This is a genomic window from Pseudomonas sp. CFBP2511 (assembly GCF_030209255.1).
Classification (GTDB): domain Bacteria; phylum Pseudomonadota; class Gammaproteobacteria; order Pseudomonadales; family Pseudomonadaceae; genus Aquipseudomonas; species Aquipseudomonas avellanae.
The window spans coordinates 1-57,671 of sequence record NZ_JARVSI010000024.1 but is presented as its reverse complement, the minus strand read 5'-3'; the positions used below and the strand labels follow the sequence as shown (position 1 = coordinate 57,671).

48 protein-coding genes and 1 pseudogene (1 of these 49 running past the window's edge) are annotated in these 57,671 nt (G+C 60.8%); 36 read left to right on the top strand and 13 right to left on the bottom strand.

From position 1 onward, the window contains the following. Nucleotides 1–305 carry the 5' end (the start) of a response regulator gene (locus tag QRN38_RS20040; RefSeq protein ID WP_005763211.1) on the bottom strand. 1,351 nt of this gene lie to the left of the window's left edge, so the window shows 305 of its 1,656 coding nt (coding positions 1–305); it begins with the start codon at nt 303–305; its stop codon lies off the left edge, out of view. Nucleotides 306–625: 320 nt separating this feature from the next. On the opposite strand from QRN38_RS20040, the gene QRN38_RS20035 reads away from it, so the two are divergent. The 5 genes from QRN38_RS20035 to QRN38_RS20015 all read left to right on the top strand — a co-directional run bounded on the left by QRN38_RS20035 (nt 626) and on the right by QRN38_RS20015 (nt 6,138). Further along, a complete protein-coding gene (locus QRN38_RS20035) occupies nt 626–1,705 on the top strand; it encodes a DUF2333 family protein (RefSeq protein ID WP_057416773.1) in 1,080 nt (359 codons plus the stop codon). Continuing rightward, the gene (locus QRN38_RS20030) at nt 1,705–2,247 is read left to right on the top strand and encodes an NUDIX hydrolase (RefSeq protein ID WP_005763206.1); all 543 of its coding nucleotides are present in this window, start codon (nt 1,705–1,707) and stop codon (nt 2,245–2,247) included. Before QRN38_RS20035 ends, QRN38_RS20030 begins: the two co-directional genes overlap by 1 nt. A gap of 209 nt (nt 2,248–2,456) precedes the next feature. After that, a complete protein-coding gene (locus QRN38_RS20025) occupies nt 2,457–2,828 on the top strand; it encodes a translation initiation factor Sui1 (RefSeq protein WP_005763204.1) in 372 nt (123 codons plus the stop codon). Between the two features lie 88 nt (nt 2,829–2,916). Then, nucleotides 2,917–4,830: an arginine decarboxylase gene (speA, locus tag QRN38_RS20020; RefSeq protein WP_057417860.1), complete on the top strand. Its 1,914-nt coding sequence runs from the start codon at nt 2,917–2,919 to the stop codon at nt 4,828–4,830. 405 nt (nt 4,831–5,235) lie between these two features. After that, on the top strand, nt 5,236–6,138 hold the full coding sequence (locus QRN38_RS20015; protein WP_024667078.1) for an alpha/beta hydrolase: 903 nt from the start codon (nt 5,236–5,238) through the stop codon (nt 6,136–6,138). On the opposite strand, the gene QRN38_RS20010 is transcribed toward QRN38_RS20015, so the two are convergent. Then, nucleotides 6,132–7,472: an MATE family efflux transporter gene (locus QRN38_RS20010; RefSeq protein WP_024667077.1), complete on the bottom strand. Its 1,341-nt coding sequence runs from the start codon at nt 7,470–7,472 to the stop codon at nt 6,132–6,134. The two genes, QRN38_RS20015 and QRN38_RS20010, sit on opposite strands and share 7 nt — an antisense overlap. Before the next feature lie 243 nt (nt 7,473–7,715). Between QRN38_RS20010 and QRN38_RS20005 the strand changes: the two genes are divergently transcribed. After that, on the top strand, nt 7,716–12,665 hold the full coding sequence (locus tag QRN38_RS20005; protein WP_057417861.1) for an alpha-2-macroglobulin family protein: 4,950 nt from the start codon (nt 7,716–7,718) through the stop codon (nt 12,663–12,665). Between the two features lie 193 nt (nt 12,666–12,858). On the opposite strand, the gene QRN38_RS20000 is transcribed toward QRN38_RS20005, so the two are convergent. Next, a complete protein-coding gene (locus tag QRN38_RS20000; protein WP_002555356.1) occupies nt 12,859–13,152 on the bottom strand; it encodes a hypothetical protein in 294 nt (97 codons plus the stop codon). Between the two features lie 95 nt (nt 13,153–13,247). On the opposite strand from QRN38_RS20000, the gene pbpC reads away from it, so the two are divergent. Further along, nucleotides 13,248–15,596 (top strand): peptidoglycan glycosyltransferase PbpC, encoded by a 2,349-nt coding sequence (gene pbpC, locus QRN38_RS19995; RefSeq protein ID WP_057417862.1) that lies wholly within the window; start codon nt 13,248–13,250, stop codon nt 15,594–15,596. Between the two features lie 104 nt (nt 15,597–15,700). On the opposite strand, the gene QRN38_RS19990 is transcribed toward pbpC, so the two are convergent. Continuing rightward, the gene (locus QRN38_RS19990; RefSeq protein WP_005763193.1) at nt 15,701–16,108 is read right to left on the bottom strand and encodes a response regulator; all 408 of its coding nucleotides are present in this window, start codon (nt 16,106–16,108) and stop codon (nt 15,701–15,703) included. Nucleotides 16,109–16,148: 40 nt separating this feature from the next. Continuing rightward, nucleotides 16,149–16,355: a Flp family type IVb pilin gene (locus tag QRN38_RS19985; protein WP_024667831.1), complete on the bottom strand. Its 207-nt coding sequence runs from the start codon at nt 16,353–16,355 to the stop codon at nt 16,149–16,151. 321 nt (nt 16,356–16,676) lie between these two features. Between QRN38_RS19985 and cpaB the strand changes: the two genes are divergently transcribed. From cpaB to tspR, 20 genes are all read left to right on the top strand, one after another. Further along, on the top strand, nt 16,677–17,636 hold the full coding sequence (gene cpaB / locus QRN38_RS19980) for a Flp pilus assembly protein CpaB (RefSeq protein ID WP_235814566.1): 960 nt from the start codon (nt 16,677–16,679) through the stop codon (nt 17,634–17,636). 20 nt (nt 17,637–17,656) lie between these two features. After that, the gene (locus QRN38_RS19975; protein ID WP_005763186.1) at nt 17,657–18,916 is read left to right on the top strand and encodes a type II and III secretion system protein family protein; all 1,260 of its coding nucleotides are present in this window, start codon (nt 17,657–17,659) and stop codon (nt 18,914–18,916) included. After that, on the top strand, nt 18,913–20,103 hold the full coding sequence (locus tag QRN38_RS19970; RefSeq protein ID WP_007244656.1) for a CpaE/TadZ family protein: 1,191 nt from the start codon (nt 18,913–18,915) through the stop codon (nt 20,101–20,103). Before QRN38_RS19975 ends, QRN38_RS19970 begins: the two co-directional genes overlap by 4 nt. Then, nucleotides 20,103–21,359: a TadA family conjugal transfer-associated ATPase gene (locus QRN38_RS19965; protein WP_005763182.1), complete on the top strand. Its 1,257-nt coding sequence runs from the start codon at nt 20,103–20,105 to the stop codon at nt 21,357–21,359. The genes QRN38_RS19970 and QRN38_RS19965 overlap by 1 nt, the downstream gene beginning before the upstream one ends. An 18-nt stretch (nt 21,360–21,377) precedes the next feature. Continuing rightward, nucleotides 21,378–22,265, top strand: a complete 888-nt coding sequence (locus QRN38_RS19960) for a type II secretion system F family protein (protein WP_057417864.1) — start codon at nt 21,378–21,380, stop codon at nt 22,263–22,265. Between the two features lies 1 nt (nt 22,266). Next, nucleotides 22,267–23,151, top strand: a complete 885-nt coding sequence (locus tag QRN38_RS19955; protein WP_005763178.1) for a type II secretion system F family protein — start codon at nt 22,267–22,269, stop codon at nt 23,149–23,151. 41 nt (nt 23,152–23,192) lie between these two features. Continuing rightward, on the top strand, nt 23,193–23,945 hold the full coding sequence (locus tag QRN38_RS19950; protein WP_057417865.1) for a tetratricopeptide repeat protein: 753 nt from the start codon (nt 23,193–23,195) through the stop codon (nt 23,943–23,945). After that, entirely contained in the window at nt 23,942–24,214 is a 273-nt protein-coding gene (locus tag QRN38_RS19945; protein WP_005763174.1) for a DUF3613 domain-containing protein, read from the top strand. Before QRN38_RS19950 ends, QRN38_RS19945 begins: the two co-directional genes overlap by 4 nt. A 110-nt stretch (nt 24,215–24,324) precedes the next feature. After that, nucleotides 24,325–26,109: a protein-disulfide reductase DsbD gene (locus tag QRN38_RS19940; RefSeq protein WP_259641469.1), complete on the top strand. Its 1,785-nt coding sequence runs from the start codon at nt 24,325–24,327 to the stop codon at nt 26,107–26,109. Between the two features lie 129 nt (nt 26,110–26,238). Then, nucleotides 26,239–26,691 carry a type II 3-dehydroquinate dehydratase gene (gene aroQ / locus QRN38_RS19935; RefSeq protein WP_002555369.1) on the top strand — a complete coding sequence of 151 codons (453 nt, stop codon included), beginning with the start codon at nt 26,239–26,241 and terminating at the stop codon, nt 26,689–26,691. Nucleotides 26,692–26,767: 76 nt separating this feature from the next. After that, nucleotides 26,768–27,223 (top strand): acetyl-CoA carboxylase biotin carboxyl carrier protein, encoded by a 456-nt coding sequence (gene accB, locus QRN38_RS19930; RefSeq protein ID WP_002555370.1) that lies wholly within the window; start codon nt 26,768–26,770, stop codon nt 27,221–27,223. A gap of 17 nt (nt 27,224–27,240) precedes the next feature. Then, the gene (accC, locus tag QRN38_RS19925) at nt 27,241–28,584 is read left to right on the top strand and encodes an acetyl-CoA carboxylase biotin carboxylase subunit (RefSeq protein ID WP_007244651.1); all 1,344 of its coding nucleotides are present in this window, start codon (nt 27,241–27,243) and stop codon (nt 28,582–28,584) included. A 135-nt stretch (nt 28,585–28,719) separates the two neighbouring features. After that, complete coding sequence (gene prmA / locus QRN38_RS19920; RefSeq protein ID WP_007244650.1) at nt 28,720–29,598, top strand: 50S ribosomal protein L11 methyltransferase; 879 nt, start codon at nt 28,720–28,722, stop codon at nt 29,596–29,598. A gap of 24 nt (nt 29,599–29,622) precedes the next feature. Then, nucleotides 29,623–31,020 carry a DUF3426 domain-containing protein gene (locus QRN38_RS19915; RefSeq protein WP_057417867.1) on the top strand — a complete coding sequence of 466 codons (1,398 nt, stop codon included), beginning with the start codon at nt 29,623–29,625 and terminating at the stop codon, nt 31,018–31,020. Nucleotides 31,021–31,336: 316 nt separating this feature from the next. Then, the gene (gene dusB, locus QRN38_RS19910) at nt 31,337–32,350 is read left to right on the top strand and encodes a tRNA dihydrouridine synthase DusB (RefSeq protein ID WP_005763161.1); all 1,014 of its coding nucleotides are present in this window, start codon (nt 31,337–31,339) and stop codon (nt 32,348–32,350) included. After that, entirely contained in the window at nt 32,347–32,667 is a 321-nt protein-coding gene (gene fis, locus QRN38_RS19905) for a DNA-binding transcriptional regulator Fis (protein WP_002555375.1), read from the top strand. The genes dusB and fis overlap by 4 nt, the downstream gene beginning before the upstream one ends. An 82-nt stretch (nt 32,668–32,749) precedes the next feature. Then, on the top strand, nt 32,750–34,354 hold the full coding sequence (purH, locus tag QRN38_RS19900) for a bifunctional phosphoribosylaminoimidazolecarboxamide formyltransferase/IMP cyclohydrolase (RefSeq protein ID WP_005763158.1): 1,605 nt from the start codon (nt 32,750–32,752) through the stop codon (nt 34,352–34,354). A gap of 198 nt (nt 34,355–34,552) precedes the next feature. After that, on the top strand, nt 34,553–35,842 hold the full coding sequence (gene purD / locus QRN38_RS19895; RefSeq protein ID WP_057417868.1) for a phosphoribosylamine--glycine ligase: 1,290 nt from the start codon (nt 34,553–34,555) through the stop codon (nt 35,840–35,842). Between the two features lie 93 nt (nt 35,843–35,935). Next, nucleotides 35,936–38,725 carry a hybrid sensor histidine kinase/response regulator RetS gene (retS, locus tag QRN38_RS19890; protein ID WP_024667821.1) on the top strand — a complete coding sequence of 930 codons (2,790 nt, stop codon included), beginning with the start codon at nt 35,936–35,938 and terminating at the stop codon, nt 38,723–38,725. Nucleotides 38,726–38,794: 69 nt separating this feature from the next. Further along, nucleotides 38,795–39,391 (top strand): type III secretion system genes modulator TspR, encoded by a 597-nt coding sequence (gene tspR, locus QRN38_RS19885; protein ID WP_005763150.1) that lies wholly within the window; start codon nt 38,795–38,797, stop codon nt 39,389–39,391. Between the two features lie 6 nt (nt 39,392–39,397). On the opposite strand, the gene QRN38_RS19880 is transcribed toward tspR, so the two are convergent. The 8 genes from QRN38_RS19880 to cobG all read right to left on the bottom strand — a co-directional run bounded on the left by QRN38_RS19880 (nt 39,398) and on the right by cobG (nt 47,030). Continuing rightward, entirely contained in the window at nt 39,398–40,033 is a 636-nt protein-coding gene (locus QRN38_RS19880; RefSeq protein ID WP_005763148.1) for a hypothetical protein, read from the bottom strand. A 36-nt stretch (nt 40,034–40,069) separates the two neighbouring features. Next, nucleotides 40,070–40,705, bottom strand: coding sequence for a hypothetical protein (locus QRN38_RS19875; protein ID WP_057417869.1), 636 nt, complete (start codon nt 40,703–40,705; stop codon nt 40,070–40,072). Next, nucleotides 40,698–41,396, bottom strand: coding sequence for a hypothetical protein (locus tag QRN38_RS19870; RefSeq protein WP_032710207.1), 699 nt, complete (start codon nt 41,394–41,396; stop codon nt 40,698–40,700). Before QRN38_RS19870 ends, QRN38_RS19875 begins: the two co-directional genes overlap by 8 nt. A gap of 58 nt (nt 41,397–41,454) precedes the next feature. Then, a complete protein-coding gene (locus QRN38_RS19865; RefSeq protein ID WP_044391804.1) occupies nt 41,455–42,282 on the bottom strand; it encodes a hypothetical protein in 828 nt (275 codons plus the stop codon). A gap of 350 nt (nt 42,283–42,632) precedes the next feature. Then, the gene (gene cobJ, locus QRN38_RS19860) at nt 42,633–44,336 is read right to left on the bottom strand and encodes a precorrin-3B C(17)-methyltransferase (RefSeq protein ID WP_057417870.1); all 1,704 of its coding nucleotides are present in this window, start codon (nt 44,334–44,336) and stop codon (nt 42,633–42,635) included. Then, entirely contained in the window at nt 44,336–45,067 is a 732-nt protein-coding gene (locus QRN38_RS19855; RefSeq protein WP_054090356.1) for a precorrin-2 C(20)-methyltransferase, read from the bottom strand. Before QRN38_RS19855 ends, cobJ begins: the two co-directional genes overlap by 1 nt. Further along, nucleotides 45,067–45,693: a precorrin-8X methylmutase gene (locus QRN38_RS19850; RefSeq protein ID WP_005763134.1), complete on the bottom strand. Its 627-nt coding sequence runs from the start codon at nt 45,691–45,693 to the stop codon at nt 45,067–45,069. Before QRN38_RS19850 ends, QRN38_RS19855 begins: the two co-directional genes overlap by 1 nt. Then, nucleotides 45,690–47,030: a precorrin-3B synthase gene (cobG, locus tag QRN38_RS19845; protein WP_174518899.1), complete on the bottom strand. Its 1,341-nt coding sequence runs from the start codon at nt 47,028–47,030 to the stop codon at nt 45,690–45,692. Before cobG ends, QRN38_RS19850 begins: the two co-directional genes overlap by 4 nt. 130 nt (nt 47,031–47,160) lie before the next feature. On the opposite strand from cobG, the gene QRN38_RS19840 reads away from it, so the two are divergent. The 9 genes and pseudogenes from QRN38_RS19840 to QRN38_RS19800 all read left to right on the top strand — a co-directional run. Next, entirely contained in the window at nt 47,161–48,363 is a 1,203-nt protein-coding gene (locus QRN38_RS19840) for a bifunctional cobalt-precorrin-7 (C(5))-methyltransferase/cobalt-precorrin-6B (C(15))-methyltransferase (protein ID WP_005763130.1), read from the top strand. After that, a complete protein-coding gene (locus QRN38_RS19835; protein ID WP_285362455.1) occupies nt 48,363–49,475 on the top strand; it encodes a cobalt-precorrin-5B (C(1))-methyltransferase in 1,113 nt (370 codons plus the stop codon). The genes QRN38_RS19840 and QRN38_RS19835 overlap by 1 nt, the downstream gene beginning before the upstream one ends. Continuing rightward, the gene (locus QRN38_RS19830; protein WP_005763127.1) at nt 49,472–50,212 is read left to right on the top strand and encodes a cobalt-precorrin-6A reductase; all 741 of its coding nucleotides are present in this window, start codon (nt 49,472–49,474) and stop codon (nt 50,210–50,212) included. Before QRN38_RS19835 ends, QRN38_RS19830 begins: the two co-directional genes overlap by 4 nt. Nucleotides 50,213–50,356: 144 nt before the next feature. Next, a pseudogene (locus QRN38_RS19825) lies at nt 50,357–50,497 on the top strand (helix-turn-helix domain-containing transcriptional regulator); the annotation flags it as partial. A 52-nt stretch (nt 50,498–50,549) separates the two neighbouring features. Next, nucleotides 50,550–51,011 carry a copper chaperone PCu(A)C gene (locus QRN38_RS19820; protein WP_024666470.1) on the top strand — a complete coding sequence of 154 codons (462 nt, stop codon included), beginning with the start codon at nt 50,550–50,552 and terminating at the stop codon, nt 51,009–51,011. 13 nt (nt 51,012–51,024) lie between these two features. Further along, nucleotides 51,025–51,459: a DUF2946 domain-containing protein gene (locus QRN38_RS19815; protein ID WP_054090172.1), complete on the top strand. Its 435-nt coding sequence runs from the start codon at nt 51,025–51,027 to the stop codon at nt 51,457–51,459. Nucleotides 51,460–51,542: 83 nt separating this feature from the next. Then, nucleotides 51,543–52,916 (top strand): PepSY-associated TM helix domain-containing protein, encoded by a 1,374-nt coding sequence (locus QRN38_RS19810; protein WP_044391811.1) that lies wholly within the window; start codon nt 51,543–51,545, stop codon nt 52,914–52,916. A gap of 251 nt (nt 52,917–53,167) precedes the next feature. Further along, on the top strand, nt 53,168–56,638 hold the full coding sequence (locus tag QRN38_RS19805; protein WP_054090173.1) for a dermonecrotic toxin domain-containing protein: 3,471 nt from the start codon (nt 53,168–53,170) through the stop codon (nt 56,636–56,638). A 254-nt stretch (nt 56,639–56,892) separates the two neighbouring features. Beyond that, nucleotides 56,893–57,671, top strand: a 779-nt coding sequence (locus tag QRN38_RS19800) for a transporter substrate-binding protein (RefSeq protein ID WP_285362454.1), incomplete at its 3' end; no start/stop codon positions are given.

Genomic DNA, 57,671 nt, shown 5'->3' with positions numbered 1-57,671 from the left:
AGGCGCTGCATGAGGCGATTGAGTTCTGTGATGACGTGGCTGTTGAGCCGGCCGCGATTGGCGTCAACAGCGTCCAGTGACTGATTGATCTCGTGAGCCAGGGCCACATGCTCAGCTTGCTCGAAGCGCTCGGCAAAACGCATCAGACGCAGCGTGGCCTCTTTGAGCTCGGCCATGTCGGCAACCGACCACTCGGCTTTTTGCAGGCGTTGCCACGTCTCCAGAATCTGCCGAGCCTGATGAATGACCCTTTGGGCAAAGTGATGCTTGAGACGATCGCGGCTAGGATCTTCGAGCTCGGTCATATTCAGACTACTGTTGATTTACTGAGCGAAATGGCTGATGGCGCTATGCTAGCACCTCCCATACGACAGAAGAGCGCCGCAAGTCACTTATTTGACAACATTTTGATGGCGCATGGCCATTACTCAAAATTAATCGACTGATAGATAATAGCTATAAGCTTTTAGCTGCAAGCTAGAAGCGGTCGGCTTGAGGCTTGAAGCTTGAAGCTTGAAGCTTGAAGCTAACCGCTTGCAGCTTCCAGCTTATCGCTTGAAACTGCCCAGGAAGGTTGCGGTCGAACGCCGTGTAGCATTCAACTCAAGATCGAAAGGACCCTACCATGCTGGATTGGAAAAACCGCGCAGGCAGCGCGGGTGAGCGCACCGCTGACACCGCATCGGTCAAGCGCCGGGGTTACCTGGGTAACCTGTTCTATAGCCGCGCTCTGGGCGCCTTGATCTTGATTTACCTGCTGGTGGCGCTCGTTGTCGGCTGGTACTGGAGCAAAGAACCCGCACTGTTCCCGGTACAACAAAACGCTCAAGCCGCCGCAGAACGCGAAGGCAAGCAGATGGTGATCGGCTACACCACGGTCGAAACCCTGAAAACCGTGGCCGGCACTTTGCTCGACAAGCGTGGCGGCTACCTCTCCAACGACCGCATGCCGCCTGGCCTGTGGCTGGACAACATTCCGAGCTGGGAATACGGCGTGCTGGTTCAGGTGCGTGACCTGAGCCGTGCGCTGCGCAAGGACTTCGCCCGCTCGCAGTCGCAATCTGCCGAAGATGGCGATCTGGCGCGCGCCGAGCCGCTGTTCAACTTCAACAATCGCAGCTGGATCCTGCCCTCCAGTGAATCGCAGTATGCCGAGGGCATTAAATCTCTGAGCCGCTACCAGACACGACTGTCCGATCCGAACCAGAAAGGCGCACTGTTTTACGCCCGCGCCGACAACCTCAACAACTGGCTGGGTGATGTCGGAACGCGCCTGGGTTCACTGTCGCAGCGCCTCTCGGCCAGTGTCGGCAGGGTCAAGCTCAACAGCACGCTGAAAACCGAAGCCGCTGTTTCGGTCAAGCCTGGCGAAGTACCGCAGGTTGACGAGGAAATCGTTGAAACCCCGTGGCTGGAAGTGGACAACGTCTTCTATGAAGCGCGCGGTCAGGCCTGGGCGCTGTCGCACTTGCTGCGCGCCATCGAAGTGGATTTTGCCGATGTGCTGGCCAAAAAGAACGCGACAGTGAGTGTGCGTCAGATCATTCGTGAACTGGAGGCCTCTCAGGAGCCGCTGTGGAGCCCGATGATTCTCAACGGCAGCCCGTTCGGTGTGTTCGCCAACCACTCGCTGGTCATGGCCAACTACATCTCACGCGCCAATGCTGCGGTGATCGACCTTCGCCAGTTGCTGAATCAGGGCTGATGGCTATCTCCCCGAACGAGGCCGCGCACCGCGCCGCCTCCGACGCCGAGCACATTGCCTGGGTCGACGAGCAGGATTGTCTGCTCGGTTCACGGGTACGCGCCGATTTGCGTGAACGCGGGCTGATCGGCCGCGGCACCTATATTCTGCTGTTCAACAGTGCCGGGGACCTCTGTGTGCATCGGCGCACGCTGAGCAAGGCGATCTACCCAGGTTACTGGGATGTGGCGGCTGGCGGGATGGTTCAGGCGGAGGAAAGCTACGCCGAGTCTGCGGCCCGTGAGCTTGAAGAAGAGCTGGGCGTCAGTGGCGTGCCGTTGCAGGCGCACGAACAGTTTTTCTTCGATCAGCCCGGCAACCGCCTGTGGTGTGCAGTGTTTTCGGCTGTGTGGGACGGGCCGCTGAAACTGCAACCTGAGGAGGTACTGGAAGCGCGCTTCATGCCCATCGACGAAGTGCTGCATCAGGCAGAACACACGCCCTACTGCCCGGACTCGCTGGCTGCGCTGAAACGCTACCTGAATCAGTCTGTTTCTGTTTAGCGATGAAAGTGTTCGGTAAAGCGACTGTTCAGTAAATTGGCGCATCGAGCCTCTTAGCATTCGGGCTGTTTGCCGTTACACTGCGCGACCTTTTTCAAACTGGACCGGCCCTGCCCTTCCAGTAGCGCTGCCCCTGCCAGAGTGGGGCTTCGCGGTCGATGGCTCGTGTGAGCCCGACCCATCTTCAGTCCTCAACAAGAGGATGTTCCGTGGCTAAAAAAGCCGCTTCCCTCGCCGCCCTGGGTGGCCTGGTGTTTTCAACCGACGCAGGGCGCCACTGCCCCGATTGTCGTCAGCCTGTTGCCGAATGCACCTGCAAACAGACTGCCATCCCTGAAGGCGACGGCGTTGCTCGGGTACGTCGCGAAAGCAAAGGCCGTGGCGGCAAGACAGTCACCACCATCAGCGGCGTGCCGCTGGCCGAAGAGCCGCTCAAAGAGCTGGCCAAGGCCCTCAAGCAACGCTGTGGCACCGGCGGATCGCTCAAGGACGGTGTGATCGAGATCCAGGGCGATCATGTCGAACTGCTGATCGCAGAACTCGTCAAGAAAGGCTTCAAGGCCAAAAAGTCCGGCGGCTGAACCCGCGACTCAAATCGTCATTTCAACTCATTACACTGCGCCCAGCCGGCTACTGGCTGGCGCTATGACTTCTTTATAGGGGACCTCGATGTCCGTACGACGCACACGCAAAGACGATGGCAGCCAATGGACAGTTGCGGACAGCCGCAGCGTTTATGGCATTCGCCATTGGGGCGCGGGTTATTTTGCAATCAACGAGGCGGGCTGCGTTGAAGTTCGCCCCAACGGGCCGGACAGCTCGCCCATCGATCTCTATGAGCAAGTCGACAACCTGCGCAAAAGCGGCCTGTCGCTGCCGTTGCTGGTGCGCTTCCCCGATATTCTGCAGGACCGCGTGCGTCAACTGACCGGCGCATTCGACAGCAACATCGCGCGCCTGGAATACCAGAGCCAATACACCGCGCTGTACCCGATCAAGGTCAACCAGCAGGAAGCGGTGGTGGAAAACATCATCGCCACGCAAAACGTCTCGATTGGTCTGGAAGCCGGCTCCAAGCCTGAGCTGATGGCCGTGCTGGCCCTGGCGCCCAAAGGCGGCACCATCGTCTGCAACGGTTACAAGGACCGCGAGTTCATCCGGCTCGCTCTGATGGGCCAGAAGCTGGGCCACAACGTGTTCATCGTCATCGAGAAAGAATCCGAAGTCGAACTGGTCATCGAAGAAGCCGCCGAGCTTAAAGTCGCCCCTCAGGTTGGCCTGCGCGTGCGCCTGTCGTCCCTTGCCTCGAGCAAGTGGGCAGACACGGGCGGCGAGAAATCCAAGTTCGGTCTGTCTGCCGCGCAATTGCTCTCGGTGGTCGAGCGCTTCCGCAAGGCAGGCCTCGATCAGGGCATCCGCCTGCTGCACTTTCACATGGGCTCGCAGATCGCCAACCTGGCGGACTACCAGCACGGCTTCAAGGAAGCGATCCGCTACTACGGCGAACTGCGCAAACTCGGCTTGCCGGTGGACTACATCGACGTCGGTGGCGGTCTGGGCGTCGATTACGACGGCACTCACTCGCGCAATGCCAGCTCGATCAACTACGACATGGACGATTACGCCGGTGTCGTGGTCGGCATGCTCAAGGAGTTCTGCGACGCGCAGAGCCTGCCGCATCCGCACATTTTCTCGGAAAGCGGCCGCTCGCTGACCGCCCACCACGCCATGCTGGTGGTGCAGGTGACCGACGTCGAGAAGCATAACGACGAAGTGCCGAAGATTGCCGACAAGGAAAGCCTGCCGGAGACCGTGCAGTGGCTGGTTGACCTGCTGGGGCCGACCGACATCGAGATGGTCACCGAAACCTACTGGCGCGCCACGCACTACATGAGCGACATCGCCACTCAGTACGCCGATGGCAAGATCAGCCTGGCCGAGAAGGCGCTGGGCGAACAATGCTACTTCGCTGTCTGCCGCCGTTTGTACAATTCGCTGAAAGCCCGTCAACGCTCGCATCGTCAGGTGCTGGACGAGCTCAATGACAAGCTGGCCGACAAGTACATCTGCAACTTCTCGGTGTTCCAGAGCCTGCCGGACACCTGGGCAATCGGCCAGGTGTTGCCGATCCTGCCGCTCCACCGCCTCGACGAAGAGCCGGTACGCCGCGCCGTGCTGCAAGACCTGACCTGCGATTCCGACGGCAAGATCAAGCAATACGTCGACGAGCAGAGCATCGAGACCAGCATGCCGGTGCATTCGCTGAACGAAGGCGAAGACTATCTGCTGGGCATCTTTCTGGTGGGCGCTTATCAGGAAATTCTGGGCGACATGCACAATCTGTTCGGTGACACCGACTCGGTGAACATCTACCAGAACCCGGACGGCAGCGTGTACCACGCCGGTATCGAGACCCACGACACCATCGAAGACATGCTGCGCTACGTGCATTTGTCGCCGGAAGAACTGATGACCCATTATCGGGACAAGGTCGCCAGCGCCAAGATCACCCCACGCGAACGCACCTACTTCCTCGACGCCCTGCGCCTGGGCCTGACCCGCTCGTCGTACTTGTCGTCCTGAGGGCACGAAAGACGGGGGTGAAACCACATTTACCCTCGTCGTTATACACAAGTCCGCTTTTGATTCTGGCCGAAGGCCGTGGGAGCGACCGGGGCGGCGATCCGCATTGTTCGCGAAAGGGCAGGCATAATCGCCGAAAATACATCGTTTGAAATACAGTCTTCGCGAACGATGCGGATCGCCGTCGCGATCGCTCCAACGCCCTGTAAGTAGAAGCTGAGAGCCACGTTTTCCTGGCTCGTCAGGACTTATGTATAACGATGAGCGCTTCAGCAGCACCTCAACAACGCAGCCGATGCCTCAGGTGATCCACCTGCCCGCAAACAACGTAGCGGTACCTGTGCGGCACTGGGGCGCAAAGCGATGGTCTCATGCATGTCCCAATCCACTGCCTGAGGCTTGTATATGATTCGAGCGATTTTCCTGACGCTGATCACCGGTGCTGTGCTGGCAGTGTTGTCCGGCTGCTCGCCGCTGAAAGTGCTGAACTCGCTGAATCCGAGCGGTCCTGTCGAGCATGTCAACGGGCTGGCCTATGGGCCTTATCCACGCAACAAACTGGACATTTACATGCCACGGTCGAAAACCGCCAACTCACCGGTTGTGGTGTTTTTCTATGGAGGCAGTTGGAGAAGGGGCTCTAAAACTGATTACGCCTTCGTAGGGGAAGCCTTGGCCGCGCGCGGCATGGTGGTGGTCATCGCCGACTACAGACTCTATCCACAGGTGCGCTACCCGGACTTTCTGGATGACTCGGCCAAAGCGCTGGCCTGGGCCTACAAAAACGCAAAAACCTACGGTGGCGATCCCGATCGACTGTACGTGATGGGGCACAGTGCGGGCGCCTACAACGCTGCAATGCTGGCGCTTGACCCACGCTGGCTGGCTCGTGAGGGACTTGCACCTTCCATCCTCAGCGGCTGGATCGGTCTGGCCGGGCCTTACGACTTCCTGCCCATTGAGGAAGAAGAAGTGAAGCCGGTGTTCTTCTTCCCGAACTCGCCACCCGAGTCGCAACCCATCAACTACGTCAGTGCCGGCGCCCCGCCTGCGCTGCTGATGGCGTCTAATACCGATACGCTGGTCAATCCCAGGCGCAATACCGGCGGGCTGGCGCAGAAGCTGCGCGCGGCGAATGTGCCGGCGCGTGACCTGTACTTCTCACGCACCAACCACGGCACTCTGGTCGGCGCGTTTGCCAAGTTGCTCAGCAGTCTGGCTCCGGTGGTTGACGAGGTGGACATGTTCGTCAAACACACCCCAGGTGCGCAGCGTAAAACAAAGGGTTTGGGCTCAACGCCTCAGTGAACGAACCAGCCGTCCCTGCGCGCCAGACGCCAGGCGATGGCCCCCAGACTCAAGCCGCGCAGCAAGGTGAACGCCAGAAACGTCAGCCATAGCGCGTGGTTGCCGTGGCTGGACGCCAGCCAGGCGACCGGCGCGATGCCCGCCGCGCTGACCAGCATCGCGTTGCGCATCTCCCGGGCCCGCGTGGCACCGATAAACAGCCCGTCCAGCAGATAACTCCAGACGGCCAGCAAGGGCATCAGCGCCAGATACGGCAGGTAAGTCATGGCGGTGGCGCGCACTTCGGGGATGTCCGTCTGGAAGCTGACAAAGGCGTGCCCGCCGACCAGAAACAATAACGCAAACCCCACGCTTGCGATCAGTGACCAGCCCCCCGCCACCACCAGCGAACGCCGCAAGGTGTCCCGGTCACGCGCGCCAATGGCGTGGCCGCACAGCGCTTCAACCGCATGCGCCAGGCCGTCGAGCGCGTGAGCCGTCAGCAGCAGGCCGTTGAGCAGCAGCGCGTTGGCGGCAACCGTTGCGTCACCCAGACGAGCGCCTTGCACGGTGATCAGAAACATCACCGATTGCAGCGCAAGCGTGCGCAGAAAGATGTCGCGATTGACCGCCAGCAACGGCCGCCAGTTGTTCCACAGTTTCAGCGCCGACCAGACAATCTGGCCGGGCCAGGCGCGCAGGGTCTTGCGGGCCAGCAGCAGACCGAGCACCACACCGGCCCACTCCGCCAGCACCGACGCACGCGCCGCCCCCACCACGCCCCAGTCCAGGCCCATCACGAACCATAGGTTGAGCGCGATATTGACCAGATTGGTGACGAGTAGAATGGCCAGCGGCGCTCTGGCGTTCTGCGTGCCGAGAAACCAGCCGACCAGCGCATAGCTGGCCAAGGCTGCGGGCAGACCGAACAGTCGGGTGTGGAAGAAATCCAGCGTCATCTGTTGCAGATCGGCGGACGGCTGCATCATCGCCAGCGCCAGGTGACTGAACGGTAAAGCGATCACGCCCAGCAACAACGCCAGCCCGGCGGCCAGCAGCAAACCTTGCAGCAGTATCCGGCGCAACGCCGCGCTGTCATTGCGTCCGGCTGCCTGCGCAGCAAAGCCGGTGGTGCCCATGCGCAAAAAGCCCATTGCCCAGGCAAGAAAGGTGTACAGCGTCGAGCCTACGGCGACGGCACCCAACTGATGGGCATGCGGCAAGTGGCCTATCACCGCACTGTCGACCAACGCCACCAAGGGCACGGATATATTCGACAGAATCATCGGCGCCGCCAGCGCCCAGACACGACGATGGGTTGAGCGATGACGCCAGTCGTTGAGCAACGTGGACATGAGAACTCCCGGGAAGGCGGGCATTGTAGCCATAGCGAGGGCTATGTTGCGTGAATGATGGTCGCCGGATCCTGAGAACACCTAACTTGCACGCTGGAGCGTAAGGAACGATAACCTCAACTATCGTGCGACGCTCCTCACCCCGAATGTGCCCAGGCACACACTTGTCAATCTGACAGTAATACTTGTCATCACGAGTGTTATATAGTCGCGCTCTCTCAACCGTTGCCGATGAGTGCACCTATGTTAAACAAAGGATTGTTTCTGGCTTGCGCGCTCGCGCTGCTGAGCGCCTGTGATTCGTCTACCCCGGATAAACCAGCGCCCGCCACGGCACCCACCACCCAGGCAACGGTTGCCGATACCAAGCCCAGGCCCGCAGTCGACCTCGCCGCGCTGAGCAAGCGTTATGTAGGCCGTGAACTGACGGTCATCGATGTGTCGGAAATTCAGGTAGACGGCGCAAGCACGCTGTCGGTGAGTTTTTCTGTGCCGCTGGACCCGGAGCAGAAGTTTGCTGAAAAACTGCATCTGGTGGACAGCAAGAACGGCAAGGTCGATGGCGCCTGGGAGCTGTCGGACAACCTCATGGAGTTGCGCCTGCGCCATCTGGAGCCGCAGCGCAAACTGGTGCTGACGGTCGATGCCGGGCTGCTGGCGGTCAACAAGGCCAAGCTCGCGGCCGAATACATCAGCCGCCTGGAAACCCGCGACCTGCAACCCACTGTCGGCTTCGCCAGTCGTGGCAGCCTGCTGCCGACGCGTCTGGCCGAGGGCTTGCCGGTCATCGCCTTGAACGTCGACAAGGTCGATGTCGAATTCTTCCGGGTCAAACCCGACGCGATGCCGAACTTCCTCGCCCAGTGGGACGGCGCATCCAGCCTGTCCAGCTACAGCTCCGAAGAACTGCTGCCTATGGCCGATCTGGTCTACGGCGGCCGCTTCGACCTCAAGCCTGCGCGCAACACCCGCGAAACCGTGCTGCTGCCGATTGCCGGCATCAAGGCGCTGCAACAACCGGGCGTTTACCTCGCGGTCATGCGCGCATCCGGCACTTACAGCTACTCGCAACCGGCCACCCTGCTCACCCTCAGCGACATCGGCCTGTCGGTGCACCGTTACAGCAATCGTCTGGATGTCTTCACCCAGGCACTCGAGGGCGGCAAGGCTCTGGGCGACGTAAGCGTGGATGTGTACGACGACAACGGCAAGGTCGTCGCGCAAGGCAAAACCGACAGCGACGGCCACGCCCAACTGCCGTTGCCCGCCAAGGCTGCAGTGGTGCTGGCGCACAAAGACGAACAGACCAGCATGCTGCGCCTGAATAGCTCGGCGCTGGATCTGGCCGAGTTCGACATTTCCGGCCCGCAGGCGCACCCGCTGCAATTCTTCATTTTCGGCCCGCGCGACCTGTACCGTCCCGGCGAAACCGTGCTGCTCAACGGTCTGCTGCGTGACAGCGACGGCAAAAACGTCAAACCACAACCGATCACCGTCGAAGTGCGCCGCCCCGACGATCAGGTCAGCCGCAAGTTTGTCTGGGAAGCCGATAGCAGTGGCTTCTACCAGTATCAATTGCAACTTGCCGAAGAAGCCCCGACCGGGCGCTGGCAACTGGTGTTCGACCTGGGCGACGGCAAGCCTCAGCTTTACGAGTTCAAGGTTGAAGACTTCCTGCCTGAGCGTCTGGCTCTGGAACTCAAAGGCAGCGACGCGCCTGTCGCGCCTGCTGACAACCCCGAGTTCGACATCACCGGCCGCTACCTGTATGGCGCGCCTGCGTCGGGCAACACCCTGACCGGTCAGGTGTATGTGCGTCCATTGCGCGAAGCGGTGGCCAAACTGCCGGGCTATCAGTTCGGCTCGATCACCGAAGAAGACCTCAAGCATGACCTGGAGGTTGAACCCGTCACCCTCGATGCCGAAGGCCACTCGACGCTCTCCGTGCAAACCCGGTGGGCAGAGGCCAAATCCCCGCTGCAACTGATTCTGCAAGCCAGCCTGCAAGAGTCTGGCGGGCGGCCGATTACCCGCCGTCTGGTGCAACCGATCTGGCCCGCCGAGCACCTGCCCGGCGTACGCGCACTGTTTGGCAGCAGCTCCGGTGGCGAAGACTACGACGAGGAAGCCAGCAAGGGCGAAGCCCAGACCAACGGTGACGGCCCGGCCGAGTTTGAAATCGTGATGGCCGATGCCGCTGGCAACAAGCTGGCCGCGGATAACGTCAAGGTCAGGCTGATCCGTGAGCGTCGCGACTACTACTGGAACTACTCGGCCGATGACGGCTGGAGCTACCACTTCAACGAGAAATTCCTCAACCTGAACGAGGAAACCCTCAGCATCACCAAGGACTCCACGGCCAAAATCAGTTTCCCGGTCGAATGGGGCCCATACCGTGTCGAGGTGGAAGATCCTTCCACCGGCATGATCAGCAGCCTGCGTTTCTGGGCCGGTTATCGCTGGCAGGACAACACCGACGGCGGCGCGGTCAGGCCGGATCAGGTCAAGCTGGCGCTGGACAAACCGGCCTACAACGATGGCGACACCGCCAAAGTCACAGTGACCCCTCCGGCCGCTGGCAAAGGCTACCTGCTGATCGAGTCCAGCGAAGGTCCGCTGTGGTGGAAGGAAATCGACGTGCCTGCCGAAGGCAAGTCGTACGAAATCCCGCTCGACAAGCAATGGGCGCGTCACGACCTGTACGTTACCGCGCTGGTGATACGCCCCGGCGAACGCAAGGCCAATGTCACGCCCAAGCGCGCCGTGGGTGTGCTGCACCTGCCGCTGGACCGTGCACAACGCAAGCTGGCGCTGACCGTCACCGCGCCGGAAAAAATGCGCCCCAAACAGCCGCTTACTCTCAAGGTTGTCGCCAAAAACGCCGATGGCAGCGTGCCCGAACAAGTGCAAGTGCTGGTGTCGGCGGTGGACGTAGGCATTCTCAACATCACCCGCTACGCCACGCCCGACCCGTTTGCCAGTCTGTTCGGGCGCAAGCAATACGGCGCTGACCAACTGGATATCTATGGCCAGTTGATCGAAGCCGGCCAGGGTCGCCTGGCGAGCATGGCGTTCGGTGGTGATGCGCTGGCCAAGGGCGGCAAACGCCCGGACACCAGCGTCACCATCGTTGCGCTGCAAAGCGCTCCGGTAACGCTCAATGAAGCCGGTGAAGGTGAGGTCAGCGTCGATATTCCTGACTTCAACGGCGAACTGCGCGTCATGGCTCAGGCCTGGACCGACGACCGCTATGGCATGGCCGAGGCGAAAACCGTGGTGGCTGCGCCGATCATCGCCGAGCTGTCGACGCCGCGCTTCCTGGCCGGTGGCGACCAGACCAGTATCGCGCTGGACGTCTCCAACCTGTCGGGCACAGCACAGAAGCTGGACGTGAAAATCAGCGCCGAAGGCCAGTTGAGCATTCCCGGCGGCGATCAGAGCAAGCCCTTGCAACTCAAGCAAGGCCAGCGCGTCACCCTGAAAGTGCCGGTGTTGGCGCAAGGTGGCCTGGGCCAAGGCAAGATCAAGGTGCTGGTGGAAGGCCTGGAGCTGCCAGGTGAAAACCTGCCCGCCTTCACCCGCGAATGGACCGTTGGCGTGCGCCCCGCCTACCCGGCGATGCTCAAGCATTACCGTGCCACCCTCAACGACCAGACCTGGAGCCTGCCGGACGGCGCACTTGAGGCCTTCGAGCCTGCCGGTCGCCAAGCGCTACTGTCGCTGTCGAGCCGTCCGCCGCTGAACCTCGGCGAACAGATTCGGGCACTGAAAGCCTATCCATACGGTTGTCTGGAACAGACCGCCAGCGGCCTGTATCCATCGCTGTATGCCGATGCCGCAACCCTCAAGCGTCTTGGCCTGACCGGCGAGCCGGATGCCGAACGCAAGCGCAAGGTCGAGATCGGCATCGAGCGCCTGCTGGGCATGCAGCGTTACAACGGCAGCTTTGGCCTGTGGGGCTCGGACAGCGACGAAGAGTACTGGCTGACCGCCTACGTCACCGACTTCCTGCTGCGCGCCCGCGATCAGGGCTTTGCCGTACCTGCGGACTCGCTGAAGAAGGCTAATGAACGTCTGCTGCGCTACTTGCAGGACGCGGGGCAGATTCAGGTCAATTACAGCCAGAACGCCGAGCACACCCGCTTTGCCGTGCAGGCTTACGCCGGGCTGGTGCTGTCACGCAGTCAACAGGCACCGCTTGCGGCATTGCGCAGCCTGTTCGACCGCCGCAGCGATGCGCGCTCGGGCCTGCCGCTGGTGCAACTGGCCGTGGCGCTGGAGAAGATGGGCGACAAACCGCGCGCTGATCTGGCCCTTACCGCAGGCCTGGCCGTCGGGCGCAAGAACGAATGGCTGGCCGACTACGGCAGTTCGCTGCGTGATCAGGCGCTGATTCTGGCATTGCTGGAAGAGAACGACATCGCCAAGGACAAGCGCGACGAGCGGCTGTTTGCCTTGGCCGATGAAGTCGCGGCCAGCCGTTACCTGTCCACTCAGGAAAGCAATTCGCTGTTCCTCGCCGGTCGCAACCTGCTGGGCAAACCGGAGAAGGACTGGACCGCCAGCATTGCCAGCGGCACCGAAACCCGCGAGCTGAGCAACAAACAGCCAGGCCTCAAGCTGGACGGTGCACTGCTGGGTTCACCGCTTACGGTTCACAATCAGGGCAGCGAGCCGCTCTACCAACAGCTGACGGTTTCGGGTTACCCGACCCAGGCACCTGCGGCGGGCGGTGAGAACCTGAGCATTCGTCGCGAATACCTGAGCCTGAGCGGCGCGCCGCTGAACGTCGGCGCGCTGAAAACCGGGCAACTGGTACTGGTGCACCTGGAGATCGGTGCCAAGCAGCGTGTGCCCGATGCCTTGGTGGTGGACTTGCTGCCGGCAGGCCTGGAACTTGAAAACCAGAACCTGGCGCAAAGCTCGGCCAGCCTTGAAGACGCCAGCGAAGAGGTGAAAACCATCCGTGAGTCGATGGAAAACGCCGGGATCAAGCATCAGGAATATCGCGGTGATCGTTACGTGGCGGCGCTGGATATCGACGGCAACCGCAGCGTGCACCTGCTCTATCTGGCGCGTGCAGTCACACCGGGTACATACCGCGTGCCGCCGCCACAGGTGGAATCCATGTACCGCCCGAACTGGCAGGCTCTGGGTGATGCACCCGCACAGATGGTGGTAAAGGGCAAATGATCGCTGACTGACTGCCTGGTTGGTTGGCTGGCTGGCTGAAATGCGTACCTGTGGGAGCGACCGGGGCGGCGATCCGCATTGTTCGCGAAGGGGCCGGTACATCCGCTGAAGATGTATCGTCAGGAATAAAGCCTTCGCGAACAAGCGAAGCGTCGCCCGGTTCGCTCCCGCAGGTGGAGACGGAGTTAGCGCATCAATGAATAATCCAGCTCAGCAACCAGAGACCCAGCGCCAGCCAGATGATCCCGAGGATGATCGAGGCGCGCATGAATGCCCGGACGGCTGAATAGAGCAACATCAGGCCGATGATCAGTGCGACGATGCTGATCAGTGAAGTGTCCATGCCCAGTGTGCGGGACAAACCATCGACAAAATTCCCCCCAGCATGGGTAAAACCGTTGAACAACCACGCCAGACCGTCGACGAAGAAGCGAATCACCGCGCCGATGGCCTGCCCGAGCCATTCAAAAAAGCCTTCTACCTGCATATGTACGTCCTGATTGGGGTCGTTAAGAAAATGATCTGCCCGCTTTGGCCGTCGCCAGGCGTGTCAGGTTCCGTGGATCATAAAGGCTCTTTGCGTTGAAACCTGAATTTCTTCTGCGCCTCGTGCAAAAACTCAAATGGCTGGCAGGTGGTGTTTTGCTGCTGATTGCCCTGCTCTGGCTGGCTGATCGCCTCTGGCCGTTGCCGCTGCCCAAGGACGATCTGGCGCGTGTCGTGCTGGCCGAAGACGGCACGCCGTTATGGCGCTTTGCCGATGCCAACGGTGTGTGGCGCTACCCGGTCACTAACCAGCAGGTTTCGCCCTACTACCTTGAAGCGCTGCTGACCTACGAGGATCGCTGGTTCTACAGCCACCCTGGCGTGAACCCGCTGGCGCTGGTGCGCGCCAGTTGGCAGAACCTCAGGGGTGCTCGCGTGGTGTCGGGCGGCAGTACGCTGTCGATGCAGGTTGCGCGGCTGCTCGACCCGCACTCGCGAACCCTGCCCGGCAAGTTTCGCCAACTGTGGCGCACGTTGCAGCTGGAATGGCACCTGTCCAAGGATGAAATTCTCAGCCTGTACCTCAATCGCGCGCCGTTTGGCGGCACGCTGCAAGGGGTGGCGGCCGCCAGTTGGGCGTATCTGGGCAAATCCCCACAGAACCTGACCCGCGCCGAAGCAGCCTTGCTGGCCGTGCTGCCGCAGGCGCCGAGCCGTCTGCGCCCCGACCGTCATCCGCAACGTGCACAGTTGGCCCGCGACAAGGTTCTCAGGCGTCTGGCCGAGTTTCAGGTGTGGCCGCAAGGCAGCGTCGACGAGGCGCTGGAAGAGCCGTTATGGCTGGCGCCGCGCCAGGAACCGAGCCTGGCGCCACTGCTGGCACGACGCCTGAACCGACCGAACAGCCCGCCACTGATCCGCACCACGCTGGATGCCCCACTGCAACGGCGCATGGAAGATTTGCTGATGGGCTGGCGGGCACGGCTGCCGGAGCGCACCTCGGCAGCGATTCTGGTAGTCGAGGCAGAGAACATGGCGGTGCGCGCCTACGTGGGCTCGGTGGATATCGGCGACGCCAAGCGTTTCGGCCATGTGGACATGGTGACCGCACTGCGCTCGCCGGGCTCGACGCTCAAACCGTTCCTCTACGGCATGGCAATGGACGCCGGGTTGATCCACTCCGAATCACTGATGCAGGACGTGCCGCGCCGCTATGGCGACTACCGGCCAGGCAACTTTTCGACCGGGTTCGGCGGGCCGGTGGCTGCCAGTTCTGCGCTGTCGATGTCCCTCAACCTGCCTGCCGTGCAGTTGCTGGAGGTCTACGGCCCGAAACGCTTCGCCGCAGAACTGCGTAATGGCGGTGTACCGCTGACCCTGCCGCCGCTGGCCGAGCCCAATCTGGCCCTGATTCTGGGCGGGGCCGGCAGTCGGCTGGAAGACCTGGTCGCTGGCTACAGCGCCTTCGCCCGTGGCGGGCGGAGTGCCGACGTCAGGTTGCAGCCGCAGGACCGCCTGCGTGAGCGGCGGATGATGTCGCCGGGGGCTGCGTGGATTATCCGACGGATTCTCAGCGGCCAGTCGCGCCCGGACATTGATCCGCGTGCAGAGCTGGTGCAGCGTCCGCAACTGGCCTGGAAGACCGGCACCAGCTATGGCTTTCGCGATGCCTGGGCAATTGGCGTCGGGCCGCGCTTTCTGGTCGGCGTGTGGATCGGCAGGCCGGACGGTACGCCGGTGCCGGGCCAATTCGGCCTGGCCTCGGCTGCGCCGCTGATGCTGCAGGTACACGATGTACTGGTCAATCGCGACAGCCAGCGCGGCATCGCTGCGCCAGTGCAAGCGGTGCCGTTGAACGTTGGCGTGGCTGCGATCTGCTGGCCGCTGGGGCAACCGATGAGCAAGAGCGATCCGAACTGCCGTCGCCAGCGCTTCGCCTGGACGCTGGACGACACCACGCCGCCGACCCTGCAAGCCGCCGATCAACCGCTTGGGCTGGGTTTACAGGAACGTATCTGGGTCAATGACAAGGGCTTGCGTGTCAGTGCCAGTTGTTCGGATGCCCAACCGCGAGACATCGCGCTGTGGCCTGCGCCGCTGGAGCCCTGGCTGCCCAGGGCCGAAAGACGCGAAGCGCGCCTGCCACCCGCCGACCCGGACTGCCCGCCACAGAACCTCTCCCTGGCACCGCCGCTGAGTATTGTCGGCGTGCGCGAAGGCGACAACCTGCGCCTGCCCGCTGGCAGCCGTCAGGCTCTGCGCTTGAAACTCTCGGCTCTGGGCGGCAGTGGTCGGCGCTGGTGGTTCATCGACGGCGCGCCAATGGCAGACACCGACGCCCGACACGACTTCACCCCGACCCTGAACAAACCAGGCCGCTACCAACTGAGCGTCCTGGACGAAAGCGGCCAGACCGCGAGGGTAGAATTCAGCGTGGTGGAGTGACGGTGATAGCGCGGCGGCCGGTTGTGCTGCCTGTTCCCGGCAGATCGCGGACAAGCGAAGCGTCGCACGGTCCGCTCCTGCAGAAACCGAGAGATCACCTGCCGTCACTGAACCTGAAAGATTTTCGGTTCGGGGAACAGGTTGTTGAGGGTTTCAATCAGGCGCACGTGGTAGATGGGTTTGCGGAACAGGTCGAGCACGTGCAGGCGCAGCATGTCGCTGACGTCGTCCATGTCGGCATGGCCAGAGGTGACGATCACCGGCAGGTGCTGACGCGAGGTGTGTTCGCGCAGGTGGCGGATCAGCTGGATGCCGCTCTCCTCCGGCATCCGCAGATCGGTAATCACCAAGGCGATATCCGGGTGGGCAGTCAACTGATGCAGAGCCATTTTGACTGAGGACGCCGTGAAGCAGCAGAACCCCTCGCCTTCGAGCAGTTCCGCAAGCTCCTCGTTTGCGTCCTCTTCGTCATCAACCAACAGCAGTTGTTGGCGGGTGGGATGCACAGCCATGTTGATATCTCGATAGTGGACTCAGGGGCACCATCATAAACTACGGAGCGGCGGTGCCACCCAATGCCGTGATAATTTCGTTGAATCTTGCTTTGATTGCAGTGCCCATTGGCGTCACCATTGCAAACAGCACCAGTGCAACCATCGCGACAATGACGGCGTACTCAATGGCAGAAGCGGCCTCTTTGTCTTTCAGGAAAGACTGAATACGAGTGTAGACGCTAATGTATAGCTGGGTAAGGAACATCTGATTTCTCCTTGCGCCTTCAAGGCGCCAATAAACCGTTTCGCGCATGTATCCCCTGCAATACCAGCATTGCCCTCAAACAGAAAACCCACAATCTCAATAAAGCATTAACCGGAAAGTGATAGGCCCGGCTCCTCCCCGGTTTAACTCGGCCAAACGCTATGTCATTCACACAAAAAGCTTTTTATACCAAAGCACAATGGCGTTTTGGGTGCCATCAGCTACCGTCAGATAATGGACGGAAATGTCCTCCGCCGTTACGGTGTTGCGAAGTTGCCGCACCGGTTTGAGTTGTCCTGCGATGACAAAGGGAAAGTTGCCATGAGCAGTCGCATTACCTTGGTGCTCGCGGTCCTGTTTCTGCTGGGCGCGTTGATTGCCGGATATCTGGGAATCGCCGTCAGCAAACCGGCTGAGGTACCGGCAGTTGTCAATACGTCAGCACCGCCTGTCGCCATCGAGCAACCCGCTCAAACACCCGTGACCCCGCCCGTCGAAGAAGCATTGCGCCACAACGTTGTGGTTCTGGCCCGAGACATCCCGGCGTACACCCCCATCACGGCCGAAGACCTGGCCATTGAACGGCTCAAGATTGCACCCCCCGGAAGTTTCGAGCGCATCGACAGCCTTGTCGGCCGCAGCAGCTGGCGGACGCTGACCGCCGGAACCTGGCCCAGCGAAAGCAGCTTTGAAGCCGGAGGAACGCTGGCACGGATGATCCGCCCATATGAACGGGCGCTGGCGTTGCAGGTGGATGAAGTGACTGGCGCATCCGGGCAACTCAGTCCCGGCGACTACGTGGACGTGCTGCTTTACCTGCCTGAAGACGCGAGCAACCCCAGCCGCTCCAGCCAGGTGGTGGTGCCCGCCCTGCGAATTCTCGGGGTTGGAGGGCTGCTCGGCCCTGATCACGATGGCAAACCTGTGCAGAACATCAGCGCCGACGAACGCTTCAAACAGGAACAACAGCGGATCAACGCCCGAACCGTGACAGTCGCGGTGCCGGAAGCATTGCTGGCGCGGCTGATGCTGGCGTCGCAAACCGGCATATTGCGCCTGGCAGTGCGCAGCGCCGAAGAAAGCAACCTGCAGGATTACTGGGCAAGCGAAACCGGCAGCCGCGATGCCGCCGAGCGGCTGGATTCAGCCAATCGCCAACTGGTCAGCTTTCGGCAACTGAGCCTGAACCCGACCAGTGCGGCAACGCCGGGCACCGCAACGCGCGCACAGCGCGCTGTCGAGGTGATACGCGGTAACCAGATCACGCAACAAACTCCCTGATTGAGCAAGGATTGCATTTGATGAGCTGTTGTTCCGTGCCCGCTATAAAACCCGGGCTGCTGGTTTTACTTTTCACCGCCTTGTCTGCGTCGTCAGCCTGGGCTGCGTCCGGCAGTTGTGCGGGACTGGCCGCGATGCCCGCCGCCATGGAAATCGATCAGGGCATTCAACAGAATGTCCGCTCTTCGGTGGCCATTACTCGCATCGCCGTGGGCGACCCGAAAATCGCCGATGTGCACGTCAACGGCAGCGACGGCTTTCTGCTGACCGGCGTGGCTCAGGGCACGACCAGCCTGATGGTCTGGACCACCTGCGCCAGCGCCCCGCGCCAGAGCATGGTGTTCGTGCGCGGCCGGGCTACGGCGTCGATGGTCGAACGTGCAAACGCGCCTTCTGCCGAGGCCCACGAGGCGCAGCTGCCCAGCCAGGTGCAGACCGACATCCGCTTCGTCGAAGTCAGCCGCACCAGGCTCAAGGAAGCCAGCATCTCGATCTTTGGCAAAGGCTCGAACAACTTTCTGTTTGGCGCGCCTGGCACGGTGCCCGGCGTCACCGTCACGCCGGGCACCGTGAGTGGCACCCTGCCGAGCATCCCGTTGAACAACGGCAATTTCAATATCGTCTGGGGCGGTGGCAGCAGCAAGGTGCTGGGCATGTTGAATGCGATGGAAAACAGCGGCTACGCCTACACGCTGGCACGCCCCAGCCTGGTCGCACTCAACGGGCAAAGCGCCAGCTTTCTGGCCGGTGGCGAGTTCCCGGTGCCGGTGCCCAATGGCGAAGGCAACGGCATCTCCATCGAGTACAAGGAGTTCGGCGTACGTCTGACCCTGACGCCAACGATAGTGGGACGTGACCGGATCCTGCTCAAGGTGGCACCGGAGGTCAGCGAACTGGACTTCTCAGCCGGTATTACCATCGCCGGCACAACGGTGCCGGCACTCAACATCCGTCGCACCGACACCAGCATTGCGCTGGCCGACGGAGAAAGCTTCGTGGTCAGCGGGCTGATCAGCTCCAGCAACGTCGGCGCTGTGGACAAGTTTCCTGGCCTGGGCGACATACCGATTCTCGGTGCGTTTTTTCGCAGTTCGCAAATTCAGCGCAATGAACGCGAACTGCTGATGATCGTCACCCCGCACCTGGTCCAGCCCCTGGCCGTCAACGCCCAACTGCCGTCGCTGCCGGGAGAAGGGCTGCGCAATTACGATCCAAGCTTCCCGCGCCTGCTCTTTATGGAGAGAGGCAACTTCGACCGCAGCAACGGGTTATCGCAATGAGCCAGAGCCTGAGCCAGACGTTCCTGGCAATTACCCGCAACACTACCGATCTGGAATGGCTGCAGAGTGCCCTCGGCTCATTGGGCCAGGTGGTCAGCGCAGGCACCGGCAGCCTCGACGACCTGCTGGCGTTGGTGGATGTGACATTTGCCAGCGTGGTGTTCGTCGGGCTGGACCGTGAGCATTTGATGACCCAGAGCGCCCTGATCGAGAGTGCGCTGGAGGCCAAACCGATGCTGGCCATCGTTGCGCTCGGCGACGGCATGGATAACCAGTTGGTGCTCAACGCCATGCGTGCCGGAGCCCGGGATTTCGTCGCCTACGGCTCTCGCTCCAGCGAGGTCGCCGGCCTGGTCAGACGCCTTAGCAAGCGCCTGCCCGCCGTGACGCCCAACCCGAACATGAGCGGGCTGTCGGTGCTGTATGGCGCGCAAAACGATGGCGACGGCGCCTTGATCGCGACCCATCTGGCACTGGTGGTGCACAAGACCGGGCAACGCACACTGCTGCTGGACCTGGGCCTGCCACGCGGCGATAGCCTGTTGATGCTCGGCCTTGAATCCTCGTTCAGCTTCGGCGATGCCCTGCGCCACTTGCGAAGGCTCGATGCAACGTTGATCGACAGCGCATTCACCACCAGCGAAAGCGGCCTGCGCATTCTGGCCTACACCGAAGCCGACGATCATCTGGAGCAGTCCAGCGCAGCCGAGCTGTACATGCTGCTCAGCGCGCTGCGTCAGCACTTTCAGCATGTGATAGTGAACCTGGTGGGGCAGCCGGACAGTGAAGCACTGCGTTCGCTGGTCAGCCATTGTGATCAGTTGCTGTGGTACACCGACCAGAGCGTGCTGGGGTGCCGGCGCAACCTGACCGTGCTCAGCAATTGGCGCGAGAAAGGCATGAAAATGCAGCACGCCGGCCTGTTGCTCGACCGCTATCTGCGCTCGGTGGCGCCCAATTCGGAAACCCTGGGCAAGACCTTCGGCCTGCCGGTGCTCTCGGTGCTGCCGCTCGCTGCGGAGTTGCGCCTCAATGCCAAGAATCAGGGCGTGACGCTGTTTGAACTGGCATCGCGTGACGCGCTGTGTTCCGGGCTGCGGCGTCTTGGCGAACACCTGGCGCGGCACTCCGAAACGCATGAAAAATCCGATCAAGGCTGGCTCGCCCGGCTGTGGGGGAACAGGTAATGCCGGAAAAACTGTTTGGCATCTCATCGCGCGGCAGCGGGCAGGCCGATGATGGCCAGGGCCTGAAACTGGTGCTGCACCGTTACATCATTGATGGCATCGAAGAGAGCGGCAAAAACCTGCTGGAAGGCTCACGACCGGCTCTGGCGCAATTTGTCATCGATAAAGTGGCTGAGTACGTCGCTCGCCTGCGACTGGCCATCTCGCGTTACGAAATGGAGCGGCTGGCCGAAGAACTGGTTGATGAGCTGACCGGGTTCGGGCCATTGGAAGTGCTGTTGCGCGACAGTTCGGTCACGGAAATTCTGGTCAACGGGCCGAGCAAAGTGTTTGTCGAGCGCGATGGCGTGCTGCATCACACCGACCTGCGTTTTATCGATTCGCATCACGTCGAGCGCGTGATGCAGCGCATTCTCGCCCCGATGGGTCGGCGCCTGGACGAGTCTTCGCCGATGGTCGATGCGCGCTTGCCCGACGGCAGCCGGGTCAATGCGATCATTCCGCCGATTGCGCTGGACGGCCCGTGCCTGTCGATCCGGAAGTTTCGCAAGGACATGCTCAAGAGCGCCGATCTGGTGGCCATGCAGACCATCGACCAACCCATCTTCGAGTTCTTTCAGGAGGCGGTGGGCAAACGCTGCAACGTGCTGGTCAGCGGAGGCACCGGCACAGGCAAGACCACCATGCTCAACGTGCTGAGCCAGTTGATCGACAACAATCAGCGCCTGGTCACCATCGAAGACGTGGCCGAACTACAACTCAGCCACCCGCATGTGGTGCGCCTGGAAACCCGCCCGCCGAATGCCGAAGGGCATGGCGAGGTGCGCGCCAGCGACCTGATCCGCAACTCGCTGCGGATGCGCCCGGACCGCATCATCCTCGGCGAGATCCGTGGCGTCGAGGTACTGGACGTTTTGACGGCCATGAACACCGGCCACGATGGCTCGATGAGCACGGTGCACGCCAACAACGCGCAGGACGCCTTGCTGCGCCTGGAAACCCTGGTCGGCCTGACTGGACGGTTGATCCCGGAAAAAACCCTGCGGCAAATGATCTGCGCAGCGCTGGACGTGATCATCCAGTTGGCCCGTCTGCCGGACGGCCGGCGCTGTGTCAGCGAAGTGGTAGAGGTGGTCGGCATACGCGATGACATCTACGTCACCAACACCTTGTTCCGCCTGGATCGCCGCACCGGGGTCGGCTTCATGCGCGAGGCCGCGCACGCCGCCGGTGACAAGCTGCGGCCCGGTTACTGACCCGGTCAAGGAGGCGGCATGCATGCATCCGTGGTGCTTGGCCTGATTTCAGTCGTGTTGCTGATGGCGTCCGTTCGCATGTTCTATCTGGCGCTCAATCAGGGTGCCAGCGAGCGGGTCAGGCAGCGCCTGACTGCCGGGCACGTGCAGCCGGCTGCGGCCGAAAAGGCCGGATGGTCGTACCTGGACCGGGCCTTTCTGCGCGCCGGGCTGGGCAAGGCGACCGAACGCACAGGCCTGGCGTTGACGCTCTATGCGCTATTGATCGTGCTGGGTTACTGGCTGGGCGGCGGGCTTGGCGCGGTCAGCATGCTGCTGGCCGTCCCATTGGTGGTGCGGGTATTTGTTTCATGGCGCTATGAAAGACGCGTTCGCCGCATGATCCAGCAATTGCCACAGTTGCTCGATCACACCGTGCGCAGCCTCAAGTCCGGCAGAACCCTGGCCGATGCGGTGCTGCACGGTATCGAGGCGACGGACCAGCCACTCAAGGACGGCATGAGCCGCATCGAACTCAATGTGCAACTGGGCGTCAGCCTGCCGGATGCCGTCAGGGATTTTGCCGAGTTGTACGAGCGCGACGAGTTTCACCTGTTTGCCCTGGGCTTGCGGGTCAACCATCGATATGGCGGCAACGCCAGCGAACTGATGGAGAACCTGATCAAGCTGATTCGTGACAGAGAGCAGGCCGGTCGCCAATTGCGCGCCATGACCGGTGAAACCCGCATGACGGCTATCGTCCTGGGGCTACTGCCGGTGAGCATGGCCGGTTACTTCCTGGCGGTGAACCCCGATTACCTGCTGCAAATGTGGAGCGATGACAGCGGGCGAGTCATGTTGAGCATGGCGTTTGGCCTGCAAATGCTGGGCTGCCTGATGCTGTGGCGCATGTTGAGGAGCATCTGAAATGGAACTGGTACTGGGCACGTTTATGTTTGCTGCGGCGGTCTTTCTGTTGTTGTCCGGCATGGCTCGCCAGCGCCGCAACGAACGCCTGGTGGCACAACGGCTGAGGGGACAGGTGGTTCGTGAAAGCCGCATCGGCAGCCTGTTGCGACTGCTCGGCGATACCCGCATCGGTCAGCGCAGCATCAGTCTGGACTCAGAAACCCAAGTGCTGCTGAACCGCATCGGCTGGCGGCGTGCCACCAAACGCTCGCTGTTTGCCGCATGCCAGGTGGGTGTGCCCATCGCCCTGATGAGCATGGTCATTCTGGCCCAAGTGCTGTTTTTCAAGGATATCGAGCAACCCTTCATCGCACCGATATTCGCACTGGGCATCGGCTATCTGCTGCCCAAACGGGTGCTGGCCGCCGCCGCTCAACGCCGCCAGAAAAAAGTGGTGGTGGAAATCTCCACGTTTATCCCGCTGCTGCGCATCCTGTTCGAGTCGGGCATGGCAGTGGAGCAGGCGTTGCGGGTGCTGAGCAATGAAGGCAAAGACCTGCTGCCGGTGCTGTCCGATGAAATTCGCGTGGTATTGACCCGCGTCGACTCCGGCCTGGAGCTGGGCGAAGAACTGCGCAAAACCGCCGCCCTGCTGGCCGTAGACGAGCTGAGCGACACCTGCGTGATCCTCAACCAGCTCATCCATCAAGGCGGCGGCGCATTGAAGTCCCTGCTGACGCTCAAGCAACTGATCGACGACCGACGCCTTACCCGCCTGCAGGAGTACATTTCCAAACTGTCGGCCAAAATGTCGGTGGTGATGATGGTGTTTCTGTTCCCGGCTCTGCTGATCGTGCTGGCAGGCCCCGGGTTTATTGCCATAAGTCGGGCGCTGGGCAGTTAGCGCCTCTATACATACGCCTGATACAAGGAAGACAACGGCTGATGAAAGCAGCAATTGCAGTACTCGGATTCCTCATGCTCGGCGGGTGTGCCAGCGACGGTCGCATGCTCTGGCCGCAGACCTCGGCCCAGTCCGGCCAATGCCCGAAGCTGACCTCGGATCAGGAGTTCTCCCTGAACCTGGCGCAGAACATGGCCGATGAAGGCCGCTTGCATGCCAGCCTCGCCAACCTTGAAGGCATGCCGGACAGCCTCGGCGAGGTGCGTTTGCGCAAGGCTCGGGTATTACGGCTTTTGGGCAGTCATGAGGCCGAACCGCTGTACCGCAGCCTGCTTGGCACCTGTCGGGCCGCCGAGGGCGAGCACGGTCTTGGCCAACTGGCTGCAGCGCGCGGCGACAATACACTGGCGCAGCAACACTTGCTCACCGCCAGCAAGCTGGAACCTACCGACGAAAAGATTCGCAACGATTTAGGCGTCGTCTACCTCAACCAATTGAAACTGGAGCAGGCGCGTTTTCAGTTTCTGACGGCCATGGAACTCAAACCGTCCGATTCGCTGGCGGCCGCCAACCTGGCCACGCTGCTGATTTACCAGAACAACTGGACACAAGCCGCCGAACTGGCCTCCCGCGCCGGGCTGACACCGGAGCAGATCACCGACGCCCAGGCGCGAGCCGCAAAAATAGGCAAGGCACAGGCTACACCACTGGCCTCTGTCGAGCGGGTTGCACCGCTGCGTGACGCACCACTGCCTGAACAGACAGACCGCCAGTCAACCGGAGTACGACCATGAAAAGCATGATAATCGGCGGCATGGTCATGCTGCTTGTCGCCAGCGACGCCTGGGCCGATGGCGACCAGCGGCCTGTGACCAGGCCGAAACTGACCGAAACCTGGCTGCAACTGCAAGCCAGCGGCAAGGCTGCATCGCCAACACCGCAGAGCAACACGCCACTTGAACGCGATCTGAGCCTGCAACGCTGGCTTGAAACCTACCAATACAAAATCCCCGAGCATTACGAACAGGAGGCTGGCGGCAGCTTTTCATCGAAAGGCAAATAGTGTGCGCGGACTTTTCTGACATTACCTGACACCGTATCTTACAAACCTCGTCTCAGCAGGCAGCGAAGCACTCCGTTATCATGCGCAGACTTTCGCGATTCGAGGCTGCCATGCGCCGTTTGCTCTGCCTGATGTTACTGATCCTGGCCCTGCCCGCCTCCGCGGCCGGTCTGCTGGACAGCCGCCCGTCTCCAACGCTGGGTGGCGGCACGCTGGATAACAGCAAGGACTTCCTGCCGGTTCGTCAGGCCTTTCAGTTGAGCCTGATCGAAACCACGCCAGAATCGATCAAACTGCGGCTGGTCGCCACCGATGGCTATTACCTGTATCGCCATCGCTTCCAGTTCCGCACCGAGCCTGCCGACATTGGTCTGGGCGAAGCGCAATTGCCCAAGGGCGAGCAGAAACACGACGAGTACTTTGGCGACGTCGAGGTCTATCACGGCATTCTCGACATCGACCTGCCACGCAAACCCGGTGAGCAACGCCCCTTTACGCTTGTAGTCACTTATCAAGGTTGCGCCGACAAAGGCCTGTGCTACCCGCCGGAAACCGAGCGGCTGAGCATCGGCAACGTGACTGGCAGTTCGCCCGAAGCACTCGCAGCACCCGTTTCCGCATCCTCCTGGAGCTGGAAAGAAATCGCCCTGTTTTTCCTCGCAGGCATAGGCCTGACATTCACGCCGTGTGTACTGCCGATGCTGCCGATCCTGTCCGGCGTGGTGCTGCGTGGCAAGGTCGGCGGCCTGCGCGGCCTTAGCCTGTCACTCGCTTACGTACTGCCGATGGCGGCCTGTTTTGCCTTGCTCGGCGCACTGATGGGCGTGTTCGGCGCGGGTCTGAACCTGCAGGCACGCCTGCAATCGGTCTGGGTTCTGGTACCGTTTTCGGCGTTCTTCGTGATCTTTGCCATCGCCATGTTTGGCGCTTTCGAGCTGCGCCTGCCGCAGTCCATCAGCTCGCGTCTGGACCGCATTGCCGGCAAGACCGAAGGCGGGTCACTGTGGGGCGCGGCAGTGTTGGGAGTGGTGTCCAGCCTGCTGGTCTCGCCCTGTGTTTCCGCGCCGCTGGCCGGTGCGCTGCTGTATATCAGCGCCAGTGGCGACGCAGTCGGCGGCGGATTGAAACTGTTTGCGCTGGGCCTGGGCATGGGCGCGCCGTTGCTGTTGATCGCAACCGGCGGAGCCACCTGGCTGCCGAAAAGCGGGCCTTGGCTGGTCACGGTAAAAAATGCGATCGGTGTGCTACTGCTGGCGCTGGCCATCGGCTTGCTGAGCCGTGTCCTGCCGGGGCAAATTACCTTATTGCTGGTTGGCCTGCTGTCCGCGGGTGTTGCGCTGTTTTTGGGCGCACTGGAATTCACTGAAAAGACCACTCGGCAAAAGCTCGCTCAATTGCTCGGTTTAGCGCTGCTGGTCTACGCGCTGGCCAGCTGGTATGGCGCGCTGTCCGGGCAAACCGACCCGATGCGCCCGCTGGGCCGTGAGTACGCCTCTGCGAACAACGGCGCAGTCGCACCGAACTCGACACAGTGGCAAACCATCACCACCTCGGCCGAACTGGACCGTGTGATGCAGGAAGCGCAAAGCGCTGGCAAGCCGTTGCTACTCGACTGGTACGCCGACTGGTGCATCAGTTGCAAGGTCATCGAACACGAAGTTCTGCCAGATCCGGGCGTCGTCGCCAGACTGGCGGGCTACAGCCTGATACGTTTCGACATGACCGACAGCAACGCAGAGCAACGCGCCTTGCTTGATCGCTACAAGCTGTTCGGCCCTCCCGCGCTGCTGTTTTTCGCAAAAAACGGCGAAGAGCTGCAAAATGTGCGGGTTGTCGGCGAAATCGACGCCCCAGGGCTGATTGAACGCCTGAACAGAGCAAATGACCAAAACTAAACGGTGAGTCACAAACTTTGCGCGAATATCGCTCATCGTGCTGGCTACTGTTGTTAACTGGACAGTCCATTGCCCTTCCGGCATAGTCGCCGGGCGTAAACCGCTCGCAGACAATAAAAGGAACACGCAATGGCGACTATCCTGGTCCTTCACGGGCCCAACCTGAACCTGCTGGGCACTCGGGAACCCGGGGTCTACGGCACCATCACCCTGCCCCAGATCAATCAGGACCTGGAGCAGCGCGCGCGCGATGCCGGTCACCATCTGATGTACCTGCAAAGCAACGCCGAGTATGAATTGATCGACCGCATTCATGCCGCTCGCGGCGAAGGTGTGGACTTTATCTTGATCAATCCGGCTGCTTTTACGCACACAAGCGTTGCAATACGTGACGCGCTGATGGGAGTGAGCATCCCATTCATCGAAGTGCATTTATCAAACGTGCACAAACGCGAACCTTTCCGCCATCACTCCTACTTTTCAGACGTCGCCGTGGGAGTGATCTGTGGCCTGGGTGCCAGTGGATACCGACTGGCCCTGGAAGCCGCCCTGGAACAACTGGCCGCCAGTGCCAAGCCATGACGAGTCCAGCCTGAAGCTGAACCTATGGCGTGAGCCGGCCAACAAATTGCCCTTACAGAACCTTGGGAGTTGATTAATGGATATTCGCAAAGTCAAGAAGCTGATCGAATTGCTGGAAGAGTCCGGCATCGACGAGCTGGAAATTCGTGAAGGCGAAGAATCCGTACGGATCAGCCGTCACAGCAAGACCCCGGCGCAGCCTTACTACGCGCCCGCTCCGGTTGCAGCGCCGGTCGCCGCACCTGCCCCTGCCGCCGCTCCAGCCGCTGCAGAAGCACCCTCGGCACCGAAACTGAACGGTTTTGTGGTCAAGTCGCCAATGGTCGGTACGTTCTACCGCACCCCGGCACCTACTTCGCCTGCATTCGTCGAAGTCGGCCAGACCGTCAAGAAAGGCGACACCATCTGCATCGTCGAAGCGATGAAAATGATGAACCACATCCAGGCAGAAGCCAGCGGTGTGATCGAATCCATCCTGGTAGAAAACGGTCAGCCGGTTGAGTTTGACCAGCCGCTGTTCACTATCGTTTGAACCGGGGAGAGCCTGCGATGTTGGAAAAAGTTCTGATCGCCAACCGCGGCGAAATTGCCTTGCGCATCTTGCGTGCCTGTAAAGAACTGGGCATCAAGACCGTCGCTGTACACTCCACGGCAGATCGCGAGTTGATGCACCTGGGCCTGGCGGACGAAACCGTCTGCATCGGTCCGGCCCCGGCCAACCTGTCCTACCTGAACATTCCGGCGATCATCTCGGCCGCTGAAGTGACCGGTGCCACGGCCATTCACCCAGGCTACGGTTTCCTTGCGGAAAACGCCGATTTCGCTGAACAGGTTGAAAAATCCGGCTTTGCCTTCATTGGCCCGAAAGCAGACACCATCCGCCTGATGGGCGACAAGGTTTCTGCCAAGGACGCCATGAAGCTGGCCAACGTGCCAACCGTTCCGGGCTCCGACGGCCCGCTGCCGGAAGACGAGGCAATCGCTCTGCGCATCGGTCGCGAAGTCGGTTACCCGGTGATCATCAAGGCCGCCGGTGGCGGTGGTGGTCGCGGCATGCGTGTGGTGCATCGCGAAGAAGACCTGATCGAAGCCGCTGCACAGACCCGTGCAGAAGCTGCGGCCTGGTTCAGCAACCCGATGGTCTATCTGGAAAAATACCTGACCAACCCACGCCACGTGGAAGTCCAGGTCATTTCCGATGGCCAGGGCCAAGCGATCCATCTGGGCGACCGCGACTGCTCGCTGCAGCGCCGTCACCAGAAGGTTCTCGAAGAAGCGCCGGCACCGTTCATCGACGAACAGGCGCGTGCCGATGTACTGGCAGCCTGCGTCAAGGCGTGTATCGATATCGGCTATCGCGGTGCGGGTACTTTCGAGTTCCTGTACGAGAATGGCCGTTTCTACTTCATCGAAATGAACACCCGTGTTCAGGTGGAGCACCCGGTGTCCGAGATGGTCACCGGTATCGACATCGTCAAGGAGATGCTCAGCATCGCCGCCGGTAACAAACTGTCGTACACCCAGGATGACGTGGTCATCACCGGGCATGCGCTGGAGTGCCGGATCAACGCCGAAGACCCGAAAACCTTCGTGCCAAGCCCAGGCCTGGTCAAGCACTTCCATGCACCGGGCGGCAACGGCGTACGGGTCGATTCGCACCTGTACAGCGGGTACAAGGTTCCGTCGAACTACGACTCGCTGATCGGCAAAGTGATCACCTGGGGCGCAACCCGCGAAGAAGCCATGGCACGCATGCGTAATGCCCTGGACGAAATCGTGGTTGACGGGATCAAGACCAACATCCCGTTGCACCGTGATCTGACCCGTGATGAAGGCTTCTGCGAAGGCGGCGTCAACATCCACTACCTGGAACACAAACTGGCCAATCAATAAGCCAGTGTGTTTCAGAACGACAAAGCCGCAGAGATGCGGCTTTGTTGTTTGCAGCGCATAGCAGTAAACTTGCCCGCTTCCTGCGGCACATCAGCTGTAAAGCCGTATTTATTTCCAAATCGAAGGTAATCCGCCATGCCTTGGCTGCAAGTCCGTCTCGCCATCAGCCCAGAACAAGCCGAAACCTACGAAGATGCACTTCTTGAAGTCGGTGCCGTGTCCGTCACGTTCATGGATGCCGAAGACCAGCCGATTTTCGAGCCCGAACTCAACACCACCCCGCTGTGGACGCACACCCACCTGCTGGCACTGTTTGAAGCCGACACCAATGCCGAACTGGCACTGGCGCACCTGAGCCTGCTGACCGGTGCCGAACTGCCCGAGCACAGCGCCGAAGTCATCGAAGACCAGGACTGGGAACGCAGCTGGATGGATAACTTCCAGCCCATGTGTTTCGGCCAGCGCTTGTGGATCGTGCCAAGCTGGCACGCAGCGCCACAACCGGACGCCGTGAACCTGCTGCTTGATCCGGGCCTTGCCTTCGGCACCGGGACGCACCCGACCACCGCGCTGTGCCTCGAATGGCTGGACGGCCAGGACCTCAAAGGCTGCAATGTGCTGGATTTCGGCTGCGGCTCGGGCATTCTGGCCATCGCCGCACTGTTATTGGGTGCCGAGCAGGCAGTGGGCACCGACATTGACGTGCAGGCGCTGGAAGCCTCACGCGACAACGCCGGGCGCAACAACATCGCCGCCGAACGCTTCCCGCTGTACCTGCCCGAAGACCTGCCGCCTCAGCAGGCCGACGTGCTGGTCGCCAACATTCTGGCCGGCCCGCTGGTGTCCCTGGCACCGCAACTGACCACACTGATCAAGACCGGCGGTCGCCTGGCGCTGTCGGGCATCCTTGCCGAACAGGGCGAAGACGTCGCCGCCGCCTACGCTGAAAGCTTTGACCTGGACCCGATCGCAAACCGAGATGGCTGGGTACGCATCACGGGTCGCCGCCGTTAACCGCCGCTTCAACCGGACAGCCGCATGACCGACAGCTTCGTCACCCAGTGCCCGCACTGCCAAACCAGTTTCAGAGTCAGTCACGCTCAATTGAGCGTGGCCCGTGGCGTGGTGCGTTGCGGAGCCTGCCTGCAGGTGTTCAACGCCGCCCGGCAATTGCTGGAGCAGCGCGCCATCGACGACTCCGAAAAGGTCGCGCTCGCGGCTGTTCCGGTCATCATCGAGCAGCCCCGGGCAGAACCCCGACTGGAATCTGAGCCCGGGCCAACGCTGACACCAAAGCCGACATCAGAGCCTATATCAGAGACGGGCAAGGCGCCCGACGACGATGACCCCTGGCAGGTCAGCGAGATGGACCTGGACAACCTGAACCTGGACGAAGAGCTGGCACGCCTCGAACAGCGCGAAACCCGGCGTCCTGACACCTTCGCAAGCCCGGCCAGCGACATCGGCAATGGCAATGGCAATGGCAATGGCAATGGCAATGGCAATGGCAATGGCAATGGCAACGTGAGCCTGACTGCCAAACGTGACACCCGCCAGGCCGACGAAGCGGCGTGGATCGACACCGTGCACAACGATGATGTCGAGCATCTGCCCGAACTGCACGCCGAGGTCATTGACCACACCGATACAAGCGAAGAGCCCGCCCCCCTGTCGGACAACGATCGGACCGAGCCCTCCCTGTCACTGGATAAAAACCTGGACGATGACGAGCCCAGAGTCCCTGTCGTCATCCAGCACAAGGCGTTGCTCGCAGAGAAAGCCGAGCGCTGGTCAGCAGTGGACGACGATGATGATGAGGATCACGACGACGACCACGAGCCTGAGCCGGAACAGCGCGGCAAGCGCAGCCGCAGCGAGCCGGCAGTACGTGACCAGACGCTGCTGGACCTGACCGACGACCCTCTGCAACTGGACTGGCAGCGGCCCAAACCGCGCTGGGGCCGACGCTCTGCATGGGGCTTGCTGATTTTGCTGGCATTGGCCGGCCTGGCCGTTCAATACGTCTGGTATCACTTCGATCAACTGGCGCGTCAGGATCAGTACCGACCGTGGTTCCAGCAGATCTGCCCGCAAATCGGCTGCAAGGTGCCGAGCAAGGTCGACATCTCCCAACTCAAGAGCAGCAATCTGGTGGTGCGCAGCCACCCCGAGTTTCAAGGGGCGCTGGTGGTCGATGCGATCATCTACAACCGAGCCCCGTTTTCGCAGCCATTCCCGCTGCTGGAGCTGCGTTTTTCCGATACCGGTGGTCAGTTGATTGCCAGTCGTCGCTTCAAGCCGAGCGAATACCTGAGCGGTGAAATGGCCGGCAAGGAGGAGATGCCACCGCAGACGCCGATCCATATTGCGCTGGATATCCTTGATCCAGGTGCCAAAGCCGTGAATTACAGCCTCAACTTCCGTTCTCCGGAATGAGCGCCTCACAGCATTCGAGCAGACCCGGACCGGGTCTGAACTGCGCTTTTTATTGATGGAACGCAGCACGATCGTAGAAGTTGACCCACCAAACACGTTGTAATCGCAAGCTGAACGAGCCGTGAGGAACTGTTCAGATTTTATCCAATTCAGCCTTTATCCAGTCATCGAGAGCGGGTATCATGCCAACCCTTTTTCGAACTCTCGGTTCGCTCTGGCAGTGGCCCTCGCGGCTGGCAGGACGGGCCGTTGCAGACCGGGTGAAACAGTTTTTACATGGCCTGCGGATGATTTGGCCTCCACTACAGGTAAGGCTATGTCGGCAGTACGCATCGGCCCGTATACAGTGCACAACGGCTTGATCCTCGCCCCGATGGCGGGCGTCACCGACCAGCCTTTCCGTCAGCTGTGCCGACAACTCGGTGCTGGCCTGGTGGTGTCGGAAATGGTCACCAGTGACATGAGCCTGTGGAACAGCCGCAAATCGCGTCTGCGCATGATCCACGCAGGTGATCCCGAGCCCCGCTCGGTACAGATCGCTGGTGGTGACGCGCAGATGATGGCAGACGCAGCACGTGCCAATGTCGAACTGGGTGCCCAGATCATCGACATCAACATGGGCTGCCCGGCCAAGAAGGTCTGTAACAAGGCAGCAGGTTCGGCGCTGTTGAAAGACGAGCAACTGGTCAACGACATTCTGCAGGCCGTTGTGGCTGCGGTCGATGTGCCGGTCACGCTGAAGATCCGCACCGGCTGGGACCGCGACAACCGTAACGGCCTGACCGTGGCGAAAATCGCCGAGCAGGCGGGCATTCAGGCGCTGGCGGTGCACGGGCGAACCCGTGCCGACCTTTACACCGGCGAGGCCGAGTACGACACCATTGCCATGATCAAACAGGCAGTGTCGATTCCGGTCTTTGCCAATGGCGACATCGATTCACCCGAAAAAGCCCGGCACGTGCTACAGGCCACCGGCGCAGACGGATTACTGATTGGCAGGGCCGCCCAGGGGCGTCCCTGGATTTTTCGCGAGATAGAACACTACCTGCTTACCGGAAAAACACTCCCGGCCCTGCAGTCGAGTGAAGTGGAACGCATTCTGCTTGAGCATCTGGCAGCGCTCCACGTTTTCTATGGCGACGTGATGGGCGTGCGTATTGCACGCAAACACGTTGGTTGGTATCTCGCAACCCTGCCGGGCGCCAGGGAGTTTCGCGCCCTCTTCAATCGTTTGGAAGATACGGAAGCACAGTGCGCCAACGTTCGGGAGTTCTTCAGCCAAGGCTGCAAGGGCCCGGATAACCAGAATGATAAAGAGGTGGCCGCATGACGATGATGACCGAGACTTTAGTGAGTGGAACAACACCCGTGAGCGACAACGTCAATTTGAAACAGCACCTCAACACGCCGAGCGAAGAGGGTCAGACCCTGCGCGGAAGTGTCGAGAAGGCGCTGCACAATTATTTCGCCCACCTCGAAGGCGCATCCGTCACTGACGTCTACAACCTGGTGTTGTCGGAAGTCGAGGCTCCGCTTCTGGAAAGCGTGATGAACTACGTCAAGGGCAACCAGACGAAAGCTTCCGAACTGCTGGGGCTCAATCGCGGCACACTGCGCAAGAAACTCAAACAGTACGATCTGCTTTAAAGCATTCAAAACAGAAAAGGCGACCTTTTGCACCGCGGTCGCTTTTTTTTGCAGACCTCTTTTGCTTTTGATGGAAATCGAGATGACCGACCAGACTACCCGCCTGCCGATCCGCCGCGCCCTGATCAGCGTATCCGACAAGACCGGAATCCTTGAATTTGCCCGCGAGCTGGAAGCGCTGGGCGTCGAGATCCTTTCCACTGGCGGTACGTTCAAGCTGCTTCAGGACAACGGCGTTGCGGCAGTCGAAGTGGCCGATTACACCGGCTTCGCAGAAATGATGGACGGCCGGGTCAAGACCCTGCACCCCAAGATCCACGGTGGCATTCTGGGCCGTCGTGGCATCGACGACGCCATCATGAACGAACACGGCATCAAGCCAATCGATCTGGTCGCCGTCAATCTGTACCCATTTGAAGCCACTGTTTCCAAGCCGGGCTGCGACTTGCCGACCGCCATCGAAAACATCGATATCGGCGGCCCGACCATGGTCCGTTCCGCTGCAAAGAACCATAAAGATGTCGCGATCGTGGTCAACGCCAGCGATTACGGCCAGGTACTGGAAAGCCTCAAGGCCGGCGGCCTGACCTACGCACAGCGCTTCGACCTGATGCTCAAGGCGTTCGAGCACACCGCCGCCTACGACGGCATGATCGCCAACTACCTGGGCGGCGTTGACCAGACGGCCGACACCCTGAGCACCGAAGGCCGCAGCCAGTTCCCGCGCACCTTCAACACCCAGTTCGTCAAGGCACAGGAAATGCGCTACGGCGAGAACCCGCATCAGAGCGCGGCGTTCTACGTTGAAGCCAAACCTGCCGAAGTCGGTATCGCCACCGCTACCCAACTGCAAGGCAAGGAGCTGTCGTTCAACAATGTGGCTGACACCGATGCCGCGCTGGAATGTGTCAAGAGCTTCGTCAAGCCGGCCTGCGTGATCGTCAAGCACGCCAACCCGTGCGGCGTTGCGGTCTGCCCGGACGACGAAGGCGGCATTCGTCAGGCTTACGAACTGGCCTACGCCACTGACTCCGAGTCGGCGTTTGGCGGCATCATCGCCTTCAACCGCGAACTGGACGCTGCAACGGCCAAGGCCATCGTCGAGCGTCAGTTCGTCGAAGTGATCATCGCCCCAAGCGTCAGCGCCGAAGCCCGCAGCATCATTGCCAGCAAAGCCAACGTGCGCCTGCTGACCAGCGGCCAGTGGAGCGAGCGCCTGCCGGCCTGGGACTACAAACGCGTCAACGGCGGTCTGCTGGTGCAGAGCCGCGACATCGGCATGATCACCGAAGCCGACCTCAAGGTCGTGACCCAACGCGCACCCACCGAACACGAAATGCATGACCTGATCTTCGCCTGGAAAGTCGCCAAGTACGTCAAGTCCAATGCCATCGTCTATGCCCGCAACCGCCAGACCATCGGCGTCGGCGCAGGCCAGATGAGCCGTGTGAACTCGGCACGCATCGCCGCCATCAAGGCCGAGCATGCAGGCTTGCAGGTGCAGGGCGCGGTCATGGCCTCCGACGCATTCTTCCCGTTCCGTGATGGCATCGACAATGCGGCAAAGGTCGGCATCAGCGCCGTCATCCAGCCAGGCGGCTCGATGCGCGACAACGAAGTAATTGCTGCGGCAGATGAAGCGGGCATTGCGATGGTGTTCACTGGCATGCGCCACTTCAGGCACTAATCAGAAAAACGGCCGCATTGTCGCAGGCGTCTGCTGCGTTGGATGGGGCTCCGCTGATGCTCATTGCCAGAAGGCAACTCCGCTCAGCGAAGCCCCATCCGCCTTGCATACACCTACGCCATTACGACCTCGTATTGCGGTATTGATCTTTTCAGACACACCGCGTACTCCAGAATCAGCGTCATCGAGGTTTTTGAAATGAATGTTTTGATCATTGGCAGTGGCGGTCGTGAACACGCACTGGCATGGAAAGTCGCTCAGGACCCACGTGTGCAGAAGGTGTTTGTCGCACCGGGCAACGCAGGCACGGCAATCGAGGCCAAGTGCGAGAACGTGGCCATCGACGTTCTGGCGCTGGAGCAACTGGCGGATTTTGCCGAAAACAACGTTTCGCTGACTATCGTCGGCCCTGAAGTGCCGTTGGTTGCAGGCGTCGTGGACCTGTTCCGCAGCCGTGGCCTGGATTGCTTCGGCCCCACCGCAGGTGCCGCGCAGCTTGAGGGCTCCAAGGCCTTCACCAAGGATTTTCTGGCGCGCCACAAGATCCCGACTGCCGACTATCAGAACTTCACCGAGATCGAGCCAGCACTGGCTTATCTGCGTGAAAAAGGCGCGCCGATCGTCATCAAGGCCGATGGCCTGGCTGCAGGCAAAGGCGTGATCGTCGCCATGACCCTGACCGAAGCCGAAGACGCAGTGCGGGACATGCTGGCGGGCAATGCCTTTGGCGAAGCCGGTTCGCGCGTGGTGATCGAAGAGTTTCTGGATGGCGAAGAAGCCAGCTTCATCGTCATGGTCGATGGCAAAAATGTATTGCCAATGGCCACCAGCCAGGATCACAAACGCGTCGGCGACGGCGACAGCGGGCCGAACACCGGCGGCATGGGTGCCTACTCCCCGGCACCGGTAGTCACCGACGACGTTCATCAGCGTGTCATGGACCTGGTCATCTGGCCGACCGTGCGCGGCATGGCCGATGAAGGCAACGTCTATACTGGCTTTCTCTACGCGGGTTTGATGATCGACAAAGCCGGCAACCCGAAAGTCATCGAGTTCAACTGCCGCTTTGGCGACCCGGAAACCCAACCGATCATGCTGCGCCTGCAATCGAGCCTGGTGCTGTTGATCGAAGCGGCCCTGGCGCAGGCGCTGGACAAGGTCGAAGCACAATGGGACCCGCGTCCGAGCCTGGGTATCGTTCTGGCGGCCGGTGGCTATCCGGGTGATTACGCCAAAGGCGCGATCATCGAGGGTCTTGATGCGGCTGCGCAACTGGAAGGCAAGATCTTTCATGCTGGCACCACCTTGCAGGATGACCGTGTCGTGACCAGTGGCGGTCGTGTACTGTGTGCCACAGCCTTGGGCGACAGTGTCGGCAGCGCGCAGAAAAACGCTTACGCACTGGCTGCCAAGGTTGATTGGCAAGGTTGTTTCTACCGCACGGACATCGGCTATCGCGCCATTGCCCGTGAGCGTGGCGAAGACTAGGAATAAACGACCGGGCCAGCTGTTGTTGTGCGGCTGGCCGGTTGACCCGGTATTCGCGGTTTACCAGGCATTCATTCACGAAGGGATTTCATAGTGCGCTGGCTCAGGATTGCCATAGCCTCAACGGTCGGACTGCTGACCCTGCTGTTCATGCTTTCGGCTCAGGCCGAGCACGGGGCTGGCTGGTCGACGCTGCTCGACGAAAAGGCACGCCTGTCGCTGGATGAAATCCGTTCGGCGCGGTATCAGAATCAATTCAGCCCTATCGAACTTGAACGCGTCGCCGCTGCGGAGCGCGACAGCGCGGTATGGCTGCATTACAGGTTACATCCCAACCAGCATGAGCAACTGGTGCGTATCTTTGCCCCAGACCTTGCCAGCGCCGACATGTACGTCATGGATGGCGATCAACAGATCGATCATCTGCGCACCGGCAACGCCGTGCCTACAGAAGATCAGCGCCTGCCCTCCAATGATTTCCTGCTGCCGATCCCGCAAAGCGCGGCCTCTCTGGATATCTACCTGAGGCTTGTTTCCTCTCAGAAAATGCGCCCCAGCATTACCCTCGAGCCCGCCATACAGAGCGCTGCCGACGAGACCGAACCGTTTCTGTTCGGCCTGCTTTTTGGTGCGCTGGCAATGCTGATCGTGCAGAACCTGACCCGCTACGCGCACACGCGTTCGCGCAGCAACCTGTGGCTGGCGGCCTGCGAATCAATGCTAGGGCTCAGCGCCCTGCTGCTGCTCAACCTGCTTCGCCCTATAGACCCGTGGCACATCGCCCAGACACCCAGCGCGCACGTTGCGTTGCTGCTGGCCGCCGTCGCGGGCCTGATCTACACCTATTGTTTCTTCGTGCACCGCAACGCCCGCACACTGGATCGCCTGCTACTGGGCAACGCCGTGCTCATGGGCATTGGCGCACTGCTGGTGGTGTTCGACGCTACGCTGCCGATCAACGCGCTGACCTTCGTTCTGGTGTCCCTGACCACGCTGAGTATCCTTGCTGTGTCGATGTGGCACTGGCAAAAGGGCTATCGTTCGGCACGCCTGTTCGTTCTGGGCATGATCACCTTCAACATCGGCTATATGGTGGTGTTGCCGGGTCTGCTGTGGCTGAGTCTGGTGCCGCCGCAATGGTTGATACTCGCGCTGCTCTGCGTCTTCTGTATCAGCGGCCTGCTGATGAGCCTGGCACTCAGCGAACGTTATCGCAGCATTACCGAAGACCGTTTCAGCGTCAGCCGGGATCAGGCAGCCAGTACCGCTGAAATCAACGCCAAAGCCGAATTTCTGGCCAAGATCAGCCACGAGATCCGCACCCCCATGAACGGCGTACTGGGCATGACCGAACTGCTGCTCGGCACGCCGTTGTCGGTCAAGCAGCGCGACTATGTGCAGACCATTCACAGTGCCGGCAACGAACTGCTGACGCTGATCAACGAGATTCTGGACATCACCAAGCTCGAATCAGGGCAGATCGAACTGGACGACGTACAGTTCGATATCAGTGCGCTGGTCGAAGACTGTCTGAATATCTTCCGCGCCAAGGCCGAGCAGCAACAGGTCGAACTGATCAGCCAGATCCAGCCCCAGGTGCCACGCGTGATCAGCGGCGACCCGACTCGCCTGCGCCAGACGCTGCTGAGCCTGCTGGAAAATGCCCTGAAAAAGACCGACGAAGGCGAAATCCTGCTCGGCGTTGCGCTTGAGTCTTCCAAGAGCGGACAGCCGCGCTTGCGCATTTCGGTTCAGGACAGCGGCGAATCGCTCTCCGACGAAGAGCGCGACGAGCTGCTTCACGCCGAACTGCACAGCAGAAACTTTCTGGCCAGCAGCAGACTTGGCGGCCATCTGGGGCTGGTCATCGCCCGCCAGTTGATCATATTGATGGACGGCGAATTCGGTATCCAGAACAGTGGCACGCCGGGTAATACGCTGTGGCTGAACCTGCCGCTGGACGCAAAGCTGCTTGAACAGCCGACCATCGACCTGGACAGCCCGCTGAAGGATGCCCGCGTGCTGGTGGTCGATGACAACGACACCTGCCGTAAAGTGCTCGTCCAGCAATGCAGCGCCTGGGGCTTGAATGTCAGCGCCGTGGCATCGGGCAAGGAAGCGCTGGCGCTGCTCAGGACCAAGGCGCACTTGCGCGACTACTTCGATGTAGTCCTGCTCGACCAGAACATGCCCGGCATGACCGGCATGCAACTGGCCGCCAAGATCAAGGAAGACCCCAGCCTCAATCACGACATTCTGCTGATCATGCTCACCGGCATCAGCAATGCGCCCACCAAGATCATTGCTCGCAATTGCGGCATCAAACGTATTCTGGCCAAACCGGTGGCGGGCTATACGCTCAAGACCACGCTGGCAGATGAGCTGACCCAACTGAACAAAGGCGTTGTTTTAGCCAAACCCGGCCCGGCCATGCCCCCGCCGGTCAGCGTGCCCGGCGACTTCCGCATTCTGGTGGCCGAAGACAACAGTATTTCGACCAAAGTGATTCGCGGCATGCTCGGCAAGCTCAATCTGAACCCGGACACCGCCAGCAATGGTGAAGAAGCGCTGCGCGCCATGAAAGCGCAGCGTTATGATCTGGTGCTGATGGACTGCGAAATGCCGATACTCGACGGTTTCTCGGCCACCGAACAACTGCGTGCCTGGGAAGTCGGCAACCAGCGGGTACGCACACCGGTCGTGGCCCTGACCGCGCATATTCTCACCGAGCACAAGGACCGCGCGCGCCAGGCCGGCATGGACGGCCACATGGCCAAGCCCATCGAACTGTCCCAGTTGCGCGAACTGGTCGAGCACTGGGTGGCGCACCGTGACAAGGCCCGTGGGCTGACGTCGGATGGCGAGCACTATCGGCAAAACTGACGGCGACGGGAGAGGCCTGTGGCCTGATAGACTGCCGATGCCATCCACCTGCTGCTGTGAGTCGAAGCCATGCTTCACGTGTTGTTCAGCGTCTATCTGAAAATGCTGGTGCTTTACAGCCCGTTTTTCGTTCTTTCCTGCTTCATCAGCCTCACGCGTGGTCACTCGCGCAAGGAACAGCGGCGCCTGGCCTGGAAGGTGGCGTTGGCGACGCTGGTGTCCAGTGTGCTGCTTTATCTGTTCGGCCGATTCATTTTCGATATTTTCGGGATCACCGTGGATGCGTTCCGGATTGGTGCCGGCAGCGTGCTGTTCATTTCGGCACTGGGCATGGCCCAGGGCAAGTCTGCGGTCCAGACCGATAACGTCCAGCAGGACGTCACCATTGTTCCGTTGACCATCCCGCTGACCGTAGGCCCCGGTACCATCGGCGCGCTGCTGGTCATGGGCGTCAGTCAGCCGCATTGGGACGACAAGCTCACGGCCATCCTGAGTATCGCCCTGGCCAGCCTGACAGTCGGGGTGGTGCTGTATCTCGCCAACCGTATCGAACGTATTCTCGGTGATCAGGGCCTGCAGATTGTCAGCCGCTTGATGGGGTTGTTCGTCTGTGCGCTGGCTGCGCAAATCATCTTCACCGGCATCAGGGGCTATCTGCTGCCCTGATCAGCCTCAGATAGACGCCGAACGCACCATACTGTGGGCTTTGCCATCCAGATAACGCGCCACGTTGTCTCGATGGGCTGCGTAGATATTCCTGTCAAAGGTGTAACTGCCGCCCTTGAAGTGGAACAGCAGCCTTCGCGTACCCGGGGCGTGGTCGTCGACACTCAAGTGCAGACTGCACAGCAAAAGAAGTGTCCGGTTCGGCTCATACTTTTCACAGGGTACGACCTGAAAACTGCCCAGACGGCCTTGATCGAAACCGTTTTGAAAATAAGCCTGCGCGGCCTGACTCATACCTATCGCACTGAAGCCACGTTGCACCATGCCACCAAGACGCTTGCGATCTTCAGGGTTGCTTACCTTGAAGGTCGCCTGTAGCAAATCGTCAACGTTGCTCACGACCAGCGAGTCCCCCAGGATCACTCCTGTTTGCTTTATGCCGCGCGCCTTGAGCCGACTGCGGTAGTAATGCATCCAGCTGCTCCACTGCGTCTTGAAATCGAACTGTTTGCCGGCGAACAATTGCGCATCCAGCAGCACGTCCTGAAGGTCGGTGCGCTCTTCGCTCGATAACCCCGGAAGAAACGCCACGATACTGGGGATATTGCCCAGATAAGCGGCGTTATCTGTGTCTGTACTCATTTTTTTTGCTCCCTTCCATGGGCACCTGATCACTCGTTACAAACCGATGATTTCGGCTGTAGCGCGATCAGACAGGGTGTCCTGAACCATCTGGCGAAACGGTTCAAAGCGCTGGCGATTGAAGCGGAACGCCGTACCGACGGTGTGCACCAGCATTTCCCCTCCCAGTATTTGCCAGAAGTAGAGCGCGGGCCTGAGTGCCAGGGTTTTCATCTGCATACTGCACAGCATGATCGTTGCCTCCTCTTCGCTTTGCATTGCACAGGGAATGACCTGAAAGCTTTCAAAGCGACCTGAAACAAACCAGTTGCTGAAAAATGTCTGCGCATGCCCACTGGCCAGAAGACTGTCGAGTGAGCGCTGGTATAACTGGCGAAGCTCAACGGAGTTACTGACAACGGGAAGCCGCAGCGTGCCGATATCCCGGAAACGATGGATTTTTAGCAGTGCCTCTTCAACCCGTGCGTCAGGCTGCCCGCCTGTGGCAGAAATTGTTCGCTGGTAGACGTCCAGCCACGAACGCCAGGCCTGACGCGGGGAATGGAGATCATCGGCAACAAGCCTGGCATGGTGGAGGCAGTCCAGAATGTCCTGCCGCAAAGCCGGGCGGACGTTTTGAGCAAAGGACACCAGATTATTGCCTGACAATAGGCTTTCATCGTGCTCAGGCATCCGCAACCTCCAGTAACGTCTCGATAAGACCGGCACGCCTGGTTGCCAGCGCCGAGCTGATCTTGTCGCGGAACTGTAGATAAACAAGATCCATCAGGTGCAGGGAGTAGAAGGTCAGGCCAATGTTGCCAACCGTACTGGCAGGCTCAAGGACATCGAACAGAAAGCCATCGCTCAGCGGCTGACGGGTGACAAAATGCAGTTGTACCAGCGTCAGGTTATGCTGCTCGTCGATGAAACCTGTTTGCACAGCCACGACGGTCTGCGCCCGTCCGACATGATCCGCCCCCTGCTCAAGCACCTGGCCAACCAGCAATCGAATCGCCGGATTTCCGGAAGGCTTAGCGCAAGTCTGGCGCAATGACCGCTCCGCACGGTCAAGTTCTGCTGGTGTGACTGACACGGCAAGCGCTCGACGAACACTGCTCCATATTGTCTCGGCAGCGTCTGCCTTCAACGGCTCACTGACATGCTCGCTGGCTTTCAGCATCCAGCCAAAGCTCATCGCCGCAGCCAGCCAGGTTTCATTCCATTTATCGAGGCTGGCAAATTTCGGGTGTTTCTTCGATGCGGCCAACTGCACATACAGCATTGAGTCCATGACATCGCTGCGCAAGGCCGTCTGAGTCCGCTCAGGAAAAAACAGCAGACAACCCGCGTTGACCACCCCAGCGTTCAGTTCCTGCTTCATGGGAAAATTCCTTTTATCCCGGAAGCGGAGACGACACGCGTCTCCGCAAATAATCCGTTCAGATCTCGAACGCGTCGATCGCACTCTTGGCGTTATCGCCCAGACGTTGCTGAATCAGCTCGCGATGGCGTGCATACAGGCTGGTGTTCAGCACCAGACTGTCCTCGCCCTTCCAGGTTTTGACGTTGGTGTCCTGCCATTCCCAGAACAGAACATTGGTGACTTCGCTGTCGGTCTGAAAGGTGACTGCGCCCATGGCCAGATTGACGGTGCCATCTGCCGACTCGATGCATGAGGCGATACGAAAACTGCCGCCACGGTGCGCTTTGGTCTGGCTCTCGAACAGGCGCAGCGGCTCTTTTTTGGCACTCAGGGCGGCAACGGCATCAGCGGCGACCTTGAGCATCAACAGCGAGGCAGGGCCAGGCAATGCAGCGGCGGTGATGGCCGAACCGAGAATCTCGAGACCGACCTCGTCCATGCTAAAGCGTTGCTGGGTAGCGCTGTAACGCGAGTAGTTCCAGTGAGTGGACAGCCAGCCGAGCTTGGAAAGCACTTCATTGAATTTGTCGTACCACTGATCGCCCTGGGTTTCGGCGTCGAACGCTTTTTTGGCCACCAGGGTGGCGAACAGAAAGGAGTTCATGACGTCGTCCTTGCTCTGACGCGACACGCCTTCGGCAAAGGCGATCAGGCCGCCTGCGACGACTGCGGCTGTAGCGCCCTCATCACTTCCGGCTGCATCCGTCGCATCGCCGCCCACCAGACGCGATGGGGTATTGCGAGCAGCTGCAAAGGCGGCCAATTGCGGGGAGCAGTCAGCCAGTTCACAGGCAGCGAGGTAATCAAGGTTATCGGTGGTGCTCATAGGGGTTTCCTTTTTCATTTCATTAGTCCGTTAATTCATGCGTCCCGATGGACAGGAGCAAGACTAACGAAATAAAACGGACTGCCTGGAAGCGCCGCCCTGTGTCGATAAATGTCTGCGTCAAATCGCCAGATTGCAGGTTGTTGTGAAGAAGCAACAGGTCGAGCTGCACGTGATCCCCCGACAGATCGGGCACCACAGAGCATTCCACGGGCATACAACGAAATGGACTACAAGGGGGGATAGCTCACAAGCGATTGATTCGCGCGATACGCAGGCAGGAAGTCCGGCTTGCATATCGCGCGTTTACGTGAGGAATTCAGCGTTTTCCCACAACCGGACGCCACCGGTATGACAAGCCAGCAGGCTCAGGCTGTAGGTTTCGCGCCATACCAACGCGGCGTATAGACCCAGTTGCCACCGCTGTTACGAGGGAAGGTGCGGGTCAGCGATGAACCGATCAGCACCATGGTGCGCATGTCCACCTGATCCGGGGTCAGTTCGCCCAGCGTGATCACACGCAATGTCTGACCCGGACGCCCAACGTCACGCCCCAATGTCACGGGCGTTTCGGGAAGCCGATGCTGACGAACGATTTCCAGCGCACGCCCCAGTTGCCAAGGTCGGGAGCGGGATATCGGGTTGTAGAACGCCAGCGCCAGATCGGCCTGACAGGCAAGGTCCAGACGCTTTTCGATGATGTCCCAGGGCTTGAGGTTGTCGGACAGCGACAGCACGCAGAAATCGTGCCCCAGCGGCGCACCCGCCTGAGCGGCAGTTGCCAGGGAAGCCGAGACACCTGGCAGAATCTCCAGCTCGACCGCATGCCAGTGAGGATTATCCGACTCATGCAACGCTTCAAGCACCGCTGAAGCCATGGCGAAAACCCCCGGATCACCGGACGACACCACGACCACCGAGCGGCCTTGAGCCGCCAGTTCGAAGGCATGCCGGGCACGTTGCATTTCTTCACGATTGTCGGTGCAGTGCAGCACCTGATCGGCACGAAACGGCCCGGCCATGCGTACGTAGGTTTCATAACCGAGCACGTCATTGGCGCGTGCCAGCTCGGTTTTGACCGCAGGCACCATCAGCTCGGCTGCACCGGGGCCAAGGCCGATGACGGCGAGGCGACCGCGACCACGGCCAATCTGTTGCACGTTCAGCGGTTGCGTCGCCACGGCAATCGCCATGTCGCTGCCGACGCTGAGTGGCGGCAGCAGTTGCGGCACAGCGCTGGAGGCCATTTCACTGGCCGACCCGGCCTTGTCGAAGCGTACCGGGACCCCCAGCTCGCTGGCGGCCTGGTGCAGCAGCGCGCTGGCCATCTGCTCTTCGCTGGCCAGCAGGCAGGCCAGGGATTGCTCGGCAATGTTCGAGTCGCGCAATGCCGTACGCACATGTGCAGCCAGTTCAGCGGTCATTTCGCTGACGGCGACCAGCACACTGCGCGGGTAAATCAGTAATTCATTGGCCGCAGGCTCACGTAGGGCGCAGCCAACATGAATCGCCAGCTCGGCCTGCGGGTCTTCGGGCAATTGCGCCCGAGCCAGCCACGGGGCCTCGCCTTCGATGCGCACCGGCTCACCGGAGAGCAGGTCGGAGACAAAACGTTTGCCCAGCTCCAGATCGCCCAATGCATAGCCGCTGGGCGGGTTGAGCAAACACGTGCCGAAGCGCAATTCGCCGCTGGTGGTAATGGCCGGTGCAACGCCAAGCCCGCAGGCAATGCTGCGCGCCATGACATTGACCCCGCCCAGACCGCCCAGCAGCGGCACCACGGCGCTGCCGTCCTCAGCCACAGCCAGCACCGGAGGCTCGACGCCCTTTTCCAGCAACAGCGGGGCCAGGGTGCGAATCACGATGCCGGCGGCACACAGGGCAATGATCGGCGTGTTCTGCTGATACAACTGACGCAGCGTGGCACCGAACTCGCTGTACGTATTGTCAGCGCCCTGCACGCGCTCGGCCAGGCCATGAATCAGCGCATCAGGAAACAGCTGCTGAATGCGCTTTGCCGTAGCGAGACTGCCATTACCGAGAATGACGATGGCCGGAGTGTTGGGAGTCATCAGCCTTGCCACCTGTCACCAGGAACGATAATCAGCGAAAAGTACGGCGAAGACATTGGATCGACCTGATCCAGCGGCACTATTTTCTGGTTGCTCATGGTCGCGCGCTCGACATACAGCGCACGCCCGGCCATGCCCAGCTCGGTCAGCACTTCGCGGACCTTGTGGAAGTTGCGACCCAGTTTCATGATCACCGCAGCATCGGCATCGGCCAGCTTGCGTTTCAGATCGTCATGGGACAGCACACCGGACAGCACCGACAGGCTCTGGTTGCGATACACCAACGGCGCGCCCAGTACCGACGCGCCACCGAGCATCGAGCACACACCCGGAATCACTTCAGCCTCGTAGCGCTCGGCCAGGCGGTCGTGCAGGTACATGTAAGAGCCGTAGAAGAACGGGTCGCCTTCGCAGATCACCGCCACATCACGCCCGGCATCCAGATGCGCAGCCACTTGAAGGCTGGACGTGTCGTAGAAGTCACTGATGACTTTCTCGTACGACAACGGCGCTGGCAATGCCTCGGTGGTGACCGGGTAGATCAGCGGCATCAAGGTCTGAACGTCCTGCAGGTGCGCTTCGATGATGCCGAACGCGTTGCCCTTTTTGCCCTTGGCCACGAAGTACGCCACCACCGGCGACTCACGCAGCAGGCGCAAGGCTTTGACGGTAATCAGTTCCGGGTCGCCGGGACCGACGCCCAGGCCAATCAATCGACCGCGCGCCTGCATCATTCGATCTCCGTGGCCAGTGCATTGACAGCGGCCACAGCCATGGCGCTACCGCCACGACGGCCCTGCATGATCACGAATGGCACGCCGCGGCTGTCGGCAGCGAGCATGGCCTTGGACTCGGCAGCGCCGACAAAACCGACCGGGAAGCCGAGAATCAGCGCGGGTTTCGGCGCGCCGGCATCGAGCATTTCCAGCAGGTAGAACAGCGCGGTCGGCGCGTTGCCGATGACCACCACACTGCCTTCCAGGTGCGGACGCCACAGTTCCAGCGCCACGGCGGAGCGTGTATTGCCCAGTTCCAGCGCCATTTCGCGCACACCGTCATCGTGCAATGTGCAGATGATCGGGTTGTTGGCAGGCAATCGGGTACGGGTGATGCCTTCGGAAACCATGCGTGCGTCGCAAAGGATCGGCGCACCGGCGGCCAGGGCGTTGCGCCCGGCGGTACCGGCACCCGGCGAGAAGCGCAGGTCTTCGATGACTTCGACCATCCCGCAGGCATGGATCACGCGCACAGCGAGTTTTTCCAGGTCGGCGGGGATCGTGTCCAGGCGCGCTTCGGCGCGAATGATCGAGAAGGAGTTGCGATATATCTCCTGACCATCGCGGATGTAATCAATCATGCAATGCTGCTCCGTGAGTCGGCGTTCAACTGCGCACCGACTGCTTCAATAGTAAGGTCACGCGCGCGCAGCACACCGAAACCGGAGTGGGTTGCGTCGCGAAAATAAAGGTCGTAGCGGCCGGGCGCAACAGCCAGCAACGTCACCGGCGCCACGTGAGCAGCGGCACACGAACGTGTGCAACCGCTCAAGTGCACGGCCTGACTGACAGCCAGGCCGCTGGCCAGTTGCAGGGCATCGGCCTTGGTGTCGGCCAGCCCCTTTGCACATCCGGCAGACCCGGTGCACGCCACGATCTGCGCCAGCGGCTGTTCGGCCGAACAGATCAGGCCTGCTGCCTGCAGCGCCGCCATCACGGCTGCCGCACGCTCGGCCGGCACGTTGGGCAGCAGCAGGCTTTGCCAGGGCGTCAATCGCAAGGTGCCGTCGCCATGATCGGTCGCCAGCTGCGCCACCGCAGCGAGCATGGGCGCGGTCAGACGACCCAGCGGCACCACGGCACCGACCGCCACCAGGCCTGACTGCGCCTGTGGATAAACACCGATATGCCGATTGCCCTGAACTGCCGGGCGCTGCCAGCCGGTAACCGCGTCATCAACCCGCACCGGGCAGCTCAGCCGAGTAGACAGCTGGCGCAGCAGCGCGTCTGTGGACAGCTCGGCCAGCAAGTGCCGCATCCGGGTGTGCTCCGGGCGAGCCAGATCGAGGAACAGCTCCAGCAACGCGACAACCAACGCCTCTCCAGCCGCCGGCGGTACAGCGGCCAGCGGTCGATCACTGGCCGGACAACCCGCCAGCCCGAACGCCAGCAGCACCTCGTCGCCCGTCTTCAGCGCCGATAACCAGACGTCATGTGGATGCTCCAGCATAACCAGCGCTTCACCGGCATCCAGCGACAGGGCAAACTTGGGCGACAGCTCTTGAAAGCGCGGGTGGTTTTCCAGCGCTCGCAGAATCTGCGCAGCCAATGGCCAGGCATCGAACAGCATGTGCGGATCCAGCCCGGCGGTCGGGCTGAGCATCAGGTTGCGCACATCGTCACTGGCAGGGTTGGCCGGGCCGAGCCCTGCGGCCATCAGCGTTTCAATCAGGCCATCATGATCAGCGCCAATGCCGCGAATCTGCAGATTGGCGCGGTTGGTGGCTTCGATCACGCCCTGTGCATAAGTCTGCGCAGCCTGTGCAACCGCCAGCGCCTGCGCGCTGGTGATGACGCCACCCGCCAGTTTGATCCGGCAGATTCCACCGTCCAGCGCCGGGACGATACGCAGCAACCCCGGACAGGCCGAGGGGCGTAGCGTTACAGACGATGTGCGAACGGACTGCTGCTCGTTCAATGGATCACCCGGTATGAACTGGCTGGAAAACGGATTAGAGCACTTGTACCCCGTCGGGCGCGGTATTATGCCTGCTTTGTCCGCAGGCATGAAAAGGCGCTCTGTCGGAAGTTCGGATTGAGGTGTGTACATGTCGCCGTGGCTGACAGTCGTGGGAATCGGAGAAGACGGTTACAAGGGCCTGGGAAAGAACGCCCGGCACGCGCTGCTGCACGCCGATCAGGTGTTCGGCAGCCCGCGCCAGCTGGCGTTGCTGCCGCCCTGCATTGGCGCCGAACGGCGTGCATGGCCAAGCCCGTTCTCGCTGAACCCGGTGCTGGAGCAGCGCGGTGCCGAGATTTGTGTACTGGCCAGCGGCGACCCCATGCTGTTCGGCGTCGGTGCCAGCCTGGCGCGTGTGGTCGCCATCGAAGAAATGCGCATCCTGCCCGCGCCCTCCTCTTATTCACTGGCAGCTGCACGCCTTGGCTGGCCGTTGCAGGAAGTCGTCACGTTGTCGGTGGTTGCCCGGCCGGTGGCCGCGCTGAACGCGCATTTCCATCACGGCGTGCGCCTATTGGTGCTGAGTAATGACGGCAGTAGCCCAGCCGTGATCGCCGGTCTGCTGCGCGAGCGAGGCTTGGGCCCCAGCCGCATGACCGTGCTGGAGCATCTGGGCGGTGAAGCGGAGCGGCGTGTCGAAGGGCTGGCCAGCGAATGGGGCAATCCTGAAATCGCTGCGCTCAATCTTGTCGCTATCGATTGTCGCGCCGATGCCAGCGCCATTCGCCTGAGCACGCTGGCCGGTTTGCCAGACAGTGCGTTCGAGCATGACGGCCAGTTGACCAAGCGCGATGTGCGCGCCATCACCCTCGCCCGCCTTGCCCCGGTGCCAGGCGCATTGCTCTGGGATGTGGGGGCGGGCTGCGGCTCGATCGGCATCGAATGGATGCGGGCTCATCCGACCTGTCGGGCCATGGCCATCGAGGCCGACGAGGGTCGTCAGCAACTGATTGAATTCAATCGCGATGCGCTGGGCGTGCCCGGCCTGCAACTGGTGCGCGGCAGTGCACCTCAGGCGCTGAACGGCCTGGAACGCCCGGATGCGATTTTCATCGGCGGCGGCGTCACGCGTATCGGCGTGCTGGAAACCTGCTGGGAGCAACTGCGCTCCGGCGGACGACTGGTGGCCAACGCCGTGACCCTGCAAAGCGAGGTCGCACTGATGGCCTGGCGCGAGCGGCATGGCGGCGAACTGACGCGCATTCACGTCGCGCATGCCCAGCCTCTCGGCGAGTTCGACACGTGGCGTCAAGCACTGCCGATCACTCTGCTGGACGTAGTCAAACCCTGATGCGCGAAGAGACCGCCGAACAACCGGCCCCGCTGCGCAGCGGCCTGACCACCGGCAGTTGCGCGACCGCGACCAGCCTGGCGGCAGCGCGATTGCTGCTCAGTGGGCAGATAAGCGATGCGGTGGAGATTGTGTTGCCCAAGGGCAAGCAGGTGCAGATGCGCCTGGAATTCTGCCGGCGTGTGGATAACTTCGCCGAAGCCGGAACGCTCAAGGATGCCGGTGACGACCCCGACGTCACCCACGGCGCACTGGTGTTTGCCCGCGTCAGGCAGGAAGCGGCCCCCGGCGTGCGTTTCGTGGCGGGCGCAGGTGTGGGCAGCGTAACCCGCCCCGGTCTGGTGCTGGCGGTGGGCGAGCCGGCCATCAACCCGGTGCCTCGACGCATGATGACCGAGCACCTTCTGCGGCTGGCAGAAGAACTCGGCTACAGCGGTGGTTTCGAGGTCACGATTGGCGTCGAGGGCGGCGAAGCGCTGGCGCTCAAGACCATGAACCCGCGTCTCGGCATTCTCGGCGGATTGTCGATTCTGGGCACCAGCGGGATCGTCCGGCCGTTTTCCTGCGCGGCCTACATCGCCTCTATCCATCAAGGCATCGACGTCGCCACCACCAATGGCTATCGGCATATCGCCGCCTGCACCGGCAATGCCAGCGAAGACACCATGCGCCGCGTCTACAACATTCCGGATATCGCCCTGATCGAGATGGGCGACTTCGTGGGCGCGGTACTCAAGCACCTGCGCAAGGTGCCTGTGGATAAGTTGAGCCTGTGCGGCGGCTTCGGCAAGATCAGCAAACTGGCCGCCGGGCACATGGACCTGCACAGCCGCCATTCAAGCATCGACCTGCCGCAACTGGCGCTCTGGGCGGCGCAGGTCGGCGCGGACGCGGCCTTGCAGCAACAGATTCTTCACGCCAATACCAGCCAGCGGGCGCTGGCGATGTGCGCGGCGGCGGGCGTGCCGCTGGGCGATGAAGTGTGTCGTCATGCACTGGCGTTTGCCCGCAGCGTGGTGCCTGCCACTGTTGAGGTCGAGGTGTTCGCCATCGACCGTCAGGGCGGGGTCGTCGGTCAGGCAGGCGTTGCGTTATCGAAGGAACACACATGAAACGAATTCTGCTGTTGGGCGGCATTACCGAAGCGCTGGCGATTGCACGCAAGCTCGGGCCTGAGCACATCTACAGCCTGGCGGGCGTTGGCCGGGTGCCGACCGATCTGGCCTGTCAGTTGAAAGTCGGCGGCTACGGCGGCGCAGAGGGCATGGCGCAGTACATTCGCGACCAGGGTGTTGATCTGCTGCTTGATGCTACCCATCCGTATGCCGCGCAGATCAGCCGCAATGCCGCGCTGGCGGCCCGGATTGCTGGCATTCCCTGCTGGGCCTTGCGCCGCACGGCATGGCAGCCCGGCCCCGACGATGACTGGCGCGAAGTGGCCGACTGGTCAGCGCTGGTCACGGCACTGGCCCCTTTCAAGCGCCCGCTGTTCACGCTGGGTCGCGAGCCCTTGCAGCATCTCAATGAAATCCCGAAACATCAGTTCTGGACACTGCGTGCACTGGACAGCTACCCCGGCAACGACCGCTGCGAAGTGATCGGCGCGCGCGGTCCGTTTGTGCTGGAAGACGAACGCCAACTGTTTGAACAACGCAATATCGACGTGCTGATCAGCAAAAACAGCGGCAGCAGCTCCACCGAACCCAAACTGGACGTCGCCCGCGAACGCGGCCTGCCCGTCCTCATCCTGAAACGCCCGCAGTTGCCTGACGTGGACAGGATTTTGTGGAGCGTGGATGAGGTACTTGGGGTGTTGGGGCTTGCTGAAACCAGCCCAAAACCACGATAGTTCTCGTTCCGCACGCTCCAGCGTGGGAATGCATTTCCGGACGCTCTGCGTCCGATCTTGATGGGGGAAGCAGAGCCTCACGAAATGCATGCCAACGCGGAGCATTGGCACGAGATTTAGAGAGCTCTGTGAAAGGGAGCAACCATGAACAAGGAGACGACACCGTTCGATACCGTCGACTATTTGAAGACACCTGAAGATATGGCCAATTATCTGGATGCGTGTCTTGAAGAGGATTCAGGAGTCGGGTTGCTCGTAAGGGCAGCGCTGAACGAAATAGCACGCTTGTCCGTCCCTCTTGCCTAAAACACCTGAACGCCACCGGAGAATCACCCCCATGCTCAAAAAAGCACTCCTGCTGGCCGCATTTTTGCTGCCGGCCTGCTTCGCCCAGGCCCATGAGTACAAGGCAGGGTCGCTGCTGATTGGCCATCCGTGGTCGATGGAGTTGCCGCCCAATGCGCCCACTGTGGCGACGTATTTCATTATCGAGAACAAAGGCGACAGCGCCGACCGGCTGATCGGTGTCGACACGCCCATCGCCGGGCAGGCGCAATTGCATGAGCATGTACACGCCGACGGGCTGATGAAGATGCAGCATGTTGAGGCGGTCGATATTCCGGCAGGGGCAAAAGTGAGTTTCGCGCCGATGGCCTGGCATGTGATGCTGCTGGACCTCAAGGATCGCTCGAAACTGAGGGTCGGCCAGCGCTTCCCGATGACCCTGCATTTTGAAAAGGCAGGCGATGTAGAGGTGCAGGTCGTGGTACAAAAGCAGGCTCCGGAACACCAGCACTGAGTAACCGTTCAGATTGAGCGCCACACGCCGCAACGACAGACCACCCGCGCCCCGTCACTACCGGGGCGCATGGCTGAGCCTGTTCGCCATGTTGATGATCTTTATCGGCCCACTGGTTTCCCAGTCGATGCCGATGGATCAGCACGCCGGCATGTCCATGTCCATCCCAGCCACGATGGACATGTCTGCCGACAGCCACGCCCACCACGGCAGCGAGCACGCCATGCCTGCCGACACCGGCATGAGCGATCACGCGCTGTGGGCCAAATGCGGTTATTGCACCCTGCTGTTCAGTTGCCCGGCGCTGCCCCAGGTAGTGGAGCTGGTTGCGGCGCCCCCGCCAAGGCCCGGTGACTTCTTCGCGCTGGCGCCACTGCACGGCCATGCACGCAAATCGATTTTCCCCAACGCCCGAAGCCGGGCGCCGCCAACGTTCATCACGGCATAACCGCAAAAAAGATTTCACGATCGCGCGTGGCCCAGGGCTGCGCGCGATTTGTGCTGTGTAATCCCTACTGGGGAGTGTTGAACGTGTCCAAACCTGTTGTCTCTTTTTATAACCTGGCCTGGCGATGGCATTTCTACGCCGGGCTGTTCGTCGCGCCGTTCATGATCCTCCTGTCGCTGACCGGGATCATCTACCTGTTCAAGCCGCAGCTGGACAACCTGATGTACAGCGACCTGCTGAACGTGGCACCGGCCGAGCATCGCCTCAGTGCCGACGAGCTGCAACAGAGGGTGCTGAATACTTATCCACAAGCCACCATCGGCAAGTATTTCCCACCGACGAGTGCCAGCGGCAGCGCGCAGTTTGTGGTCAGCGAGCAGGGTCAGGAGGTGAATGTCTTCATTGATCCTTATCGCGGCGAAGTGCTTGGCACTCAGGACGCGAAGCAAAACCTGCAAGCCATTGCCCGTGCACTGCATGGCGAACTGATGATCGGCACACTGGGCGACCGGCTCATCGAGCTGGCGGCGGGCTGGGGCATCGTACTGGTGGTCTCAGGCCTTTATCTGTGGTGGCCCAGGGGTCGCTCGGCGGCGGGTGTGTTCTGGCCGCGCCTGACCGCCAAAGGGCGCGTGCTGTGGCGCGATCTGCACGCAGTGACCGGCTTCTGGGGTGCATTATTGCTGCTGTTCATGCTGTTGAGCGGCATGACCTGGACCGGCATGTGGGGCAAGCAATACGCCGCGGTGTGGAATACCTTCCCGGCAGCCATGTGGACTGACGTCCCCAAGTCCGACAAGCAGGCTGGCGAGCTGAACAATGCCAGCGTGCAAACCGTGCCGTGGGCAATGGAGAACACACCGATGCCGGTTTCGGCCGGTGAACACGCCGAGCACATGGACCACATGCACATGTCCAGCGCACCGGCTGCGCCGACCGTGTCGCTGCAAAAGGTCGTAGACATTGCACGCGCCAGAGAAATCGTGCCGGGTTACAGCATCACTCAGCCCAAGACCGCCGATGGCGTGTTTACCGTGTCGGTGTTCGCCGACGACCCGCGCGATGACGCAACGCTGCACATCGATCAGTACACTGGCAAGGTGCTGGCCGATGTCCGTTATGTCGATTACAGCGCAGTGTCCAAAGCCACCGAGCTGGGCGTGATGCTGCATGAAGGCAAGTTTTTCGGCTGGGTCAACCAGTTGCTGATCCTGCTGGTGTGCCTGCTGGTGTTGCTCAGTTCGGTCAGCGGGCTGGTGATCTGGTGGAAACGCCGACCTCAGAGCGGGCTGGGTGTGCCGCCGTTGCGCCACGACCTGCCACGCTGGAAAACCGCGACCGTGGTGATGATTGCGCTGGGAGTACTGTTCCCTCTGGTGGGCATTTCGATGCTGTTTGTCTGGGTGCTTGATCGAATAGTGCTTTCGCGCTTTGCCAAACGGGCGGCAACAGCTTAGATTGCTCCCTGCGGGGCCTGAAACCATTGAGTGGCGTTGTGATGAATTCCTCCTCATACCCGGTTTCAGGCCTCGCCTCTCGCCCTGCCAGGGCTGCAGCCCGAAGATCGGTCCTACTTTGCGCATCGACGATGCCACAAGCATCGACAAGCCACGCCCGACAGCGCCTTGCCGCCAACCCTGACTATATGAAATGAACCGCCTGGCCATTGCCTCGAGCGGATCATCCATCATGCAGACGAATCGGCACCATGAACTTACCGCTCACCACATCAGCCCCACCTCTACCCGCCTCGCTTGCCAGCGATACCTATCCACCCGATTTCAGCAAGACGACGCAAGAACTGGCCCGTGACCTGCTGCACCCGCTCAAACCCGAGCTGGATGTCGAGACGACCTGGCTGACCTACCGTGACAGCGAGGTCGAATTCGACCACGGTAGCAACATACACAGGGTTCCACTGATCCCTGGCCTGATCGAATATTTCACCGGCCATTTGCAATGGATCGACAATGATGTAGTCGCTCTCCATCCGCCTCTCGACGCTCGTTCCCCAACGCCTGACACACAGCAGCCTGACATCGAGCCGCCAGCCATTAAGCCGTTGGGGCGGGCAGCGACTGTAGCGTTCTTTACCCAGGTCAGCGAGCAACTGGAGCAGCGCTACACCGCTAAACTTGCAGACTACTGGAGCACTGCGACGCTGAATGGCGAAACCCGGAGCAGCCGGTTTGTCGCTGAGCAGATCGAGTGCCTGACATCCGAATGTGCGGTGCTGATCGCCTTGGGAAAGATGACGACCGGGCACTACAGCCTGCTTTCGGCCGCCCTTGGGCCATGTGCCACAAATGCGACCGCAGGTCTCGCAGACTTACAGCCGCACAGTGTTTACAGCCTGTCGGCACAAGACGGCGACGGCCCCTCGCTGTCGCTTTACGGTGCGTTTGCCATTGCCCGGCGTCTTCGTGATGCGCCGGTCCAGCTTGACCTGGAAGAGCTGGAAGATGTCCTGCTGTTTACGCCCCATGACGGGCTGGAAGCATTTGCCTCATTGAAACAGTTGAATGACGCCCTTGTTCAGCGAGTGACTGAACCCAAGTACAGAGGACGTTTGGGCGACGGCGTCAGCACCGGGCAGGCAAGCCCCACCGAACCCACCCCCATCTTGCAATGGCAATACACCCTGATGGACGGCAATTTTCTCAGCCTGCTGCTTGCCCGGCAGGTTGTCGCGCAGCAGTCGGTCTTCGCTCAGGCTGTACAGCTGGCCCGCTCTCAGCAGATGGACGCGGTCTGTTTCAAGCAATCGATAGCGAGTTTGCTGAAACCCAGGATTTACTTCGACAACCACTGGCGACTCGACGGGTTCGACAGCGATCTGGTGCAAAACCAGATGCCCGATTGGTGGAAAACCATGACGCTGACGCAGCGTCAGGCATGGCATCGCGAGGCACAGCGGTTTGGCGAGCAGGTGGTGAACATGCGCAAAGCCAGCAAGGAGCACTTCGGCCAAGCGGAAAATGACAGCCGCACCTATCCGACGCGCTTTATCGACCAGCAACTGGCTCAACTGCTGAACCGGCTATCCATCGCTGCAACGGCGCAACAGATCAATATTTCACTGACCTACAGGACGGGCACCGAAGTGCTCGAAATTCCCGGCGCGCCTGTATTGCCAGAAACCGAGACCGAGAACGTTTCACTCAGGCAACTGGTGCATACCCAGGCCCTGCGCACCAAGGCCAAGGATGCCGTGCTTCTACGCGCTGTCGACGCCGAAGGCATCCCCCTTGCGCACTTGGACAAGCAGGCCGTAACCGAGCTGATTGCCACGCTGGAAGATCCCCGATACCTCAGTGATTACCTTGACCTGCACCTGAAAACCTCGGCGTATGCACAGCAGCTCAAGCGGTCAGAAAAAGCCATGTTGCAAGCTCAGATGAAGATGGCGCTGCTGGAGATCGAGCAACAGGCTTTTGCACCAGCCGGTCGCGAGTGGATCAAGGCTGTGCTGGATTCGCCAGCCCCCCAAGGACGTCGAACCATGGCAGGGGAAAGCATTGAAGTCCGTTTTTTCAGCGTCAACCAATTCAAGATGACCAATGTCATGCTGATTGCTCCAGCCGGTAAATTCGAGAAGGGGCCGCTGGTGCTTTGCACGCTGGATGCTTCCGACGGTGTGGTTTTCCGCTGGTTTAACAGCATGTATCACCTGACCACCAGCTTTCTGGAAGAGGCACCCTTCCAGCAGTATCTGATTCAGCAAATACCGGTTTCCAGGCGTCTTGAGACGCTGCATGCCATGCAGTACGAAAAGGAAGCCAAGCATTGGCGTCCGCCAGAAGTATTCACCCAACTGACGCTGCTACCGATCCCGTCAAGGCTGCTGCGCCCAGTCGTGTTTGTCAGCCAGAGCAAAGACATTTACGAGGAAAATCACGAGACCAAGATCAACCATCTGATCAACGAAGCCAAACGGCAGATGAGCCTGTCCACCGGTACAGGGCAATCGGGTCGGGGCTTCGATCTGATCGCGAGCATTGCGATTCTGTTTCTGCCTGGCGCGATCATGATGCCTGTCTCGCTGGGCGCTGGCCTTTACAAAACCTGGAGCGCTTTTTCGAAAATCGATGAAAACGACCTGGAAGGTGCCGCCGAGGAGTTTCTGAGCGCCCTCAGCTATCTTGCCATTACCTTGGTCGGCCATTTGGCGCTGGCCTTGAAACCGGCAGGAAGCGCAGCAAAAACGGTGAGACGTCCGCACCTGGTACGCAGAGTCGGTCGTGATGGGCAGGCACAGATCGGCTACCTCCTGTCGCATTCAAAAGCGCCGCGTTTCCCAGACTCGAAATTGATCGCTGCAATGGACCCCAAACGCTTCGTCGCCATTGAGGTAGAAGGCCAGACCTGCTTAATAAGCCGGCGGGCCAACCTGTTCGGCCACTCACGCCTTTATCGGGTAAACCCGATGGATGCAACGCAACTGGTGCACGAGCAGGAGTTTGCCTTGCGCAGCACCAACGGCACCTGGAAAATCGTGGGCAAACAGATCCTGCGCATGAGTCAGTCCGCAATCCGCAATGCCCAGGCTCAGCTGACCAGCCTGACAAATCTCTGGCCGGCGTCTCTGGAGGAAGCAAGTAGCGCCGAACGCTTGAGTTTCGAGACCGACTACCTGGCGCTGGCCCAGACATCCAACGCAGAAAACTATTCCGAAATAGTCGCCTACGTGGAAAGCGGTTCAACAGACATCAACCCGCTGCTGCGAAGCGGCGTGCGCAACGCCACCACGCGCAGATTTTTACGTCAGTTCCATAAACTCAATGCGTGGGAAGGCACTGCCTTTCGCGCCACCTATGTGTCCAGCGACGGGGTGGCATGCCTTGAGCGCGAAGTGGGTTCGGTGTTCACCGACAACGGCGTGCAGTCTGCATCGGTGTCGCGAGCCAATGCCTCCAGATGGAGCCAGGACGGGTTCGTGAGCAGCAACGCCAATGCCGCAAACCACCCGGTGTTCTTCATCTTTGCACCGGGAGTGCCCAAGAAGAACATGTTCACCGGCTTTCTTGGCGATCACGTGGCAATCCCGCCAGGCACGTGCGTGCAACTGGGTGCGACCAAGCGGATAAACGGACAGCTGTTTGCCTGGTTCGATGCGCCCGAACAAATGGTCGATCAGACCTACGATCTCTATACAGGAGAACAGGAACTCTGGGTCTGAAACCCGCAAGCGACTGATCCTGGAAGCCGGCCATTCCTGGCCGGCGCTCCTGCAAAGCAGCTTTGCACCATTGCAGAGCCCGGAGCGCACGCCGAGCAAAGCCGGGGTCCACCTTGGTGCACACCCTCCTCACCCCACGACACATTCGTTCCATTTTGCGACCTGCGGGCCTTGGCCCAGACCTTGCTAAAGCTTGTAGCGGGCAACGTAATGCACCGCCGCAGAACCATCAAAACAATGAAGGGAGCCAGTCAATGAAGCGTCGCAGCCTGATCAAAGCCTTTACCCTGTCCGCATCGATCGTCGCCATGGGGCTGACCTGGACCGTTCAGGCTGCCGAGACCATCAAGGTCGGCATTCTGCATTCGTTGTCCGGGACCATGGCCATCTCCGAGACCTCGCTCAAAGACATGGCCTTGATGACCATCGACGAAATCAACGCCAAAGGCGGCGTCAACGGCAAAATGCTCGAAGCTGTGGTCGTGGACCCGGCCTCCAACTGGCCGCTGTTCGCAGAAAAAGGCCGTCAGTTGCTGACTCAGGACAAAGTGGCGGTGGTCTTCGGTTGCTGGACCTCGGTGTCACGCAAATCCGTATTGCCAGTCTTTGAAGAACTCAACGGCCTGCTGTTCTACCCGGTGCAGTACGAAGGCGAAGAAATGTCGCCCAACGTGTTCTATACCGGTGCAGCGCCTAACCAGCAGGCCATTCCTGCGGTCGAGTACGTGATGAGCGAAGACGGCGGCTCGGCCAAGCGTTTCTTCCTGCTGGGCACCGACTACGTCTACCCGCGCACCACCAACAAGATTCTGCGTGCGTTCCTGCATTCCAAAGGTGTGGCGGACAAGGACATCGAAGAGGTCTACACCCCGTTCGGTCACTCCGATTATCAAACCATCGTGGCCAACATCAAGAAGTTCTCAGCCGGTGGCAAGACGGCCGTTATCTCCACCGTCAACGGCGACTCCAACGTGCCGCTCTACAAGGAACTGGCCAACCAGGGCCTGAAAGCCACCGACGTACCGGTTGTAGC

Coding starts and splice junctions, on each gene's coding strand:
- QRN38_RS19970 (WP_007244656.1), top strand. CDS start 18,913: ATGAGCCAGAGCCTGAGCCAGACGTTCCTGGCAATTACCCGCAACACT.
- QRN38_RS19835 (WP_285362455.1), top strand. CDS start 48,363: ATGCGCGAAGAGACCGCCGAACAACCGGCCCCGCTGCGCAGCGGCCTG.
- QRN38_RS20030 (WP_005763206.1), top strand. CDS start 1,705: ATGGCTATCTCCCCGAACGAGGCCGCGCACCGCGCCGCCTCCGACGCC.
- tspR (WP_005763150.1), top strand. CDS start 38,795: ATGCTTCACGTGTTGTTCAGCGTCTATCTGAAAATGCTGGTGCTTTAC.
- QRN38_RS19955 (WP_005763178.1), top strand. CDS start 22,267: ATGGAACTGGTACTGGGCACGTTTATGTTTGCTGCGGCGGTCTTTCTG.
- QRN38_RS19990 (WP_005763193.1), bottom strand. CDS start 16,108: ATGGCTGTGCATCCCACCCGCCAACAACTGCTGTTGGTTGATGACGAA.
- QRN38_RS20035 (WP_057416773.1), top strand. CDS start 626: ATGCTGGATTGGAAAAACCGCGCAGGCAGCGCGGGTGAGCGCACCGCT.
- QRN38_RS19880 (WP_005763148.1), bottom strand. CDS start 40,033: ATGAGTACAGACACAGATAACGCCGCTTATCTGGGCAATATCCCCAGT.
- QRN38_RS19950 (WP_057417865.1), top strand. CDS start 23,193: ATGAAAGCAGCAATTGCAGTACTCGGATTCCTCATGCTCGGCGGGTGT.
- QRN38_RS19850 (WP_005763134.1), bottom strand. CDS start 45,693: ATGATTGATTACATCCGCGATGGTCAGGAGATATATCGCAACTCCTTC.
- QRN38_RS19870 (WP_032710207.1), bottom strand. CDS start 41,396: ATGAAGCAGGAACTGAACGCTGGGGTGGTCAACGCGGGTTGTCTGCTG.
- QRN38_RS19915 (WP_057417867.1), top strand. CDS start 29,623: ATGACCGACAGCTTCGTCACCCAGTGCCCGCACTGCCAAACCAGTTTC.
- QRN38_RS20000 (WP_002555356.1), bottom strand. CDS start 13,152: ATGCAGGTAGAAGGCTTTTTTGAATGGCTCGGGCAGGCCATCGGCGCG.
- QRN38_RS19830 (WP_005763127.1), top strand. CDS start 49,472: ATGAAACGAATTCTGCTGTTGGGCGGCATTACCGAAGCGCTGGCGATT.
- QRN38_RS19805 (WP_054090173.1), top strand. CDS start 53,168: ATGAACTTACCGCTCACCACATCAGCCCCACCTCTACCCGCCTCGCTT.
- QRN38_RS19840 (WP_005763130.1), top strand. CDS start 47,161: ATGTCGCCGTGGCTGACAGTCGTGGGAATCGGAGAAGACGGTTACAAG.
- QRN38_RS20010 (WP_024667077.1), bottom strand. CDS start 7,472: ATGTCCACGTTGCTCAACGACTGGCGTCATCGCTCAACCCATCGTCGT.
- QRN38_RS19820 (WP_024666470.1), top strand. CDS start 50,550: ATGCTCAAAAAAGCACTCCTGCTGGCCGCATTTTTGCTGCCGGCCTGC.
- fis (WP_002555375.1), top strand. CDS start 32,347: ATGACGATGATGACCGAGACTTTAGTGAGTGGAACAACACCCGTGAGC.
- accC (WP_007244651.1), top strand. CDS start 27,241: ATGTTGGAAAAAGTTCTGATCGCCAACCGCGGCGAAATTGCCTTGCGC.
- cpaB (WP_235814566.1), top strand. CDS start 16,677: ATGAGCAGTCGCATTACCTTGGTGCTCGCGGTCCTGTTTCTGCTGGGC.
- prmA (WP_007244650.1), top strand. CDS start 28,720: ATGCCTTGGCTGCAAGTCCGTCTCGCCATCAGCCCAGAACAAGCCGAA.
- QRN38_RS19855 (WP_054090356.1), bottom strand. CDS start 45,067: ATGCAGGCGCGCGGTCGATTGATTGGCCTGGGCGTCGGTCCCGGCGAC.
- QRN38_RS20015 (WP_024667078.1), top strand. CDS start 5,236: ATGATTCGAGCGATTTTCCTGACGCTGATCACCGGTGCTGTGCTGGCA.
- QRN38_RS19940 (WP_259641469.1), top strand. CDS start 24,325: ATGCGCCGTTTGCTCTGCCTGATGTTACTGATCCTGGCCCTGCCCGCC.
- speA (WP_057417860.1), top strand. CDS start 2,917: ATGTCCGTACGACGCACACGCAAAGACGATGGCAGCCAATGGACAGTT.
- QRN38_RS19960 (WP_057417864.1), top strand. CDS start 21,378: ATGCATGCATCCGTGGTGCTTGGCCTGATTTCAGTCGTGTTGCTGATG.
- QRN38_RS19875 (WP_057417869.1), bottom strand. CDS start 40,705: ATGCCTGAGCACGATGAAAGCCTATTGTCAGGCAATAATCTGGTGTCC.
- QRN38_RS19985 (WP_024667831.1), bottom strand. CDS start 16,355: ATGTTCCTTACCCAGCTATACATTAGCGTCTACACTCGTATTCAGTCT.
- QRN38_RS20005 (WP_057417861.1), top strand. CDS start 7,716: ATGTTAAACAAAGGATTGTTTCTGGCTTGCGCGCTCGCGCTGCTGAGC.
- QRN38_RS19965 (WP_005763182.1), top strand. CDS start 20,103: ATGCCGGAAAAACTGTTTGGCATCTCATCGCGCGGCAGCGGGCAGGCC.
- cobJ (WP_057417870.1), bottom strand. CDS start 44,336: ATGACTCCCAACACTCCGGCCATCGTCATTCTCGGTAATGGCAGTCTC.
- dusB (WP_005763161.1), top strand. CDS start 31,337: ATGTCGGCAGTACGCATCGGCCCGTATACAGTGCACAACGGCTTGATC.
- purH (WP_005763158.1), top strand. CDS start 32,750: ATGACCGACCAGACTACCCGCCTGCCGATCCGCCGCGCCCTGATCAGC.
- QRN38_RS19975 (WP_005763186.1), top strand. CDS start 17,657: ATGAGCTGTTGTTCCGTGCCCGCTATAAAACCCGGGCTGCTGGTTTTA.
- aroQ (WP_002555369.1), top strand. CDS start 26,239: ATGGCGACTATCCTGGTCCTTCACGGGCCCAACCTGAACCTGCTGGGC.
- accB (WP_002555370.1), top strand. CDS start 26,768: ATGGATATTCGCAAAGTCAAGAAGCTGATCGAATTGCTGGAAGAGTCC.
- QRN38_RS19865 (WP_044391804.1), bottom strand. CDS start 42,282: ATGAAAAAGGAAACCCCTATGAGCACCACCGATAACCTTGATTACCTC.
- purD (WP_057417868.1), top strand. CDS start 34,553: ATGAATGTTTTGATCATTGGCAGTGGCGGTCGTGAACACGCACTGGCA.
- QRN38_RS19945 (WP_005763174.1), top strand. CDS start 23,942: ATGAAAAGCATGATAATCGGCGGCATGGTCATGCTGCTTGTCGCCAGC.